Here is a 57671-nt window from a genome sequence, read left to right as displayed (position 1 = left end):
TGAAGGCGATCAACACAATGCCCTGGCCGACGCCCGCCACCAGGTCAAATACGTATCAGCTATCTGGCAGCGCCTGACAGCAATCTGATTTCAGTTTTTCAGCCAATGGCCCGTTTCTGGGCCATTATGAGGTAAAGCATATGATCCAGATGTTAACTCTCGAAGAATGGGCCGCTGAAAAATACAGAAGCAACCCTCCAAGCGTGTCGACACTTCGACGATATGCGAAGCAGAATCAGTTCTCTCCACCAGCTATGAAGCAGGGCCGCTTATGGCGTGTTCGTGAAGATGCTGAACTGGTAGGTGAATTGACCGCGCCGGTAGTTAAGAAAAACGACTCCATATTGCTGCAAAGGATTTTGAACGATGGCTGCCAGACCACGTAAAAACAATGTATCCGTTCCGAACCTTTACCCCCTCTACAGCAGGAAGGTGAATAAGGTTTACTGGCGCTATAAACATCCAGTCACTGGCAAATTCCATGCGTTAGGCACTGATGAGGCCGAAGCTGTAGCGATCGCCACGGAAGCAAACGAGCGCCTGGCAGAACAGAGGACCCGGCAAATTCTGGCGATCAGCGACAGGATCGCCACCAGCAAAGGTAAGGCGATCACGGTATCAACATGGCTCGACCGATACTGGAAAATTCAGGAAGAGCGTCTGGTGACGGGCGATATCAAGCTGAACACGTTCAAACAGAAAAGCAAGCCGGTTTCGTTGTTGCGAGAGCGTGTCGGAATGAAGTTGCTGCCATCAGTGGATGTCCGCGATATCGCGCAATTGCTCGATGAGTACGTCACAGCCGGTCAGCCGCGAATGGCCCAAGTAGTTCGGACAGTGTTGGTTGATATTTTTAAAGAAGCGCAGCATGCGGGTGAGGTTCCTCCGGGTTACGATCCTGCCTCAGCGACCAAAAAGCCCCGCCGAAAAATCACCCGCCAGCGCCTGAGTCTGGAGGAATGGCAGCGCATTTTCGATATTGCGGACAGTACCCATCAATATATGGGGAATGCAATGCTGCTGGCATTGGTGACGGGCCAGCGCCTCGGTGATATTTCCAATATGAAGTTTAGCGATGTCTGGGATGATCACCTGCACGTACTGCAGGAAAAGACAGGGAGCAAAATTGCCATCCCTCTATCGCTTCGTCTCAACGCAATAAACTGGAGTTTGCGGGATATAATTTCTCGATGCAGGGATTATGCCGTCAGCCCTTATCTGGTTCATTTTTTCAGAGCCACCTCTCAAGCGGAACGTGGCTCGCAGGTTAGATCCAATACGCTGACCACAAATTTCAGCAAGGCCCGTGACAAAGCAGAGATACCACTGGAAGAAGGCAAGACGCCGTCTACTTTTCACGAGCAGCGTTCTTTAGCGGAAAGGTTATATAAAGCGCAGGGTGTGAACACGAAAGAGCTTCTTGGGCATAGGTCCCAGCAGCAGACTGATGGCTATCATGATGACCGTGGGAAGGACTGGACGACAATCGCGATATAGGATTTTGGGGTGGGGTTTTGATAACTTGTTTTGATAAACTTTTGATAACCGTTCGAAAACTAATAATAAAAAACGGGAACCAACAGGCTCCCGTTCACATACAACCCGAAAACAGGATTACATGTTTTCGATGATTGCGTCACCAAACTCTGAACATTTCAACAGCTTAGCGCCTTCCATCAGACGTTCGAAATCGTAAGTTACGGTTTTGGCGTTAATCGCGCCTTCCATACCTTTAACGATCAGGTCTGCGGCTTCGAACCATTCCATGTGACGCAGCATCATCTCTGCGGACAGGATGATGGAGCCCGGGTTCACTTTGTCCTGACCAGCATACTTCGGTGCGGTACCGTGGGTCGCTTCGAACAGGGCGCACTCGTCGCCGATGTTCGCGCCAGGTGCGATACCGATGCCGCCAACCTGCGCCGCCAGGGCGTCGGAGATGTAGTCACCGTTCAGGTTCATACAGGCGATAACGTCGTATTCCGCCGGACGCAGCAGGATCTGCTGCAGGAACGCATCGGCGATCACATCTTTAATGATGATCTCTTTGCCGGTGTTCGGGTTCTTGATCTTCTGCCATGGGCCGCCGTCAATCAGCTCACCACCGAACTCTTCCGCCGCCAGCTGGTATCCCCAGTCTTTGAAGGAACCTTCGGTGAACTTCATGATGTTGCCTTTGTGCACGAGGGTCACAGAGTCACGGTCGTTGGTGATCGCGTACTCAATCGCTGCACGGACCAGGCGCTTGGTGCCTTCTTCGGAGCACGGTTTGATACCGATACCGCAATGTTCCGGGAAGCGAATCTTCTTCACGCCCATCTCTTCGCGCAGGAATTTGATCACTTTCTCTGCTTCGGCAGAGTCGGCTTTCCACTCGATACCCGCGTAGATATCTTCGGAGTTCTCACGGAAGATAACCATGTCGGTCAGTTCCGGGTGTTTAACCGGGCTTGGCGTGCCCTGATAGTAACGTACCGGGCGCAGGCAGACGTACAGGTCAAGTTCCTGACGCAGCGCAACGTTCAGGGAGCGAATACCGCCACCAACCGGAGTCGTCAGCGGGCCTTTGATGGCAACGCGGTAGTCACGGATCAGATCCAGCGTCTCGGCTGGCAGCCAGACGTCCTGGCCATAAACGTGGGTAGATTTTTCACCGGTGTAAATTTCCATCCAGGAAATTTTACGCTCGCCTTTATAGGCCTTCTCAACAGCGGCATCCACCACTTTCAGCATCGCTGGGGTGACGTCAACACCGATACCGTCACCTTCGATGAACGGGATAATCGGATTGTGTGGGACGTTCAGCTTACCGTCTTGCAGGGTGATCTTTTTACCTTCCGCCGGAACTACTACTTTGCTTTCCATTAACCTCTCCTTCGAGCGCTTCTGGTTGTTACTGATCTTATGTTAATAATTTGTAATGAGCCCACCGATAGTACCTGAATGTCTGGCGCCATGAAAGCCATTCGTTATTAGGCTATAATGCGGCAATTGATAACGTCTGAAAATACCATGCAAAAAACTTCTTTTAGAAATCACCGGGTTGAACGATTCAGCACACGACAAGCCACCAGACCGCGTAAGCCACGCGCGGCAACACGCGTGATCGTGTTCAATAAACCTTACGATGTCCTGCCGCAGTTTACCGACGAAGCCGGGCGCAGCACCCTGAAAGATTACATCCCCGTCCAGGGGGTTTATGCCGCAGGCCGGCTCGATCGCGACAGCGAAGGGCTGATGGTCCTCACCAACGACGGTGAACTGCAGGCCAGGCTAACCCAGCCCGGTAAACGCACCGGCAAAATCTACTATGTGCAGGTGGAAGGCGTCCCGGATGAAGAGGCGCTGGCGGCATTGCGTAACGGCGTGACGCTGAACGACGGCCCTACCCTGCCCGCGGGCATTGAGCTGGTGAATGAGCCAGAGTGGCTCTGGCCGCGCAATCCGCCGATCCGCGAGCGTAAATCCATTCCCGTATCCTGGATCAAAGTCACCCTTTATGAAGGCCGCAACCGCCAGGTGCGTCGTATGACGGCCCATGTCGGGCATCCGACCTTACGCCTGATTCGCTATGCGATGGGCAGTTACACGCTGGATTCTCTCGCCAACGGTGAATGGCGGGATGTTACCGTTCAAGGAGAGCATCATGTTTAAGCCGCACGTCACGGTGGCCACGGTTGTACACGCCCGGGGCAAATTTTTAGTGGTGGAAGAGACCATTAACGGCAAAGCGTTATGGAACCAGCCTGCGGGTCATCTTGAAGCCGATGAGACGCTGGCTCAGGCCGCGCGGCGCGAGCTGTGGGAAGAGACCGGTATTGATGCCGAGCCTCAGCATTTCATCCGTTTACATCAGTGGATCGCGCCGGACAAGACGCCGTTTCTGCGCTTTCTTTTCGCCATTGAGCTGGGCGAAACCTGCGCCACCGAGCCGCATGACAGCGACATCGATCGCTGCCTGTGGGTGGATGCCGACACCATTCTGACCGCGCCCCATCTGCGCTCGCCGCTGGTTGCCGAGAGCATTCGCAGCTACCTTTCCGGCCAGCGCTTGCCGCTGGAGACGATCGGAGAATTTAACTGGCCGTTTACAGAGGGTGTCAATGCCGGGGGCGCGTGATAGAATACGCCGCCTTGAAGTTCAATGTCGTGAGTATTCCAATGTCTGAAAGCCAAAAAAAAGTGATCGTCGGCATGTCCGGCGGCGTCGATTCTTCCGTCTCTGCCTGGCTGTTGCTGCAACAGGGCTATAAGGTTGAAGGCCTGTTCATGAAGAACTGGGAAGAGGACGATGGCGAGGAATACTGCACTGCCGCTGCGGATCTGGCTGATGCGCAGGCGGTCTGCGACAAGCTCGGCATTGAGCTGCATACCGTCAATTTTGCCGCAGAGTACTGGGATAACGTGTTCGAACATTTCCTGGCTGAATATAAAGCCGGCCGCACGCCGAACCCGGATATTCTCTGCAACAAAGAGATCAAATTTAAAGCCTTCCTCGAATTTGCCGCAGAAGATCTGGGTGCTGACTACATCGCCACCGGCCACTACGTGCGCCGCGCGGATGTCGACGGCAAAAGCCAGCTGCTGCGCGGGCTCGACGGTAACAAAGATCAGAGCTACTTCCTCTATACCCTCGGCCACGAACAGATTGCCCAGAGCCTGTTCCCGGTGGGTGAGCTGGAAAAACCAGAAGTGCGTAAAATCGCCGAAGAGCTGGATCTGATTACCGCGAAGAAAAAAGACTCAACCGGTATCTGCTTTATTGGCGAGCGCAAATTCCGTGAGTTCCTGGGCCGCTATCTCCCTGCCCAGCCGGGTAAGATCGTGAGCGTAGATGGCGATACCATCGGCGAGCATCAGGGGTTGATGTATCACACCCTGGGCCAGCGTAAGGGCCTCGGTATCGGCGGTATCAAAGAGGGTAGCGAAGATCCGTGGTACGTTGTCGATAAAGATGTCGAAAACAATATTCTGATTGTGGCCCAGGGTCATGACCATCCGCGTCTGATGTCCGTCGGGCTGATTGCCCAACAGCTGCACTGGGTCGACCGCGAGCCGCTGAAAGGCACGCTGCGCTGCACGGTGAAAACCCGCTACCGTCAGACCGATATCCCCTGCACCGTGACTGCGCTTGATGACGAACGCATTGAAGTGCGTTTCGACGAGCCGGTCGCCGCCGTGACCCCGGGTCAGTCTGCTGTCTTCTACAGCGGTGAAATCTGCCTTGGCGGCGGTATCATCGAACAACGCCTGCCGCTGACCGCGGTTTAATGCGATAACACACAGAAAGGAGCAAGTGTGGCGAAGAACTATTATGACATCACCCTGGCGCTGGCGGGAATTTGCCAGTCTGCCCGTCTGGTGCAACAGCTGGCGCATCAGGGTCACTGCGATGCTGACGCGCTGCACGTTTCGCTCAACAGCGTCGTGGATCTGAACCCCAGTTCAACCCTCGGCGTGTTTGGTGGTAGCGAAGCGAATCTTCGTCTCGGTCTGGAAACCTTGCTCGGCGTGTTAAATGCCAGCAACCGTCAGGGGCTTAACGCCGAACTGACGCGTTATACCCTCAGCATGATGGTGCTGGAGCGTAAGCTGAATGCCGCCAAAGGGGCGATGGATACCCTCGGTGAGCGCATTACCGGCCTGCAGCGCCAGCTGGAACATTTCGAGCTGCAGTCCGACACCTTACTCAGCGCCATGGCGGGCATCTATGTGGATGTTATCAGCCCACTGGGGCCGCGTATCCAGGTGACCGGCTCCCCTGCCGTATTGCAAAGCCCACAGGTGCAGGCCAAAGTACGCGCCTCCCTGCTCGCCGGTATTCGTGCCGCGGTACTGTGGCAACAGGTCGGCGGTGGCCGCCTGCAGCTAATGTTTTCTCGTAATCGCCTGACTACTCAGGCAAAACAAATTCTTGCTCATTGTTAACCTCCCGGAGTTGCGAACTATGGAATTATCCTCACTGACCGCCGTTTCCCCTGTCGATGGACGCTACGGCGATAAAGTCAGCGCGCTGCGCGGGATCTTCAGCGAATATGGTCTGCTGAAATTCCGCGTACAGGTTGAAGTACGCTGGCTGCAAAAGCTGGCCGCGCAGGCAGCAATCAAGGAAGTTCCTGCTTTTGACAGCCAGGCAAACGATTACCTCGATAAAATCGTCGCAGAGTTTAATGAAGAAGATGCCGCGCGCATTAAGACTATTGAGCGCACCACCAACCACGACGTGAAGGCGGTTGAATATTTCCTGAAAGAGAAAGTGGCAAGCGTCCCGGCCCTGCACGCGGTATCAGAATTTATTCACTTCGCCTGTACCTCAGAAGATATCAACAACCTCTCCCACGCGCTGATGCTCTCTACCGCGCGTGAAGAAGTGGTGCTGCCATACTGGCGCAAAATCATCGATGCGGTGAAAGCCCTGGCAGTAGAGTATCGCGATATCCCCCTGCTCTCCCGTACCCACGGCCAGCCTGCAACCCCTTCCACCATCGGCAAAGAGATGGCGAACGCCGCCTACCGTATGGAGCGTCAGTACCGCCAGCTTGAGCAGGTGGAGATCCTCGGTAAAATCAACGGCGCCGTGGGTAACTATAACGCTCACATCGCAGCCTACCCGGAAGTGGACTGGCACCAGTTCAGCGAAGAGTTTGTCACCTCTCTGGGGATCCAGTGGAACCCGTACACCACCCAGATTGAGCCGCACGATTACATTGCCGAGCTGTTTGACTGCATCGCGCGCTTCAACACCATTCTGATCGACTTCGACCGCGACATCTGGGGTTACATCGCCCTGAACCACTTCAAGCAGAAGACCATCGCCGGTGAAATCGGTTCATCCACCATGCCGCACAAGGTCAACCCAATCGACTTCGAAAACTCCGAAGGCAACCTGGGTCTGGCAAACGCGCTGCTACAGCACATGGCCAGCAAACTGCCGGTTTCCCGCTGGCAGCGCGACCTGACCGACTCCACCGTGCTGCGTAACCTGGGCGTGGGCATCGGCTACGCGCTGATTGCGTATCAGTCTACCCTGAAGGGTGTGAGCAAGCTGGAAGTGAACCGCGAGCGTCTGCTCGACGAACTGGATCACAACTGGGAAGTGCTGGCGGAGCCAATCCAGACCGTAATGCGTCGCTATGGTATTGAGAAGCCGTACGAAAAACTGAAAGAGCTGACCCGCGGCAAGCGCGTCGATGCCGAAGGCATGAAGCAGTTTATCGACGGTCTGGCCCTGCCAGAAGAGGAGAAAACCCGTCTGAAAGCGATGACTCCGGCAAACTACATCGGTCGCGCCATTGCTATGGTTGATGAGCTGAAATAACGCTTTTTACCCTCTTTCCGCCCGGAAAGAGGGTTCCTTTCCCCCGGTTTACGAAATGTTTATCCCCGCCGCAACATAATCAGCGTTAAACTACTCTGACCATTCATATTAGGGAGAAGCGATGATGCGCGTACTGGTTGTTGAGGATAATGCGTTGCTACGTCATCACCTGAAAGTTCAGCTTCAGGAGATGGGGCATCAGGTGGATGATGCTGAAGATGCCAAAGAAGCCGATTACTATCTCAATGAACATCTGCCCGATATCGCCATCGTTGACCTGGGTCTGCCTGATGAAGATGGTCTGTCGCTGATCCGCCGCTGGCGCAGCCACGATGTCTCTTTGCCGGTGCTGGTTTTAACCGCCCGCGAAGGCTGGCAGGATAAGGTTGAAGTGCTCAGCGCCGGTGCCGATGACTACGTCACTAAACCTTTCCATATTGAAGAGGTTGCCGCCCGCATGCAGGCGTTGATGCGCCGCAACAGCGGTCTGGCCTCGCAGGTGATCTCCATTCCGCCGTTTCAGGTCGATCTCTCCCGTCGCGAACTGGCGATAAATGACGAGGTGATTAAGCTGACGGCTTTTGAGTACACCATTATGGAGACGCTGATCCGTAACAGCGGCAAGGTGGTGAGTAAAGATTCCCTGATGCTCCAGCTCTACCCTGACGCGGAGCTGCGCGAAAGCCACACCATCGATGTTCTGATGGGTCGTCTGCGTAAAAAAATTCAGGCGCAGTACCCGGAGGATGTCATCACCACCGTGCGCGGGCAGGGCTATCTTTTCGAATTACGCTAAATGAAAAATCTCCTGCGTCACTTTCTGCCGCTGTCGCTGCGGTTTCGATTCCTGCTGGCGACAGCAGTAGTGGTGCTGGTGCTCTCCCTGGCCTACGGCATGGTCGCGCTGGTGGGCTACAGCGTCAGTTTCGACAAAACCACCTTCCGCCTGCTGCGTGGCGAAAGCAATCTCTTCTATACTCTCGCCAGATGGGAAGACAATAAAATTAGCATCGATATGCCGGAGCATCTGGATCGCCAGAGCCCGACCATGTCGCTGATTTATGATGAAAAAGGCAAGCTGCTTTGGGCCCAGCGCGACGTGCCGTGGCTGATTAAAAGCATCCGCCCGGAGTGGTTAAGAGCCAACGGCTTTCATGAGCTGGAAGCCAATGTTGATGCCACCAGCGTGCTGGTCGGTAACGACCGGAACATGCAGCGGGAGCTGGCCGAGATCCGCGAAGATGACGACGACAGCGAGCTGACCCACTCGGTGGCGGTAAATATCTACCCCGCAACCCTCCAGATGCCCCAGCTGACGATTGTGGTCATCGACACCATTCCGGTTGAGCTTAAACGTTCCTATATGGTGTGGAACTGGTTCGTCTACGTGCTCGCCGCCAACCTGCTGCTGGTGATCCCCCTGCTCTGGCTGGCCGCCTGGTGGAGCCTGCGCCCTATCGAGTCGCTGGCGAAAGAGGTGCGCGAGCTGGAAGAACATCACCGTGAAAAACTCGACCCGAACACTACCCGGGAACTCACCAGCCTGGTGCGCAATCTTAACCGGCTGCTGAAAAGCGAGCGCGAACGTTACGATAAGTACCGCACCACCCTCACCGATCTGACCCACAGCCTGAAAACCCCGCTGGCGGTCATGCAGAGCACGATGCGATCCCTGCGCAGCGCCAAGCTGAGCGCCGAAGAAGCAGAACCCGTGATGCTGGAGCAGATCAGCCGTATCTCCCAGCAGATTGGTTACTACCTGCACCGGGCCAGCATGCGCACCGGCAGCACCCTGCTGAGCCGGGAGCTGCACCCCGTCGCCCCGCTGCTCGACAGTCTGACTTCGGCGTTGAACAAAGTTTACCAGCGCAAGGGGGTGAACATCACCCTCGATATCTCCCCGGAAATCAGCTTCGTCGGCGAAAAAAATGACTTTATGGAAGTGATGGGCAACCTGCTGGATAACGCCTGTAAATATTGCCTGGAGTTTGTTGAAGTCTCCGCCCGTCAGGGAGAGGACCAGCTGCATATTATCGTTGAGGATGATGGCCCCGGGATCCCTCAGGGCAAACGTGACCAGGTCTTCGATCGCGGCCAGCGCGCCGACACCTTGCGCCCCGGTCAGGGGGTCGGCCTTTCGGTCGCCCGGGACATTGTGGAGCAGTATGGCGGCAGAATCGAAACCAGCGACAGCCTGCTGGGCGGTGCCCGAATGGAGGCAATTTTTGGTCGTCAGCATCTGACAAGCGACGATAGTTAAACCCCAGGGTGAAAAAAGCGTGATTCTCACACGCAGGCTGCCGAGCTTCCGTTATAATCCGAGTCATTAAAAGCCTGCGGAATATAAATATGGATTATCAATTAGCTCTTAACTGGCCCGACTTTATCGAACGTTACTGGCAAAAACGTCCGGTTGTCCTGAAACGCGGCATCGCCAACTTCGTCGATCCGATCTCTCCCGATGAGCTGGCTGGCCTGGCCATGGAGAGCGAGGTCGACAGTCGTCTCGTCAGCCATCAGGACGGTAAATGGCAGGTGAGCCACGGCCCGTTTGAAAGCTACGACCACCTTGGCGAGAGCAACTGGTCGTTACTGGTGCAGGCAGTTAACCACTGGCACCAGCCCGCCGCAGCCCTGATGCTGCCATTCCGCGCCCTGCCCGACTGGCGGATGGACGATCTGATGATCTCCTTCTCTGTGCCCGGGGGCGGCGTTGGCCCGCATCTGGACCAGTACGATGTGTTTATCATCCAGGGTACCGGCCGCCGCCGCTGGCGCGTGGGTGAAAAGGTGCCGATGAAACAGCACTGTCCGCACCCCGACCTGCTGCAGGTCGATCCGTTTGTCGGCATCATCGACGAAGAGCTGGAGCCGGGCGATATTCTCTATATTCCACCGGGCTTCCCGCACGAGGGCTACTCCCTTGAGAACTCGATGAACTATTCAGTCGGTTTCCGTGCCCCAAGCGGTCGCGAGATGATCAGCGGGTTTGCCGACTATGTTCTGCAGCGTGAACTGGGCAGCCACCGCTTCAGCGATCCGGCGGTCCCTTCCCGCGAACATCCGGCCGATATTCTGCCGCAGGAGCTGGATCAGCTGCGCGGAATGATGCTGGAGATGATCAATCAGCCGGAACATTTCAATCAGTGGTTCGGGGAGTTTATCAGCCAGTCCCGTCACGAGCTGGACGTCTCCCTGCCAGAGCCGCCGTATCAGCCGGATGAAATCTATGATGCGCTTCAGCAGGGCGACAAGCTGGCACGTCTGGGTGGATTGCGGGTGTTACGCATTGGCGAAGCGGTGTATGTCAATGGCGAGCAGCTGGATTCCCCGCACCGTCCAGCGCTGGAGGCCCTTGCCAGCCATATGGTGCTGACTGCCGATCATTTCGGCGATGCGCTGGACGATCCGTCGTTCCTCGCGATGATGGCCGCGCTGGTGAACAGCGGGTACTGGTTCTTCGAGGACTGAGTCGTTTGTGGGTTGCCGGGCGGCACTGCGTTTGCCCGGCCTACAACGTCGTCTGTGACAACGCCCGGTGGCGCTTCGCTTACCGGGCCTACAAAATCGCACCCGTAGGCCGGGTAAGGCGTAGCCGCCACCCGGCGTCAAACGGCGACTATTGTTTTGCGGTGAGCTCCGCAATCCGCACAATCACCTGCACCGCTTTTTCCATCCCCTCGAGGGTCACGAACTCATGCTTGCCGTGATAGTTATAGCCTCCGGTGAACAGATTGGGGCACGGCAGCCCCATAAAGGAGAGCTGCGCGCCATCTGTGCCGCCGCGGATCGGCTTGAGCTGCGGCTCGACGTCGCAGTCGCGCATCGCCTGCTGTGCCACCTCAAGGATGTAGGGATGCTCGATCACCTTTTCATGCATATTGTAATAGCTGTCTTCGATGACCAGCTCAATGTAGCAGTCCGGGTGGAGTCCTTTGCCCACCTTTTTCGCGATATCCATCATCTTGCGTTTGCGCGCTTCAAACCCTTCGCGGTTGAAATCACGGATGATGTAGTGCATATCCGCGCGGTCCACCGTCCCTTTGATGCTGGTGAGGTGGTAGAAGCCCTCATAGCCTTCGGTTTTTTCCGGGCTTTCATCTTCCGGGACTTCGGCATGAATGCGCGCCGCCAGCGACAGCGCGTTCACCATCACCCCTTTCGCGGTGCCCGGGTGGACGTTGTTGCCGACGATACGGATATTCACCGATGCCGCATTGAAGTTCTCGAACTCCAGCTCACCCACGCCACCGCCATCGACGGTGTAGGCCCAGCGGGCATCGAACGCCTCAACGTCAAAATGCTTCGCCCCTTTGCCCACCTCTTCATCGGGGGTAAAGGCCACGCGGATATCGCCGTGCGGCACGTTGTTGTTCTTCAGCACCGCCAGCGCGGTCATGATCTCGGCAACGCCCGCTTTGTCATCAGCCCCCAGCAGCGTTTTGCCGTCGGTGGTGATCAGGGTCTGGCCGAGCAACTGGTGTAATACCGGGAACATCACCGGCGACAGCACTTCGTCACCGACGCCAAGGGCGATATCACCGCCCCGATAATTCTCAACAATCTGCGGATTGACGTTTTTACCGCTAAAATCCGGTGAGGTATCGACATGGGAAATAAAGCCAATGGCAGGAATATCACCGCTCACATTCGCAGGTAGCGTGCCCATTACCGTCCCTTTTTCACTTAAGGTCACGTTAACGAGCCCCAACTCCTCCAGCTGGTTTTTTAACAGCTGCAACAGCTTCCACTGCCCTTCGGTGCTTGGCACCTGGCGGACACCCGGCTTAGATTGGGTATCCAGCGATACGTACTGTAAAAAACGCTCAAGTAATTTATCCATGCAGTCACCCTCACTTTTCGTGACAACATTATCAGTAAGCAGCAAAACCCAAATATTGCGTCAGGTCACTTTTATCCCGTAAACGAGAATATTTCCGTTTCTCTCGTCGTTTGCTAATAAATGTAGCTTATCAATGGGTAACAAGGATTGGCGATTGCAGCGCTTTTCCGTAGAATGTCCGCCCTCATTACGTTTCACCAAGGTGGTTAACCACAAACCCCGCTGCGATAAGCATTTGCAGCGTCGATATGGGACTGAATCAAAAATTGAATACACAACCAGCTTCACTGTCACCGTTGGTGCAACTGGCCGGAATTCGTAAAAGCTTTGACGGAAAAACCGTCATTTCCGACCTGGATTTAACGATCAACAACGGCGAATTTCTTACACTACTTGGCCCTTCAGGCTGTGGTAAAACGACAGTGCTTCGCCTTATCGCCGGGCTGGAAAACGTCGATCGCGGTCACATCCATCTGGACAGTCAGGACATTACCCAGGTGCCTGCTGAACACCGCCACGTCAATACCGTCTTTCAAAGTTACGCGCTTTTCCCGCACATGACGGTTTTTGAAAACGTCGCCTTTGGCCTGCGGATGCAAAAAACGCCCGCCAGCGAAATCACCCCGCGCGTCACCGAGGCTCTGCGTATGGTCCAGCTTGAAGCCTTCGCTCAGCGTAAACCGCACCAGCTTTCAGGTGGACAGCAACAGCGTGTCGCCATCGCCCGCGCTGTGGTTAATAAACCGCGCCTGCTGCTGCTGGATGAGTCCCTTTCCGCGCTGGACTACAAGCTGCGCAAGCAGATGCAGAACGAATTAAAGGCGTTGCAGCGTAAGCTCGGGATCACCTTTGTCTTTGTCACCCACGATCAGGAAGAGGCTTTGACCATGTCCGATCGCATCGTGGTGATGCGCGACGGCAAAATCGAGCAGGACGGCACGCCGCGCGAGATCTACGAAGAGCCGAAAAACCTGTTTGTCGCCAGCTTTATTGGCGAAATCAATATCTTCAGTGCTACCGTTATTGAACGACTCGACGAGCAGCGGGTGCTGGCTAACGTCGAGGGCCGCGCCTGCAATATCTTCGTCAATTTTGCCGTTGAGCCGGGACAGCAGCTGAACGTTCTGCTGCGTCCGGAAGATCTACGCGTTGATGAGATCCACGACGAAACCGAGGTCGAAGGGCTAATCGGCTATATCCGCGAGCGCAACTACAAAGGCATGACGCTTGAGTCAGTCGTTGAGCTGGAAAACGGCAAGATGGTGATGGTCAGCGAATTCTTTAACGAAGACGATCCTGATTTCGACCACTCGCTCAATCAAAAAATGGTCATTAACTGGGTAGAAAGCTGGGAGGTTGTGCTGGCTGATGAAGAACACAAGTAAATTCCAGAATGTGGTGATCGCCACTATCGTCGGTTGGCTTGTGTTATTTGTCTTTTTACCCAACCTGATGATCATCGCGACCAGCTTCCTGACCCGTGACGACGCCCATTTTGTCTCGCTGGTCTTTACGCTGGAAAATTACGCGCGCCTGCTGGACCCGCTCTATTTCCAGGTCCTGCTCCATTCGCTCAATATGGCGCTGATAGCCACCGTAGCCTGCCTGGTGCTGGGGTATCCCTTTGCCTGGTTCCTGGCGAAGCTGCCGACGAAAGTGCGACCGCTGCTGCTGTTCCTGCTGATTGTGCCCTTCTGGACCAACTCGCTGATCCGCATCTACGGCCTGAAGATCTTTCTCAGCACCAAAGGCTACCTGAACGAGTTTCTGCTGTGGCTGGGCATTATTGATACCCCGATCCGCATCATGTTCACTCCCGGCGCGGTGATTGTGGGGCTGGTCTACATCCTGCTGCCGTTTATGGTGATGCCGCTTTACTCCAGCATTGAGAAGCTGGATAAACCCCTGCTGGAGGCGGCAAGGGATCTGGGCGCCAGCAAAATCCAGACCTTTATCCGCATTATCATCCCCCTGACCATGCCGGGGATCATTGCCGGCTGCCTGCTGGTGATGCTGCCGGCGATGGGGCTGTTCTACGTGTCCGACCTGATGGGCGGAGCTAAAAACCTGCTGATCGGTAATGTCATCAAGAGCCAGTTCCTCAATATTCGCGACTGGCCGTTCGGTTCGGCCACCAGTATCACCCTGACCCTGGTGATGGGCCTGATGCTGCTGGTCTACTGGCGCGCGTCGCGGCTGCTTAACAGTAAAGGGGAACTTGAATGATCGGTCGACTGCTCCGCGGCGGTTTTATGACCGCGATTTATGCGTACCTCTACATTCCGATCATTATCCTGATCGTGAACTCCTTTAACAGCTCGCGCTTTGGCATTAACTGGCAGGGTTTTACCACCCAGTGGTACAGCCTGCTGGTGAATAACGACAGCCTGCTGCAGGCGGCGCAGCACTCCCTGACGATGGCGATCTTCTCGGCCACCCTCGCCACCCTGATTGGCTCCCTGACGGCGGTGGCGCTCTATCGCTACCGTTTTCGCGGTAAACCCTTCGTCAGCGGCATGCTGTTTGTGGTGATGATGTCACCGGACATCGTGATGGCCATCTCGCTGCTGGTGCTCTTTATGCTGCTGGGGGTGCAACTGGGCTTCTGGTCCCTGCTCTTCTCGCACATCACCTTCTGCCTGCCGTTTGTGGTGGTGACGGTTTACTCCCGTCTGAAAGGCTTTGACGTGCGGATGCTGGAGGCGGCGAAAGATCTGGGTGCCAGCGAGATGACCATCCTGCGCAAAATTATCCTGCCGCTGGCGATGCCTGCCGTGGCCGCGGGATGGCTGCTCAGCTTTACCCTGTCGATGGATGACGTGGTGGTTTCGTCATTCGTCACCGGGCCGAGCTATGAAATTCTGCCGTTGAAGATCTATTCGATGGTGAAAGTTGGCGTCTCACCGGAGGTGAACGCGCTGGCGACCATACTGTTGATGTTATCGCTGGTTCTGGTGATTGCCAGCCAGCTTATTGCTCGTGATAAAACAAAATCTCAGGGGACGTATTAATGAAAAAATGGTCACGCCACCTGCTCGCGGCAGGCGCTCTCGCAATGGGTATTAGCGCTGCACACGCGGACGACAGTAAAACGCTCTATTTCTATAACTGGACCGAGTATGTGCCGCCAGGCCTGCTGGAGCAGTTCACTAAAGAGACCGGCATCAAGGTTATCTACTCGACCTACGAGTCGAATGAAACCATGTATGCCAAGCTCAAAACTTATAAAGATGGCGCCTACGACCTGGTGGTCCCGTCGACCTATTTCGTCGACAAGATGCGCAAAGAGGGCATGATCCAGAAGATCGACAAATCGAAGCTGAGCAATTTTTCAAACCTCGATCCGGAGATGCTCAACAAGCCGTTTGACCCGAATAACGATTACTCCATTCCGTACATCTGGGGCGCAACGGCAATTGGGATCAACAGCGAAGCGATGGATCCTAAATCGGTGACGAGCTGGGCCGACCTGTGGAAACCGGACTATAAAGGCGAATTGCTGCTGACCGACGACGCCCGCGAAGTGTTCCAGATTGCGCTGCGTAAGCTGGGCTACTCTGGCAACACCACCGATCCGAAAGAGATTGAAGCGGCTTACCACGAGCTGCAAAAACTGATGCCTAACGTGGCCGCCTTCAACTCCGACAACCCGGCGAACCCGTATATGGAAGGGGAAGTCAACGTGGGGATGGTGTGGAATGGGTCGGCCTACGTCGCGCGTCAGGCCGGTACGCCGCTGGAAGTGGTGTGGCCTGCAGAGGGCGGGATCTTCTGGATGGACAGCCTGGCTATTCCGGCCAATGCTAAAAACGTGGACGGTGCCCTGAAGCTGATTAACTTCCTGCTGCGCCCGGATGTGGCAAAACAGGTGGCAGAAACCATCGGCTATCCGACACCAAACCTGGCCGCCCGCAAGCTGCTGAGCCCGGAAGTGGCGAATGACAAGTCGCTCTACCCGGATGCACAAACCGTCAGCAAAGGCGAATGGCAGAACGATGTGGGCGATGCCAGCCGCCTGTATGAAGAGTATTACCAGAAGTTGAAGGCTGGTCGTTAATGCAATACTATGCCGGGTTTCGACCCGGCATAACTGAATGGTACAAGGATAAGTACATATGAAGCTGAACGATAACGTTCTTTATTCTCTTTTTTCTGCATCGACATTATTTTTACTACCGTTAACAAGACATGAGCATTGAGTTTCCTGATTTAAAGGATTACAGGCAACATCATAAAAGGACTTATTATGTCAAAAAAAACGCAGAGAAAAGCGCCACCGCTATTCGGTGTAGTCGCCGTCAATGATATTTATTGCGATATCATAAGAAACGTCCCAAGAAGCGAATGGCTTGGCGTAACGATGCCGCTTCTGACATTAATCCCATTTCTGTTATCTATTTTATTTATTGGCCCAATTATTGGGTATTCTCCCGTATTTATTCTGGTTGAGATTATACTCATCCTGATGTTCTATAGCAGCATCCACGCATTGCGTGTCGTCATGACCCACCCTAAAACGTTACTTGTCAGGCTGAATCGCAAACGCCAACGCGTGTATGTTCAAACGTATCGCCCCACGCGTAATATCTTTGCGAAATGGCCTGTCGAAACGCTGATTTATGACTGGAAGGACATTGAAGCCCATTTTAGTAACGGTTCCGGAACTGCGGGTTCCCGGACATGGTATAAGTGGCAAGCCCCCTCGACCGACGGAAGAAAAAACTGGGTGATCATCAGCGATGATAACGCGCCTTTATTTTATCAAGTCTCTCGCTTCTCTACCGATATTGCAGATACTCTTTTGAGTTATGCGGAATCCTGGGCGTGGTGCAGAAACTATATGAATGGCCTGACGACACCTGTTAATTTAATATCGATAGAAAATAACTACTCCTTTAAATATTGCGTGACGAGATTGAGTAGCCGGACGTTGTCGCGTGTCAATGAACAGGATAAATGGACAACCATTTTCCCCGTCAGGAATCCTTTTTTCTGGCTCATCTCTTTTATTATGGTGCCAACCATTTTACTGGACGCTCTGGCAATGAGGCGAATTATGCGCAGGCTGCCGGAGACGCCGTGGTCTGATGAGGCGCTGGTCGAATCAACAACAGATTAATTATTTATTTTAACTGCGTAAGGTCCTGCGTTGTTGTCAGGGCTTTGCGGATAATCTGGCGTTGATTAGTGCCGCGCAACTATTTACTCCGATATTTTTTGCAACGCGTCATCAATTTTGCCAATCACATACATCAGCGGCTTCCACAGCACCACCAGCGTAATAATCGTGCCAAACAGTTGCACATCGCCATGCGCACGTTGCCCGGTAAACAGCAGGTATACCAGGTTAAATATACACGAGCCGGCGGAGACAATGCCGAGGAACAAAAAGAGAATGAACAGAATATTTCTGCTGTCAGAAAGGCGAGGCAGGCAATACTGGCTCCACAGCCCAATCCCTACCGCCACAATAAAAATAATGGCCGATATAATTAGCGGGTTATCCATAACCTGTTCCCGTCGTTCCTTGAAAATTTGCGCGAAAAGCGTCTGCTCTTCGCGCATTGAAGCGCTTACAATCCCTTAAGAAGCTTATCTACAAACTGCGGCACCACTTCGCTGGCAAGCCCGTAGGTTTTCTCTTCAAACTCGCTGCCCACCTGGCTCGGCTCAAGGTTCAGCTCCACCGTGTGCGCGCCGTGCAGCTTCGCTTCGTGAACAAATCCCGCCGCCGGATAGACATGCCCGGAAGTGCCAATGGCGATAAACAGATCCGCCATCGCCAGGGCGCTGTAGATCTCGTCCATTCCCAGCGGCATTTCGCCGAACCACACCACGTGCGGGCGCAGCGGCGAAGGAAACTGACAGCAGTGGCATTTGTCATCGGAGGTCACATCGCCGGTCCAGCTAAAGACCTGGCCGCTGCTGGAACAACGCACCTTCAGCAATTCACCGTGCATATGAAGCACGTTGCGGTTGCCCGCGCGCTCATGCAGGTTATCGATGTTCTGCGTTACCAGCAGGAAGCGATCCCCCAAAGCCTCTTCCAGCCTCGCCAGCGCCAGATGCGCCGCGTTAGGGGCGATCTCCGGCGACTGCAGCTGACGGCGGCGGGCATTGTAGAATTCCTGCACCAGCTGCGGATTACGGGCAAAACCTTCCGGCGTCGCCACATCTTCAACCCGATGCTCTTCCCACAGCCCGTCGGTCGCGCGAAACGTTCGAATGCCCGACTCTGCGGAGATCCCCGCCCCGGTCAGGACCAGTACTCTTGGTTTTTCCATCAATTCCGGCATTGCCACATCCTGGAAGAAAATTCGCTGGCGTAAGCGCTCACGCAAGCGGCGTTTGTTTTTGCGAAAACGGCTGAGTCGAAGTGACCGTCGCGACAGCATAAAAACCTCGTATGGCTAACGGGTGAGATGGAGGAATGCGGCGCCGCGCATTCCTCCGGCATCGCCATGTCGCGCGCGCTCAATGCGCGGGACGCGGGCAACCGGCAACAAATGACGCGGCAAGCGACCGGACAACCGTTCGGCGATGGCCGTAAAGTTCGATAATCCTCCACCGATCACCAGCAGGTCAGGATCGACAATGGTCAGGATATTCCCCAGACAGACCGCCAGCAGATCGAGATAGCGCTCAACGTGCTCTACAGCCTGTTCATCCCCCTGCTCCCAGAGGGCAATGATTTCCGGAGCCTGACGTTTTTGATGATAGAAGTGTTCATAAAGCCATGCAAATCCACGGCCGGAGAGGTAGTTCTCAATGCAGCCGTGCTGGCCGCAACCGCAGCGGATGAGCGGGAAATCACGCCCCACGACTTCCAGCGCATCCACCGGCAGGCGAATATGACCAAACTCGCCGGTGATATAGCTGCGTCCGGTCACCGGTTTGCCGTTCACCACAATCCCGCCGCCGACGCCGGTGCCGAGGATCAGCCCCATCACCAGTGGGTATTGCTGGAACTCATCATCCCAGGCTTCGGAGAGGGCAAAGCAGTTGGCGTCGTTGTCGAGGCGCACGTCGCGCTCAAGGAGGCGGGTCAGATCGGCGCGCAGCGGCTTACCGCTGGCAGCGGGGACGTTGGCGGCGTACAGCGTACCGTCGTCGGTTTCCGGCATCCCCGGAATGCCAATGCCCACCGTGCCCTTCACGCCGAAGCGTTCATCGGCCTGGGCCACCAGCGCGGCAATGGCGGTTAAAAATTCATCATAGCTTTCGTGGGGAGTGGGAACGCGGGTTTCCCACTGCAATTTCAGGTTGGTATCAAATACGCCCAGCGCAATTTTGGTGCCGCCAATATCAAATCCATAATACATAGTGCATTCCTCTTTTGACCCGGCGGCAACGCTCACCGGATCATGACGTAATTACTGGCCACTTAATACCCTCGCCGGATCAATTCGGCTTGCGCGACGCGCCGGATACCAGCTTGCCAGCAGACTCAGTAAAAGTGCTGTAACCAGCACATAAAAAACGTCCAGCCAGTGCAATTCAGACGGCAGGAAGTCAATAAAATAGATATCGCCCGACAGGAACTGATGCCCAATCAGGGCCTCAAGACCGTTGATGATCGGCGTCAGCTGCAATGAAACCACCACGCCGATGACCACACCGCACAGGCTGCCCAGCAGCCCCGCCAGCAAACCATACCAGACGAAGATGGCACGAATAAGACCATCTTTTGCCCCGAGGGTACGCAGCACCGCGATGTCGCCGCTCTTGTCTTTTACCGCCATCACCAGGGTAGAGACGATGTTAAAGCAGGCCACGCCGATCACCAGCACCATCGCCAGATACATGATGGCGCGGATCATCTGGATATCACGATACATATACCCGTAAGTACCGATCCAGCTCTTGATGTAAACATAGCTGTCGGTCACTTCCCCGGCGTCGCGCACCAGTTTGTTGGCGTTGAAGACGTCGTTAACCTTGATGGCGATCCCGGTGACGCTGCTGCCCATATCGAGATACTGGCGCGCATCTTCCAGCGGGACCATGGCAAAGCTGTGATCGAGCTGGCCGCTTAGCTGCAAAATACCGATAACGTGCAGACGTACACGCTTTGGCTGCTGTAGCTTGTGATCGGCGCTGGCGTTCGGGATCATGATCGAGACCCAGTCGCCCTGCTTCACTTTCAGCGCGTCGGCCACCCCCTTACCGAGGATGATCTGCTGTTCGCCAGCCTTAAAGTTGGCCCAGGCCTCTTTCTGGATAAACTGCGGCAGCGCGCTGAGCTTCTCTTCCTGGCGCGGGTTCACCCCTTTCACCTGGATAGCGCGCAGGTTTGCGCCGCTCTCCACCAGCCCGGTGAAATTAATATACGGCGCAGCGGCAGCAATGCCCGGCACCTTTTCCACTTTATTCAGAGCGTCGTTCCAGTTATTCCACGGCTGGTTAACCGGCTCAATTTCGCCGTGCGGCACCACCGCCAGAATGCGGTTGTTTAGCTCGCGCTCGAAGCCGTTCATGGCGCTGAGGCCAACGATCAGTACCGCCACACCCAGCGCGATACCGACGGTGGAGATGACCGAGATGAGCGACACCATGCCGCTGCGGCGGCGTCCCCGACTAAAACGCAGGCCGATGAGTAACGATAACGGTGAAGCCATCAATCTGCCCCCATCAGGGTCAGTTCGGTATTCAGGCGACCGTCACGCATCTCCAGCTGGCGGGACATGCGTTTTGCCAGCTGCAGATCGTGGGTCACCACCAGGAAGGCGGTGCCTTGGGAGGCATTCAGTTCGCCGAGAAGCTGGAAGATGCTGTCGGCGTTGCGGGCATCCAGGTTACCGGTCGGTTCATCCGCCAGCACCAGGCGCGGATTATTTACCAGCGCACGGGCAATCGCCACACGCTGGCGCTCGCCGCCCGAGAGCTCGGAAGGCCGATGATTGCCGCGGTGGCCCAGCCCGACCGCTTTCAGCATATCGCTGGCGCGGGCGTTGATTTCAGCCGGTTTCTTTTTGCCGATCAGCAGCGGCATCGCCACGTTTTCCAGCGCCGTAAAGTCCGGCAGCAGGTGGTGGAACTGGTAGATAAAGCCCAGCTCGCGGTTGCGCAGATCGGCCTTCGCGCCAGATGACATGGTACTCAGCGGCGTGCCGGAAAAGACCACATCGCCGGAGGTCGGCGTATCCAGCCCGCCGAGCAGGTGAAGTAAGGTACTTTTTCCGGAGCCGGAGGTGCCGACAATCGCCATCATCTCCCCTTCCCCAACGCTGAAACTGACATTGTGCAGGACATCCGTCTGCACCGTGCCTTCCTGATAGCGTTTGCACAGGTTGTCGCATTGCAACAGGATCTTATTCATAACGTAAAGCCTCAGCGGGTTGGGTGGCGGCAGCGCGCCATGAAGGATAAAGCGTAGAGAGTAAGGCAACGGCCATCGCAGCCAGCGCAATGCCCACTACCTGCAGCGGCTCAATGGCCACCGGCAGTGCCGCGCCGTCAAGCAGCGCGCCGATAATCGGCATTAAATTATTGAGCTGGCTGGCCAGCAGCGTACCGAGCAGCGCGCCGAGCAGCGCGCCGACAATCCCGGCGCTGGCGCCCTGCACCATAAAGACCGCCATGATCTGCCGCGGCGTCAGCCCCTGGGTTTGCAGGATCGCTACTTCGCCCTGCTTCTCCATCACCATCAGGCCCAGCGAGGTAATGATGTTAAAGGCGGCAACCGCCACAATCAGGCTCAGGAGCAGGCCCATCATGTTTTTTTCCATCCGCACGGCCTGAAACAGCTCGCCCTTACGTTCGCGCCAGTCCTGCCATTTGGTGCCTTCCGGCAGGGTTTGCTGGCTTAACACATCGACCTTCAGCGGCTCGTTGAGCCACAGACGCCAGCCGGTGATGTTGCCGAGCGGGTAACGCATCAGGCGCGACGCGTCCTGGATATTGACCAGCATCTGATAGCCGTCCACTTCGCTGTTAGCGGCGAAGGTGCCGATCACATTAAACAGGCGCTGGCTCGGCAGACGCCCCATCGGGGTAAACTGGCTGGCAGACGGAACCATCACCCGCAGCTGATCGCCGCGATTAACGCCCAGCTGGCCAGCAAGCTGTTCGCCGAGAATGACGTTGTACTGGCCGGGAGCCAGATCGCTCTGTTTGACGTTGACCAGATATGGCGTCAGGGGATCCTTTTGCGCCGGATCGATGCCGAGCATCACCCCGACCGCCACGCTGCGCGCGCTCTGGAGCACCACGTCACCGGAGGTGATCGGCGCCACGCGGCTTACGCCCTGCAGCTTGACGGCGCTTTGTGGCAGCTGCTGCGGATTCACCGACCCGCTGCTGGATGAGAGGATCGCCTGCGGCATCAGCCCCAGAATGTTATTTTGCAGCTCGCGCTCAAAGCCGTTCATGACGGACAACACCGTCACCAGCGCCATCACGCCAAGCGTAATGCCAATGGTGGAAAGCCAGGAGACAAAGCGACCGAATCGGTCCGCGGCGCGCCCACGCATATAACGTAAGCCTATGAAAAGTGCGACAGGTTGATACATGAAATCCGTCTGTTTGCTGGTAGCAGACCCACGAGTATATAAGCGAATCCGCTAAGGGTAAATGACTGAAACCGTAAGCTTTGCTTATCATTTGTCTGAAAAAGTACGTTAAATCAGCGCAATATCCCCCTTTCGTAAGACGCCCTATCCCGCGCAGGTGTTTGCAGCTTTTCTGAAAAGCATCCGGATACAGACTCTTACCCATTACATCCCGCCCGCCGCGTAACACACTTACCCGCTCGATTAAGGTAATAACAGGACCCGGAACGCGATGAAACAAAAAGCTCTATGGATTAACCAGATAAAAGGACTCTGCATCTGCCTGGTGGTGATTTACCACTCGGTGATCACCTTTTATCCCCATCTTGAGGCGCTGGATGCTCCCCTTTCGGTGCTGCTCGCCAAATGTTGGGTAACGTTCAATCTCTATCTCGCCCCCTTCCGCATGCCGGTGTTCTTCTTTATTTCGGGGTATCTGGTCCGGCGCTACATTGACGAGGTCGACTGGAAAACCTGCCTGGACAAACGGCTCTGGAGCATTATCTGGGTGCTGGCGCTGTGGGGAGTATTACAGTGGCAGGCGTTGACCCATCTTAATGCGTGGCTGGCGCCGGAGCGGGATCTCAATACCGCGTCGAACGCCGCCTATGCCGACTCGCTGACCGGCTTTATCACCGGCATGCTCACTGCCAGCACCAGCCTGTGGTATCTCTACGCCCTGGTGGTCTATTTTACGCTCTGCAAGCTGCTGAGCCGCTGGAAGCTGCCGCTTATCGGGCTGCTGGCGCTCGCCAGCATCGCCATCAACTTTGTGCCGCTGCCGTGGTGGGGGATGAACAGCGTGGTGCGCAATATGATCTATTACAGCCTCGGGGCCTGGTACGGCGTGCAGTTGATGGCGTGGATGCAGAGCCGGGTGTGGCGCCGTGACGCCCTGGCGGTTGCGGCGTTCGGGGTGGTCTCCGTCGTGCTGTGGTTTGTCGGGGTTCCCCTGCCGCTGTCGCTGCTGTCGATCCTGCTGATTATGGCCCTGTTCTACCGCCTGGAGCAGCGTTTCGCCGTGGGCCCTGACAATGTGCTGAACGTGGTTGGCTCCAACACCATTGCGATTTACACCACCCACCGCATTCTTATTGAAGGGGTCAGCCTGTTGATGATTCACCAGCTGAATGGCGGCACCTGGACGGTATGGGCGGAGCTGACGCTGGTTCTGATCTACCCGTTTGCCAGCCTGCTGATCTGCACCCTGGTGGGGCTGGGGGCGCGTAACCTCTCCCGCGCGCTGGCCGGAGATATTTTCTTTACCCCACCCGCCCGGCTGACGCTGGTTCAGGCGACACGCTAGCGCCCCTGTGAGAGGCAGCTTTGCGCTGTGTGCGGTTACGGTTTGCTAATGTAAAACGATCAAGGATAATAAAGACATTGTGTATCAGTGATATGCCCATACGAGATCCTGACAAAGCCATGCCTGAACAAAATCGTTTTTCCCTGCCCGTCAAAGCGGGCGACCAACGCCAGTTAGGTGAACTGACCGGGGCAGCCTGCGCCACGCTGGTGGCGGAAATTGCAGAGCGTCATCAGGGCCCGGTGGTACTGGTCGCGCCGGACATGCAAAACGCCCTGCGTCTGCATGATGAGATCCGCCAGTTCACCGATCAGCTGGTCACCAGCCTCGCCGACTGGGAGACGCTGCCTTACGACAGCTTCTCGCCACACCAGGAGATCATCTCCTCGCGCCTCTCCACGCTGTATCAGCTGCCCTCCATGCAGCGCGGCGTGCTGATTGTGCCGGTCAATACCCTGATGCAGCGCGTCTGCCCGCACAGCTATCTGCACGGCCACGCGCTGGTGATGAAAAAAGGCCAGCGCCTCTCAAGGGATGGCCTGCGCGTGCAGCTCGACAGCGCGGGCTATCGCCATGTCGATCAGGTCATGGAGCACGGGGAGTACGCCACCCGTGGCGCGCTGCTCGACCTCTACCCTATGGGCAGTGAACAACCTTATCGTCTGGACTTTTTCGACGATGAAATCGACAGCCTGCGCCTGTTTGATGCCGATACCCAGCGCACGCTGGAGGAAGTGGAGGCTATCAACCTGCTGCCGGCCCACGAATTCCCGACCGACAAAACCGCTATTGAGCTCTTCCGCAGCCAGTGGCGCGATAAGTTTGACGTCAAGCGCGACGCCGAGCATATCTACCAGCAGGTGAGCAAAGGCACCCTGCCGTCAGGGATCGAATACTGGCAGCCGCTGTTCTTCAGCGAGCCGCTGCCTGCCCTGTTCAGCTATTTCCCGGCCAATACGCTGGTGCTCAACACCGGCGATCTGGAGACCAGCGCCAGCCGTTTCGAGAGTGAAACCCGCGCTCGCTTTGAAAATCGGGGAGTTGATCCGATGCGCCCGCTGCTGCAGCCCGAGCTGCTCTGGCTGCGCACCGATGAGCTGTTCAGCGAGCTGAAACGCTGGCCGCGCATGCAGCTCAAAACCGACAGCCTGCCGGAGAAAGCTGCCAATACCAACCTGGCCTATCAGCCGCTGCCAGACCTCGCGGTGCAGGCGCAGAACAAATCGCCGCTGGATAACCTGCGTAAGTTCCTCGAATCCTTTACCGGCCCGGTGATCTTCTCTGTGGAAAGCGAAGGGCGCCGTGAGGCGCTGGGCGAGCTGCTTGGCCGCATTAAGGTCGCACCGAAGCGGATCCTGCGCCTGGACGACGCCAGCGGCAACGGACGCTACCTGATGATCGGCGCCGCCGAACATGGGTTTATTGATACGCTCAATAATCTGGCGCTGATCTGCGAAAGCGATCTGCTGGGTGAGCGCGTGGCGCGCCGCCGTCAGGACAACCGTCGCACCATCAATCCGGACACGCTGATCCGCAACCTGGCGGAGCTGCATCCCGGCCAGCCGATTGTCCATCTTGAGCATGGCGTAGGCCGTTACGCCGGGATGACCACCCTGGAAGCGGGCGGCATCAAGGGTGAATACCTGATGCTCCTGTACGCCAACGACGCCAAACTCTATGTGCCGGTGTCGTCCCTGCACCTGATCAGTCGCTACGCGGGCGGTGCGGAAGAGAATGCCCCGCTGCACAAGCTCGGCGGCGATGCCTGGGCGCGGGCGCGGCAGAAAGCGGCGGAAAAAGTGCGCGATGTGGCGGCGGAGCTGCTGGATATCTACGCCCAGCGCGCGGCGAAGGCGGGCTACGCCTTCAAGCATGATAAAGAGCAGTATCAGCTCTTCTGCGACAGCTTCCCGTTTGAAACCACCCCGGATCAGGCCCAGGCGATTAACGCCGTGCTGAGCGACATGTGTCAGCCGCTGGCGATGGATCGTCTGGTCTGCGGCGATGTGGGCTTCGGTAAAACCGAAGTGGCGATGCGCGCCACCTTCCTGGCGGTGGAGAACAACAAGCAGGTGGCGGTGCTGGTGCCGACTACCCTGCTGGCACAGCAGCACTACGATAACTTCCGTGACCGCTTTGCCAACTGGCCGGTGCGCATTGAGATGATGTCGCGTTTTCGCAGCGCCAAAGAGCAGGCGCAGATCCTGGAGCAGGCAAGCGAAGGCAAGATCGACATTCTAATCGGCACCCATAAACTGCTGCAGAGCGACGTGAAGTGGAAAGATCTGGGACTGCTGATTGTCGATGAGGAGCACCGCTTCGGCGTGCGCCACAAGGAGCGCATCAAAGCGATGCGCGCCGATGTCGATATTCTGACCCTCACCGCCACGCCGATCCCGCGCACGTTAAATATGGCGATGAGCGGCATGCGCGATCTGTCGATTATCGCCACGCCGCCTGCCCGCCGTCTGGCGGTGAAAACCTTTGTGCGCGAGTACGATAACCTGGTGGTGCGCGAGGCGATCCTGCGTGAAGTGCTGCGCGGCGGCCAGGTTTATTATCTCTATAACGATGTCGAGAATATCCAGAAAGCGGCCGACCGGCTGGCGGAGCTGGTGCCGGAAGCGCGGATCGCCATCGGCCACGGCCAGATGCGCGAGCGCGAGCTGGAACGGGTGATGAACGATTTCCATCACCAGCGCTTTAACGTGCTGGTCTGCACCACGATCATCGAAACCGGTATCGATATTCCTACCGCCAATACCATCATTATTGAGCGAGCGGATCACTTTGGCCTGGCCCAGCTCCACCAGCTGCGTGGCCGTGTCGGACGTTCGCACCATCAGGCCTATGCCTGGCTGATGACCCCACACCCGAAAGCGATGACCCCCGATGCGCAAAAGCGTCTCGAAGCCATCGCCTCGCTGGAAGATCTGGGCGCCGGTTTTGCGCTGGCCACCCACGACCTGGAGATCCGCGGCGCGGGCGAACTGCTTGGGGAAGATCAGAGCGGCTCGATGGAAACCATCGGTTTCTCGCTCTACATGGAGCTGCTGGAAAACGCCGTCGATGCCCTGAAGGCGGGGCGCGAGCCATCGCTGGAAGATCTCACCAGCCAGCAAACGGAAGTGGAACTGCGGATGCCGTCCCTGCTGCCGGATGATTTTATCCCGGACGTTAACACCCGCCTGTCGTTCTACAAACGCATTGCCAGCGCCAAAGACGAAGCGAGTCTGGAAGAGATAAAAGTGGAGCTGATCGACCGCTTTGGCCTGCTGCCGGATGCAGCGCGTAACCTGCTGGATATTGCCCGTTTACGCCAGCAGGCGCAGAAGCTGGGGATCCGCAAGCTGGAGGGGAATGATAAAGGCGGCATGATTGAGTTTGCCGAGAAGAACCATGTCGATCCGATGTGGCTGATCGGCCTGCTGCAAAAACAGCCCCAGCACTTCCGGCTCGATGGGCCGACGCGCCTGAAATTCACCCAGGATCTGGCGGAGCGCAAAACTCGTATGGACTGGGTACGTAACTTTATGCGTCAGCTTGAAGAGAATGCCGTAGCCTGACCCTGTGCCGGGCTGCCATCGGGTCGCCCGGCATGATTTTCCCACGCAATTTACAACTCTTTGCAATCCCCCTGGACTTCCCGACACACTCATTCGCCATAATTATTAATTAACGTTCAGATAATAATAATCTTTATTGCTATGGATTCTGGTGATGATAAAAACGTCGCGTTTTACCCGTTGGATATCGGTGGTTGCGCTCCTCGCGACCGTAGCGCTTGCCCTGCCCGCTCGGGCGAATACCTGGCCCCTACCCCCGGCGGGAAGTCGGCTGGTGGGCGAAAATCGTTTTCATGTGGTGGAAAACGATGGTGGTTCGCTGGAGGCCATTGCCAAAAAATATAACGTCGGTTTCCTGGCGCTGCTGCAGGCTAACCCGGGCGTCGATCCCTATGTCCCCCGCGCAGGCAGTGTCCTGACCATTCCGCTTCAGACCCTCCTCCCCGATGCCCCGCGGGAAGGGATTGTGATCAACCTGGCTGAACTGCGGCTCTACTATTATCCGCCGGGTAAAAACGAGGTCACGGTTTACCCCATCGGTATTGGCCAACTGGGGGGCGATACCCTGACGCCAACTATGGTCACCACGGTGTCGGACAAACGCGCCAATCCGACCTGGACCCCAACCGCCAACATCCGCGCCCGCTATAAAGCCCAGGGTATCGATCTGCCAGCGGTGGTCCCCGCCGGACCGGATAACCCGATGGGTCAACACGCCATTCGCCTGGCGGCCTACGGTGGGGTCTATCTGCTGCACGGTACCAATGCCGATTTTGGCATCGGCATGCGCGTCAGCTCCGGCTGTATTCGCCTGCGGGATAATGACATCGAGACGTTGTTCCGCGTGGTCCAGCCCGGTACCAAAGTGAATATCATGAACACGCCGATTAAGGTCTCGGAAGAGCCTGGCGGCGTGCGCCTGGTGGAGGTTCATCAGCCGCTGTCAAAAGCGCTGAATGACGATCCCCAGACCCTACCGATTGTCCTGAATGCTGCACAGCAGGGCTTTAAAGCCAGCGCTGACGAGGTTGTTATGGAGCGCGCCATGGAAGCGCGTTCGGGTATGCCGGTAGATGTGACTCCTCACTCCGTAACCCAGGCGCTGTAGCCTTAACAGATAAAAAAACGCTCTGCACAAGCAGAGCGTTTTTTTTCGCAGTGGCATTAATGAGGGTTAAGCCATGCTTATTTGTAGATCACTGCGGTACCGTGCAGGGTGTTCGGGCCGGTTACGGAAGTGATACGGAAAGATTTCGCCCCCATTTCATCCGCTTTTTGCGCTAACTGGCTTTCAAGAGAGCTCAGGTTAGTCCCGGCGTTCGCAGAGATGGTGCCCACCTTTTGTTGATCGACAGGGGTAGACTGAACTTCAACCGCAGCGAAGCTGGCAAATGAGAGTGAGCTGAGTACTGCAGCGGCGATGATTGTTTTTACGTTTTTCATGATAAGGACCTTTTGCAAGTGAACGGGATGTCGTAAGCATTAACTTAACGATCGATAACAAAATGATAGATGTGATCTACATCACACGTCAATTTATTTTTATAACGATCATTAAAATAATTTTAAAAGCGTTTAAATTCATATTGATATGATGAATAAATTTTTATTCATGCGGCGCTGGCTGCGGAAAGGGATTATTTTTATAATGGTCGTTCAACAATCCAACAGAGGTACAACGGCTCATGACAACCGATGACACGCGTTGCGAAAAGAAAAGCCGTGGCCGACCAAAAGTGTTCGACAGGGAAGCGGCGCTGGACAAGGCCATGACGCTGTTCTGGCAGCATGGGTATGAAGCCACATCACTGGCTGACCTGGTTGCCGCGACGGGGGCGAAAGCGCCTACGCTGTATGCAGAATTTACCAATAAAGAGGGGCTGTTCCGGGCGGTGCTGGATCGCTATATCAGCCGTTTCGCCGCCCGCCATGAAGCGCAGCTGTTCTGTGAGGAGAAACCCGTTGAACGGGCGCTGGAAGACTATTTCACCGCGGTGGCGACCTGCTTTACCAGCAAAGATACCCCTGCGGGCTGTTTTATGATTAACACGTCGGCCACGCTTGCAGCCTCTTCTGAAGAGATTGCCCATACGGTTAAATCTCGCCATGCCATGCAGGAAGAGACGCTGTGCCAGTTTTTACAGCAGCGTCAGCAGCGCGGTGAGATCCCGGCGCAGTGCGATCCGAAGAAACTTGCCCAATATCTGAGCTGCATTTTGCAGGGTATGTCCATCAGTGCCCGGGAAGGGGCCAGCCTGGAAAAACTGCTGACTGTCACCCAGATAACCCTGCGGTTATGGCCTGAACTGCTGAAAGCCTGATTTTCAGGGCGGTCTGCCGCCCTGCTCCCCCTTTTCTCACCGCAGCTTCCGCTATACTTCATAGAAAGATAGTTAAAAGCTATCACCACGGCTTCACCGCTTGCTATGCTTAACCTGTGATTATTGATGTGCTAATGATTAGGTGCATTAGTTATGACGAAGGCGTTCTGGCTATTCACATTCAGAAGGAGAATATAATGATTTTGCTATTACCTTTTTTTAAGGTGCTTATAGTCATTACATTGTTATTCGGTCTCTGGGTTTTATGTGGTGGGTCAGTTTTATTTGCTTTTCTTTCCGTACTGATAACGGGATTTATGTTACTGCGCCAGTATAATGAATTCGACCTTTAACCCCTGTCACCCAGCAGCCTCTCCATGAAAGACCTTACTCCTGGCGCACATCGCGCCGCTGTTAAGGTCTTTTTTTTGCGCAAAAAAAGCTCCCCAGCCTGAGCGAATGGGGAGCTAAATGCAGAGAACAGATTTTTTTATGCTTTGTTATTCAGTATCAGCTGGCCGTCGCCATTAAGGGGGATCTGCGTGCCGGGATCTTTATCCATACGGATCTTGCCCTGCTGATCGCCAATTTTGTAGGTCACATCGTAACCGAGCATTTTTTCTGACTTGTCGTAGACCGTCTTACAGCGCTGCTCGGTGGTGGTGTAAGTATCACGCGCCTGCAGGGCACCCTGCGCCTGATTCCCCGCGTAACCGCCACCCAGTGCGCCCACGACCGTCGCGACATCTTTACCGCGTCCGCCGCCAAACTGATGACCAATCACCCCACCGGCCACCGCACCCAGTACAGAACCGGCAATACGGTTTTCATCCTGTACAGGACGGCGATGCGTTACGGTCACATTCCGGCACTCCTGACGCGGTGTTTTCACCGTCTCTTTAATAGGCGTAGCCGAAACCACCTGCGCATACTGCGGGCCACGATCAAAAACATTAAGACTGGCAACTGCCGCCACACCTAATGCGGCGACCACGCCAATCCCTATACCTGCCACCATGGATTTATTCATGTGACGTTCTCCTTTGTATTGCTATTAGTAACAATTCTGCAACTAAAGGTGTGTGCAGGCAAATCAGAGAAAGGATTAAAAATGTGGGAACAAGCGCAAAATGAGCCGGTTTAGGAGGACTCTTAGACTTTGTGAGGGCGATTTGCAGAATGATATGCTGAAAAAGCCCCTTCGCGGGAGCGAAGGGGCAAAGGCGTTAGTGCAGCTTGAGTCGTGGACGGATGACGCGGTTGATGCTGCCTACCAGCATCATCAGCCCGGTTTTGAAATAGCCGTGCAGCGCAATCTGGTGCATACGGTACAGCGAGATGTAGACGAAGCGGGCAATACGTCCTTCTACCATCATCGAACCGCGCATCAGGTTACCCATCAGACTACCGACGGTGGAGAAGTTCGAGAGCGACACCAGAGAACCGTGATCTTTATAGACATAGTTCTTCAGCGGCTTGCCCTTCGCCTGCGCCAGGATATTGTGCAGTGCCAGGCTGGCCATCTGGTGTGCGGCCTGGGCGCGCGGTGGCACGAACCCACCTTCCGGACGGGCGCAGGAGGCGCAGTCGCCAATGGCAAAGATATCCGGGTCGCGGGTGGTTTGCAGCGTCGGCTCAACCACCAGCTGGTTAATGCGGTTGGTCTCCAGCCCGCCGATCTCTTTCATGAAATCAGGCGCCTTGATGCCTGCTGCCCAGACCATCAGATCGGCTTTAATGTGTTCGCCATCTTTGGTGTTCAGACCCTGTTCATCGGCACTGGTGACCATCGTCTGGGTCAGAACACGCACGCCCAGTTTGGTCAGCTCGTTGTGCGCCGCACCGGAGATACGCGGCGGCAGCGCAGGCAGAATACGTTCGCCCGCTTCCACCAGCGTCACGTTCAGCGCGTCGTTGGTTAAGCCTTTGTAGCCATAGCTATGCAGCTGTTTCACCGCGTTGTGCAGCTCCGCAGAGAGCTCAACGCCCGTCGCGCCACCGCCGACGATAGCGATATTCACCTTGCCGCTTGCGCCGAGGTTATTGGAATACTTCAGGAACAGGTTCAGCATCTCCTGATGGAAACGACGCGCCTGATGCGGGTTATCCAGGAAGATGCAGTGCTCTTTCACGCCCGGCGTGTTGAAGTCGTTTGAGGTACTGCCCAGCGCCATCACCAGGGTGTCGTATGCCAGCTTACGCTCCGGTACCAGCAGTTCGCCTTTCTCGTCACGCAGCTCCGCCAGGGTAATGGTTTTGCTTTCACGGTTGATATCGACCACTGAACCCAGCTGGAACTGGAACCCATGGTTGCGCGCATGCGCCAGATAGCTCAGCGCGTCAACGCCCTCATCCAGAGAACCGGTGGCAACTTCGTGCAGCAGCGGTTTCCACAGGTGGCTGTGGTTGCGATCGACCAGCGTCACTTTGGCTTTTTTGCCGCGTCCGAGCTTCTTGCCCAGCTGCGTAGCCAGCTCCAGCCCGCCTGCGCCGCCGCCCACAATCACTATCTTTTTCAATGGTGTAGTCAACGTGACCCCCTAAATTATTAACCAATTGTTAACTAAAGGTTATGAAAATAACCTTTAGTTAACAACAGGTTACAGCACTGAAACCATCCCACGACCATGAGAATAACATGTTCGGTGCATTGGTCATACCAAAATTGATGTGCATCAAGTTTTGCCGCTTAAAATTCACCCAAGCTTAGCAAAAAGAAAGCCCGGCTCACGTAGGTGGCCGGGCCTGGTTGAAAAAATGAGCCTTATCCTAAGGTCTTGAACGCTTTGATCCGCTGCAGATGAGGGGCAATGTTTTTGAACTTGTGGGTCTGCTCTTCATCCCAGACAATTTCGTAGTAGTGATGCAGCAGCTCCGCTGCCCGTGGGCTGTTGAGCGCCTCATCGTTGCGGGAGAGGATCACCAGGCAGCGATCGCGATTTTTCTCGCGGAAATTGCTCACGCACTTGGTGGCGATATCAACATACTCTTCCGGCCTGTCGATTTTGCCTTCCATGTTCTCGTTCGGGAACAGGTTAGGATTGAACACCACCTGGCGAATATCACATAAGAACCCAATGCGCTCCGCCCAGTAACCCCCAAGGCCAACGCCACAAATCAACGGACGGTCATCAACGTTCAGTTGCAGCATTTTGTCCACTTCTTTCAGCAGATGCTGCATATCATGTTTCGGATGGCGCGTACTGTAGCTAATCAGCCGCACATCCGGATCGATAAACTGCAGTTGCAGGACCTTCTCGTGATTCCCGGGACTGTTCGAATCAAAACCGTGCAAATAGATGATCATCGTATCCTCGTCACACTACGCTTGTCAGGAGGGATCATTGCCCCGCTTTATGCGCCTCCCAGCGCTCATGAAGCGCTTCAAGTTGCGCATTGACGGTTTTCCAGCGTGCTGAATCCCGCAGTTCCTGACGGCTAAAAGAACCTTTATGATACAATTGTGTAACACGTTCAGCCTTGATCGGCGACAGGTTATCTAACACGCTCACTGCGCCTTTACGATTATTGCAGACCAGGATCATATCGCAACCTGCATCCAACGATGCCTGACCGCGTTCAGCGTAGCTGCCCATGATCGCTGCCCCTTCCATCGACAGGTCGTCAGAGAAAATCACACCGTTGAAGCCCAGCTCCTGACGGAGGACGGTTTTTAGCCAGTGCGGCGAGCCGCTGGCCGGACGCGGATCGACGTCGGCATAGATCACGTGCGCGGGCATAATTGCATCAAGCTTGTTGTCGCTGATAAGCGATTTGAAAATCGACATATCTCTGGCGCGGATCTCCGCCTGTGGCCGTGGGTCACGCGGGGTCTCTTTGTGGGAATCCGCCGTCACGGCGCCATGACCCGGGAAGTGTTTCCCCGTGGTTTTCATCCCGGCCTCGTGCATGCCGTCGATAAAGCGTGTCGCCATCTGTAGCGCCTTCTGCGGTTCGTCATGGTATGCACGCTCACCGATGGCGGCGCTGATATGGCCGACATCCAGCACCGGGGCAAAGCTGATATCAATATCCATGGCGATCATCTCGCTTGCCATCAGCCAGCCCGCCTCCTGCGCCAGCTTGCCGCCCTCTTCCAGCCCGAGCAGCGCGGCAAACGACTGGGCAGCGGGCAGACGGGTAAAGCCGTCGCGGAATCGCTGCACGCGGCCCCCCTCCTGATCCACCGCCACCACCAGCCGGTGATGGGAGGCCTCCCGGATCTGGCGAACCAGCTCCCGCAGCTGCGCCGGATCGTGATAATTACGCGTAAACAGGATCAAGCCACCTACCAGCGGGTGCGCCAGAATTTCGCGCTCCTCCGCATCCAGCTCATAACCTTCCACATCCAACATGACCGGACCCACACGAACCTCTCTTATTCTGTTGTTTCTAACTGGCGCCAGATCTCATCGGCCAGCGTCATAAATTGTTTATCTTGTGATTGCTGCCAGCGTAGCTCAAACCAGCCTGCCATCAGCATCAGTACCCAGGGGCGCCAGCGCTTCACCTGACGTTGCAAGGCCGTCAGGTCAAGCTGAGCAGCTTGGGCGTAGGCAGCGAGCAGCTGCTGACGCTCTGCGTCACTGTCCATCCAGACGCTCGCCAGCTCCAGCGCCACATCTCCGTCACCCGCGTACTCCCAGTCCAGCAGCCGGATGCCGGCGTTCGTATGCACGATATTACCGGCATGAACATCCATGTGTAGCGGCGCCAGTCGCAGCGGGCGCGGCTCCCCCCGTTTTTGCAGGCGTTTGTGCCATCTCAGCCATAACGGCGTGCGCCGGGAGGGCGAGGCCTGGAGCCAGTACTGTTCCAGCAGCGGCATCAGGATAATACGCCAGCCAAACACGGGCTGTTGATGAAGATGATACAGCATCCCGGCCAGCGCGGGTGCGGCGGGCAACATGGTTTTGACCTCCCCCGCCAGATAGTCCACCGCTATCCAGCCCGGACTGTAAAAGTGCGGCTGAGGAGCAATGTCGGCGGGAAGATGGCGCAGGGCGTGGTACTGACGGCGAAAATGAGCAGGCGTTGCCAGGGCGTCATGACGCTGACGTAGCACCAGACGACGCGCAGCATGCTCAATAATGCAGCTCGCGCCGCTCAACCCGGCATGGGATGGCGGCGCGACGATGCGAAACTGCGGAAAATAGCGCGACAGCAGCGTGTCGCGCGGCAGGTTACTGTTGCTGAACTGCACCTTTACCCGACCAGATAATCTCACCTGTCTGAACCAGCATCAGCTGCATTTGCAGCGCCGGGGAATTGACGTTGCCGGTTGCGCTGGAGTAAAGCACATACTGCGCGCCCACGTTACGGGCAATGCCGATGGCTTTACTGCGTGAGCCCAGGCTATCCTGCGGGGAAAGGCCCAACTGCTGCTTGGCGACAGCGAGCTGCTGCGCGGACACCAGCGTAAATTTGCCGTTATTGGCCAGCGCATTACGCAGCGTTTCGGTCGCCTCACCAGCATTCAGGCTGCCGTTAGTGCGGTTGTTGACGCTGTCCACCAGCAGCACGCTGCCTGCGTTAACGCCCTGCGCCTGCAGCATCTTACCGACCATAGGCTGCATTGCGCCGTTCCAGTCGTAGTGACGTTCACGCGGTGCAGGCTGGGCGGGCTCTTCCTGATGCTCTATCGGACCAGGCTGCGCAGGAACGCTCGGCACGGTAGGAACAACAGGAACCGGCTGGGTTGGCTGAACCGGCTGCTCGACGCCCGGTTTGACCTCTTCCACCGGTGCAGGTGGTTGCTCAGTGCGGCTAATACAGCCCGACAGGAACAGTGCAAAAGCCGTGACAAGCGCGTAACGACCGATCTGTTTAATCAAAATTCACCCCTCAGAGATATAAATAAAGTCTGACCTTATGCGCACCCAGATAATTTGCGCTGCCATATAGCTTAACCGACGATTTTGCCGGAATGGTTACGCTGCGCGGCGCCTCAAGTGGATGCATTTCCAGGCCGCGGGCGTCATACCAGAAAAAACGGTAGTGCACGGTAACTGGCGCATCTCTTTCATTGAACAGCACAGAGGAGGCGGACGGTTGAATTTCGCTGACCGAAAGCGAAGGCTGATCGGCGGTAATCCCTGCCGCCAGCACCGATGACTCCATAACCAGCGTTTGATCGTCATTGACGGGTATCGACGGTTGCGAACTGCATCCTGCCAACGCTATCACCAGCGCCGCCATCCATCCTCTTTGCATCTTAAAGACCTTTATGCGCCAGCATCGGGCCCAGCGGACGACCGCCCAGCAGATGCATATGAATGTGATAAACTTCCTGACCACCGTGGCGGTTGCAGTTCATGATCAAACGGTAACCGTCCTCGGCAATGCCTTCCTGCTCAGCGATTTTCGCTGCTACTGTCAGCATACGGCCTAATGCCAGTTCATGCTCAGTTTTCACGTCATTTACCGTCGGAATCAGAATATTGGGAATAATGAGGATGTGCGTAGGCGCCTGGGGGGAGATGTCGCGAAAAGCGGTAACCAGTTCATCCTGATAGATGATATCTGCCGGGATCTCGCGGCGGACAATTTTACTGAAAATGGTTTCTTCAGCCATGAGGTTTTCCTTATTCATTAATCTGGCGACGAGCCCGGAAACAACCCGCCCGGTGCATGCGCAATATTTTGTGGCAAGACTAAAGAGTATGAGCGACTTTCTCCTGTCCTTTCAACCTTATCCCACGAATTCTTTGCGTATGTGGCCCGATCTGCTCGCGGAGTAACCACCTCCCCTCCACCCGCTCTGAAACATTATTTCACTTACCGTCGCAACATCTGTTTACAGTGATAAATCGAATGCGTATATTTCGCATTTGCATTTTCATGCGCAATTTATACCTAGAAAAATGATTTCAGTCCGTCGATACGGGACTGATGCACACCATTCACCGTACATAAGGGTTTAATGATGTCTTTCACCATTCAATCCAGGGAAGGGCAATCCCGGTCTGTCGCAACACCTTCGTTGCTGGCAGCCTGCATTGCTATGGCATTGATGCCAGCCACCGCTTTCGCCGCCCCCACCGAAGATACCGTCATTGTTGATGGTTCTTTTCAGTCGGACGCCTCCGCCGATGACAGCCAGGACTACAGCGTAAAAAGCACGTCCGTGGGCACCAAAATGCAGATGATCCAACGTGACATCCCGCAGTCGGTCACCATCGTCAGCGAACAACGTATGGAAGACCAGCAGCTTCAGACCCTGGGCGAAGTGATGGACAGCACGATGGGGATCAGCAAAAGCACGACTGACTCCGATCGCAGCAACTATTACTCCCGTGGTTTCGAAATCGACAACTACATGGTCGATGGCATCCCAACCTATTTTGAGTCGCGCTGGAATCTGGGTGATTCCCAGTCAGATATGGCGCTGTTTGAACGCGTCGAGGTCGTGCGCGGTGCCACCGGCCTGATGACCGGAACGGGTAACCCGTCGGCGGCCATCAATATGGTGCGCAAGCATGCCACCAGCCGTGAATTTAAAGGCAACCTGTCTGCAGAGTACGGTAGCTGGAACAAGCAACGTTACGTGATGGACATGCAAAGTCCACTGACGGAAGATGGCAACCTACGGGCGCGCATTGTGGCGGGTTATCAGGACAGCGACTCCTGGCTCGACAACTACAATCAGAAACGCACCTTCTTCTCCGGTATTCTGGACGCTGACCTGGGCACCAGCACTTCACTGTCGGCAGGCTACGAATACCAGCGTATCGACATCAACAACCAGACGTGGGGAGGCTTACCGCGCTGGAACACCGATGGCAGCGTCAGGCATTACGATCGCGCGCACAGCACCTCCCCTGACTGGGCTTACAACGACAAAGAGTTCAATAAGGTCTTCTTCACACTGAAGCAGCGCTTTGCCGACAACTGGCAGGCCACGTTGAATGGGACTCATACCGAAGCGAAATTCGACAGTAAAGCGATGTATCTGGATGCTTACGTCAATAAAAGCACCGGTATGCTGGAAGGCCCTTATGCGAACTATGGTCCGGGCTATGATTATATTGGTGGCACCGGCTGGAACAGCGGCAAGCGTAAAGTAGATGCAGTGGATCTCTTCGCTGACGGCGGCTACGAGCTGTTGGGCCGTCAGCACACCATGATGATTGGCGGCAGCTTCAGCCGTCAGACGAACCGCTACACCAACTCGTGGGCCAACGTCTATCCGGATGAGTTCGGCAGTTTCTACGACTACAACGGTTACTTCCCGGAAACCAACTGGGGATCCCAGTCGCTGGCCCAGGATGACACCACGAATATGAAATCGCTCTACGCCGCGACGCGCATTTCCCTGGCCGATCCTCTGCATTTAATTCTTGGCGCCCGTTATACCAACTGGAGCATTGAAACCCTGACCTATGGCATGGAGAAGAACCACACCACCCCTTATGCCGGTCTGGTCTACGACATCAATGACAACTGGTCAGCCTACGCCAGCTATACCTCTATCTTCCAGCCGCAGAACTACCGTGACAGCTCGGGCAGGTATCTTGATCCGATCACCGGGAATAACTACGAAGCGGGCCTGAAATCTGACTGGATGAACAGCCGTCTGACCACCACGCTCTCTGTCTTCCGCATTGAGCAGGACAATCTGGGCCAAAGCACCGGCCGGACGATTCAGGGCTCTACGGATACGGCCTACGAGAGCGTAGACGGTACCGTGAGTAAAGGCGTGGAGTTTGAAATCAACGGCGCGCTGACGGATAACTGGCAGATGACCTTTGGCGCAACGCGTTACGTGGCGGAAGATAATGATGGCAAGGCGGTGAACCCGCAGCTGCCGCGGACCACGGTGAAACTCTTTACCAGCTACCGCCTGCCGGCAATGCCTGAGCTGACCGTTGGTGGCGGCGTTAACTGGCAAAACAGCGTTTACACCTATCAGGACACCCCTTACGGCACCTGGCGTGCCTCGCAGGGCAGCTACGCGCTGGTGGATCTCTTCACGCGTTATCAGGTGACGAAGAACTTCTCCCTGCAGGGTAATGTGAATAACCTCTTCGATAAGACTTACGACACTAACATTGAGGGCGAAATTGTCTATGGCGAACCGCGTAACGTGAGCCTGACCGCAAGCTATCAGTTCTGATAAAGCATGCAGCGTCTAAGGGAGCCAAATGGCTCCCTTTTTTGTGCGTGCTGTTTGCCGGGTGGCGGCTGCGCCTTACCCGGCCTACGATTGGTGCGGTTGTTGCCTTTGTTTGCCGGGTGGCGGCTACGCCTTACCCGGCCTACGGTTCGTGCGGTTGTTGCCTTTGTAGGCCGGGTAAGCGTAGCGCCACCCGGCATGCCACAAACTATAGATATAAAAAAGGCAGCCATTCGGCTGCCTTAGTCTCCCCAGGTCACAACTTAGTTGCTGCGGATGTACTCATCCATTTCGGTTTTCAGGTTATCGGATTTAGTACCGAAGATAGCCTGTACACCGGAACCTGCAACAACTACACCAGCTGCGCCCAGTTTTTTCAGACCCGGCTGGTCAACTTTCGCAACATCAGCAACGCTTACACGCAGACGAGTGATACATGCGTCCAGGTTGGTGATGTTCTCTTTACCGCCGAAGGCTGCAACCAGTGCCGGAGCCATTTCGCTGGTCGCACCCGCTTTGCTGTCTTCTGTTGCATCTTCACGACCTGGCGTTTTCAGGTCCAGTGCTTTGATCAGCACACGGAAGATGGTGTAGTACACAACCGCGTAGCATGCACCAACGATTGGGAACAGCCACAGTTTGCTGCTGTTACCGGACAGGACGATAAAGTCGATCAGACCGTGCGAGAAGGAAGTCCCGTCACGCATACCCAGCAGGATACAGATTGGGAATGCCAGACCAGCCAGAATCGCGTGGATGATGTACAGGATCGGCGCAACGAACATGAAGGAGAACTCGATCGGCTCGGTGATACCGGTCAGGAACGAGGTCAGCGCCGCGGAGATCATGATACCGCCCACTTTTGCACGGTTCTCTGGTTTAGCAGAGTGCCAGATTGCAATCGCAGCAGCCGGCAGGCCGTACATTTTGAACAGGAAGCCGCCAGACAGTTTGCCTGCAGTTGGGTCGCCTGCCATGTAACGTGGGATATCGCCGTGGAAGACCTGGCCCGCAGCGTTGGTGTATTCGCCGATCTGCATCTGGAAAGGAACGTTCCAGATGTGGTGCAGACCGAACGGCACCAGGCAACGCTCGATGAAGCCGTAGATACCGAACGCCACAACCGGGTTCTGGTAAGCCGCCCACTGAGAGAAGGTCTGGATAGCGGAACCAATCGGTGGCCAGATGAAGGAGAGGATCACACCCGTGAAGATCGCCGCCAGACCAGAGATGATTGGAACAAAACGCTTACCTGCAAAGAAGCCCAGGTACTCAGGGAGCTTGATGCGATAGAAGCGGTTAAACATATACGCCGCAATTGCACCCGAGATGATACCGCCCAGAACCCCGGTGTCAGCCAGGTGTTTAGCAGCGATCTCTTCCGGTGGCAGGTGCAGCACCAGAGGTGCAACCACAGCCATGGTTTTAACCATGATGCCGTAGGCAACTACAGCGGCCAGCGCAGATACGCCGTCGTTATTGGTGAAGCCAAGCGCAACGCCGATAGCGAAGATCAGTGGCATATTGGCAAAAACAGAACCGCCTGCTTCCGCCATCACATGAGAAACTACGGCTGGCAGCCAGCTGAAGTTTGCAGAACCGACGCCCAGCAGGATACCTGCGATAGGCAGTACGGATACCGGCAGCATCAGCGATTTACCGACCTTCTGCAGGTTAGCAAATGCATTCTTAAACATAATTGAGAGTGCTCCTGAGTATTTGTGCTTTTTTTACGTTTTCACGCATTGGCCCGGGGGGAGAACCGTGCCGTGGACAGGACATCTAAGCGCCCTTTATTTATTACGCAGAGTAAAATAAATCTGCGGATCTTTGTTTGACGGCTATCACGTTTCAGCGTTCGTTACCTGAAAAACTTTCAGTTTTTTACAAAATAGGTGTCTAAATGTTACCAGAAACGCATTCACCGCCCCTGTTCGGGCGGTGAACTTTACTCGCTTTAGCTATTAATTACGAGCCCAAAAAAAACTGACGATTCATGCTGATTGCAGGCGGGAGGGATCGATGTGAAACAGACTGGCGAAGTTATCAGTGGTAATGCGTGCCAGTTCTTCAACATCGACGCCTTTCAAAACGGCCATATACTCGGCCACATCCCGTACCATCGCGGGTTGGTTCTCTTTACCGCGGTGCGGTACCGGTGCCAGATAAGGGGAATCTGTCTCCACCAGCAGGCGATCGAGCGGGACGTATCGCGCAGCGTCGCGAAGCTGCTCTGCGTTACGGAACGTCACGATCCCGGAAAACGAGATATAAAAACCCAAATCCAGCAGTTTGCCCGCTGTTTCTCTGTCTTCAGTGAAACAGTGTAGTACGCCACCACAATCCGTCACCTTTTCTTCTGAGAGGATCGCCAGCGTATCGGCACGGGCATCGCGGGTGTGGACAATCACTGGCTTGTTCAGCTCCCGGCCAATACGGATATGATCGCGGAATGATTCCTGCTGACGGGCTTTCGTTTCTGGGGTGTAAAAATAGTCCAGCCCGGTTTCGCCCATCGCGACGACGTCCTCTTCCGCCGCCAGACGGCGTAAATCCTCGACGTCATAGGCCTCATCCTGATTCAGCGGATGCACGCCGCAGGAGAAAACGACGTTGTCGCGCACGCCCACCAGCTCACGCATGGTGCGGTAGCCTGGTAACGTTGTGGCGACCGCCAGACAAAATTTCACATCGCGGGCTGCGGCTTTTTCCAGCACGTCATCGACGTTTTTATGCAGGGATTGATAATCCAGGCCATCAAGATGGCAGTGTGAGTCGACTAAAAACATAATGTCTCTCTCAGAGATGGGATACAGGCAGCGTTGTGCCCGGTTGCAGGTAATGCTCGATAGTGAGTAACAGGTCGGTCAGCACAAGCTCCCGATTCAGCCCCGTTACACTGAGTAATTGTTCGCGACACTGACATACGTCATGAAGGATAGCCCGTAATGCCACTCCTGGCAGGCGCCGGGCGAGGCTGTTAACCCCTTGCCATGCATCGGCATTGCTGATCAAGGTCGCCCCTTGCTGAATTTTGAGGGCATCCAGCAACAATGCCGCCAGCCAGTGCAGACGATCGGGCGCCTGTTCATGATTGAGTACCGGCAGCAGGCTCATCCAGTCACCACTGTCAGGTACAGCCCCAAGCGCCTGGCAAAGCTGTTCGCGTTGCCCCCAGACGTTGGGCTGCAACAGCGCCAGCGCGGCTGCAGGCGCGCCGCCGCACAGACGTAGCGCGCTGAGCGCCGCTTCTTGTGACGTTGTCACTTCCCGCGCAAGCCAGCTGATAGCCCACGCCTCCTGCGGCACGTTGAGATGATGCAAGCGACAGCGGCTTCGGAGAGTCGCCAGCAACCGTCCGGGCTCACGGCAGGCCATCAGGAACCAGGTATTTTCCGGCGGCTCTTCCAGGGTTTTTAACAGCGCGTTGGCCGCCGCTTCGGTCAGCTGGGCGGCATCCTTGACCCAGACCACTTTCGCCCCACCAAGCCGCGCGCGCTCGTAGAGCTTCTCGCTGACCGCGCGAACCGCATCAATACCCAGCGTCGTTTTGCCCTTCTCTGGCTCAAGCGCGTAATAATCCGGGTGCGTCTGCGCCTGCATCAGCTGGCAGCCGCGGCACTGGCCACAGCTCTTATGCCCCTGGGGCTGCTGGCACATCAGAAAACGGCTGATGGCGTAGATCAGCGCATCATCGCCCATTCCCGGCAGCGACTGGATCAGTAACGCATGATGCCCCCGACCGGACTGGTAGCTGTTCACCAGCTTTTCTAAGTGCGGGCGCAACCATGGATACCATTTCATGCCTGTTGTTCCTTCAGCCAGTCGGTGACCGTTTTACGAATGGCGTCCATCACCGCTTCCAGTGGTTGGGTGGCGTCGATGGTGCGAATGGTGCTGTCCTGTGCGGCCAGCTCAAGATAGCGGGCGCGGGTACGGTTGAAGAAGTCCAGCGACTCCTGCTCAATACGATCCAGTTCGCCACGGGCGCGGGCGCGCTTCAGGCCCACTTCTGGCGTCACGTCAAGATAGAGCGTCAGGTTCGGGCGGAAATCCCCCAGCACCGCATCGCGCAGCGTGGCGAGCATCGTCTGGTCAATGCCGCGGCCACCGCCCTGGTAAGCCTGGGTGGAGAGATCGTGGCGATCGCCAATGACCCAGCACCCACGTGCCAGCGCAGGTTTGATGACGGTTTCCACCAGCTGGACACGCGCGGCGTAGAACATCATGACTTCGGCTTTATCCGTAATCACTTCATCGCCGACCGATTTAATGTCCAGCACCAGACTACGCAGTTTTTCCGCCAGCTGTGTGCCGCCCGGTTCGCGGGTAAAGATCATCTCTTCGATGCCATACTGTTTCAGCGTCTCGACTACCGTATCGCGTGCGGTGGTTTTCCCGGCGCCTTCCAGCCCCTCAATGACGATGTAATTACTGCGCATTTTTTTCCTTAAGTGCCTTCAGATAGTCCTGGACCGAACGATTATGACTGGCAAGATTGGTGTTAAAAGTATGTCCACCCTTTCCGTCCGCGACGAAATAGAGATACGGCGTTTTGGCCGGATGCGCGGCGGCATTCAGCGATGCCTGACCCGGCGTGGCAATCGGCCCCGGGGGTAATCCGCTAATGACATAGGTATTATAATCCGTTGGGGTTTCGAGATCTTTACGCGAAATGTTGCCCTTGTAGTTCTCACCCATCCCGTAAATCACCGTAGGGTCAGTCTGCAGACGCATACCGATACGCAGACGATTGATAAACACGGAGGCCACCTGATCGCGTTCGCTGGCGACTGCCGTCTCTTTCTCGACGATAGAAGCCATGGTCACAAACTGGTTCTGATCTTTATACGGCAGGTTTTCCATCCGCCCTTCCCAGGCTTTATCCACTGCTGCAACCATCTTTTTATGCGCACGCTGCAACAGTGCCACATCGGTGGTGCCCGCGGTATACATCCAGGTATCGGGCCAGAACCAGCCTTCTATCCTGTCGGGGTGCTCAAATTTCAGGGCCTCGGCGACGGCAGCATAGCTGTCGTCCGGCAACGTGTGCTTGATGTAGGGCGCATCGCGCAGCTGCTTCAGGTAGTCGCTCAGACGCATCCCTTCGACAAAACGCAGCGGGAACTGCGCCTCTTTACCGCTTTCAAGCAGCTCCAGCATCTCCTTCACGGTCATTCCTGGGGTAAAGCGGTAGGTACCGGCTTTAAAATGCGACAGCTCCGGCTGCACGCGTAATAGCCACTGGAATACCCGCGGGCGGTTAATGATCTTGTCGCCGTACAGCTGTTCACCCAGCGCCAGCCGTCCGGTTCCGGGTTTCAGGGTAAATACTGTCTCGTCGGCGATCAGGATTTTGCTCTCCGCCAGCTGGCGAACTTTCCACATCCCCACGCCAGCGGCAATGCCCAGCACGACAACGACGAGGAGAATAAAGCGCAACATTTTCTTCATGACTATCTGGTTTGCTCACACAGAGGGGCTAAAAACGAGTACAACTCACGCGATGTAAAATGGTGAGAACCATACTGGCGCACCGGCACAACTGGCATCAGCGCATTGCATACGACGATCTCGTCAGCATCGGTCAGCGCAGCCGCGCGCGCCTGCACTTCGACCACGCGAAATCCGGAATGCGCCAGTTGCCGCAGACAAAACTGCCGCATCAGGCCGTTAACGCCAGCCTGCTCCAGACGGGGGGTAAACACATTCTTACCCTGCCGCCAGAATAAATTCGCCGCACAGCATTCCGTAATGAACCCTTCGCTGTCAAGAACCAGCGCTTCATCGGCGTCGGTCTGTTCAAGATGGGAGCGAATCAGCACTTGCTCAAGCCGATTGAGGTGTTTTATCCCCGCAAGCTGCGGATTACGTCCCAGCCTCACCGGACTTAATGCCAGGGTAATGCCTTCCTTGCGCCAGCGATCATAATGGGCAGGCCAGGCAGATACCGACAGAATGCGAACCGGATCCTGACAGCCAGCCGCGCTGTATCCTCTTCCGCCGCTTCCCCGGGTAATAATCACTTTTAATACGCCCCGTTCGACGCCGTGCGCCTGGTCTGTCATTTCATTTTCTAACGCCGTCCACTGGGCAAAGGGAATGAACAGTTTTTCACAGGCCGTCCGCAATCGTTGCAGATGCGCCTCAAGCAAACAGACCTTGCCTTCGACAATGCGGGCCGTTGTGAAGCAGCCGTCACCAAACTGAATCGCCCGGTCACTCGCCGGAAGCTGTACCTGCTTTATACCATTTATCAAGAACATGGTGGCTCCTTTAAGATGGTCGAATAGTCTGGCAGGAAGGATGGCTCTGGACAAGGGAAGAAGACCGAATAAAAAAGGCCCGACAAGCGGACCTTTTTTTACTGCACTAACGACAGGTTAGCATCAGACCTTTTTAAAGATCAGAGAGCCGTTGGTGCCGCCAAAGCCGAAGGAGTTACACAGGGTGTACTCCATACCGCTGACCTGGCGCGCTTCGTGCGGAACGAAGTCCAGATCGCAACCTTCATCCGGATTATCCAGGTTGATGGTTGGCGGAACAGCCTGATCGCGCAGCGCAAGGATGGAGTAGATAGACTCTACTGCACCCGCCGCACCCAGCAGGTGACCGGTCATGGATTTGGTGGAGCTGACCATGACGCGGCGGGCTGCATCGCCAAACACAGACTTAACGGCCTGCGCTTCAGCGATATCGCCCGCAGGCGTAGAAGTACCGTGCGCATTCACATAGCCAATCTGACCCGGCTCGATACCCGCATCACGGATAGCGTTAACCATGGCCAGCGCAGCACCTGCGCCATTCTCTGGCGGAGAGGTCATGTGATAGGCATCGCTGCTCATGCCGAAGCCGACGACTTCTGCATAAATTTTCGCGCCGCGTTTCTTCGCATGCTCGTACTCTTCCAGCACGACCATACCGGCACCGTCACCCAGCACAAAACCATCACGGTCTTTATCCCACGGACGGCTCGCCGCCTGAGGATTATCGTTGCGGGTAGACAGCGCGCGGGCTGCACCGAAACCGCCTACACCCAATGGGGTGCTGGCTTTTTCTGCCCCACCAGCGACCATCGCGTCAGCATCGCCATAAGCAATCATACGCGCCGCCTGGCCGATGTTGTGCACACCAGATGTACAGGCAGTAGCAATCGAAATGCTTGGACCGCGCAGGCCATACATGATGGTCAGGTGACCTGCCACCATGTTAACAATCGTTGACGGAACGAAGAACGGGCTAATCTTACGTGGGCCACCATTAACTAAAGAGCTATGGTTTTCCTCGATTAAGCCAAGGCCGCCAATCCCGGAGCCAATAGCGGCGCCAATACGGGTTGCGTTCTCTTCCGTAATTTCAAGGCCAGAATCCTGCATGGCCTGAACGCCAGCGACAATTCCATATTGAATGAAGGCATCCATCTTGCGCTGTTCTTTGCGCGAGATGATCTCTTCACAGTTAAAATCCTTTACTAAGCCAGCAAATTTCGTTGCATAGGCGCTAGTATCGAAATGGTCGATTAGGCTAATGCCACTCTGACCGGCAAGGAGAGCTTTCCAGGTGGACTCTACGGTATTGCCGACAGGAGATAACATGCCAAGTCCGGTCACAACTACACGACGCTTAGACACGCTTGTCCTCCAGGGAGGGATAAAAAAGAAAAACGAGGGACTACAAAAGAAAAAACTCAGGCGGTCGAATGACCGCCTGGAGATGTTCACTTACGCCTGGTGACCGTTGATGTAATCAATGGCAGCCTGAACGGTGGTGATTTTCTCAGCTTCTTCGTCCGGAATCTCAGTATCAAACTCTTCTTCCAGAGCCATTACCAGCTCAACGGTGTCAAGAGAATCTGCGCCCAGGTCTTCAACGAAAGAAGCATTGTTGGTCACTTCTTCCTGCTTAACGCCCAGCTGTTCGCCGATAATTTTCTTAACGCGTTCTTCGATAGTGCTCATACTCTTAAATTTCCTATCAAAACTCGCTTTCGCGATGGTTTTCGTAGTGTATAAAATGTTGAAAAATTTGCAACTAAATCCCGGCAGGTCTTACCACGATTTTACGTTATTTTGAGGCCATTCCCCCTCATAACGCAAATATTTTCTATCGTGGTTAAACCATGTACATTCCGCCGTTGACGTGGAGAGTCTCACCAGTGATGTAACTCGCTTCGTCAGAAGCTAAAAATGCAACCGCGCTGGCGATTTCTTTAGGGTCGCCTAAACGACCCGCTGGAACTGCCGCCAGCGTACCCGCACGCTGCTCATCGGTCAGCGCACGCGTCATGTCCGTTTCAATAAAGCCCGGAGCAACAACGTTTACAGTAATTCCGCGGGACGCAACTTCGCGCGCCAGCGACTTACTGAAACCGATCAGGCCTGCTTTCGCCGCAGCGTAGTTTGCCTGACCAGCATTTCCCATGGTACCAACCACAGAACCGACAGTGATAACACGCCCATGACGCTTCTTCATCATAGCTCGCATTACCGCTTTTGACAGACGGAACACAGATGACAGGTTGGTTTCGATAATATCGTTCCACTCATCATCTTTCATTCGCATCAGTAAGTTGTCGCGAGTGATTCCGGCATTATTGACCAGAATATCCACTTCGCCAAATTCTGCGCGAATATTTCCCAGAACAGATTCGATAGATGCCGGATCGGTCACATTCAACATCAGACCTTTACCGTTCGCACCCAGATAGTCACTAATAGCCTGCGCGCCATTTTCGCTGGTAGCGGTGCCGATCACTGTCGCGCCACGCGCGACGAGAGTTTCAGCGATAGCACGACCAATACCACGGCTTGCGCCGGTGACCAGTGCGATTTTTCCTTCAAAACTCATGGTATTCCTCTTCTTACTGCGCAAGTGCCGCTGACAGTGCTTCAGGCTCGTTAATCGCCGATGCAGTCAGGGTATCAACAATACGTTTAGTCAGACCGGTGAGGACCTTACCCGGGCCCACTTCATACAGATGCTCTACGCCCTGCGCTGCCATAAATTCAACGGTTTTTGTCCACTGAACCGGGCTATAGAGCTGGCGAACCAGCGCGTGGCGGATGGCCTCTGGCGCGGTTTCACATTGCACATCAACGTTGTTGACCACCGGAATGGTCGGTGCGCTGAAGGTGATTTTTTCCAGCTCAACGGCCAGCTTGTCTGCAGCAGGCTTCATCAGCGCGCAGTGGGACGGTACGCTCACTGGCAGCGGCAGCGCACGTTTGGCGCCCGCGGCTTTACAGGCTGCGCCTGCACGCTCAACTGCCTCTTTATGGCCGGCGATAACCACCTGGCCCGGGGAGTTGAAGTTCACCGGTGAAACGACCTGGCCTTCTGCAGATTCTTCACACGCTTTCGCGATAGAAGCATCATCCAGACCAATAATGGCTGACATGCCGCCCGTGCCTTCCGGCACCGCTTCCTGCATGAATTTGCCGCGCATCTCAACCAGACGCACAGCATCCGCAAACGCAATCACACCCGCACAAACCAGCGCAGAATACTCACCCAGGCTGTGACCGGCCAACAGCGCTGGCGTTTTGCCGCCCTGCTGCTGCCATACGCGCCACAGTGCGACCGATGCGGTCAGCAACGCAGGCTGCGTCTGCCAGGTTTTATTCAGCTCTTCGGCTGGCCCTTGCTGGGTCAGCGCCCAAAGATCGTAGCCCAGCGCATCAGAAGCCTCACGAAAAGTCTCTTCGATTACCGGAAACTGCTCCGCCAATCCAGATAACATTCCAACAGCCTGAGAACCCTGGCCGGGGAATACAAAAGCAAATTGCGTCATTTTTTTTATCCTTTCTAGAAACGAACCAGCGCAGAACCCCAGGTGAAACCGCCACCGAAGGCCTCGAGCAAGACCAGTTGGCCCCGTTGAATTCGTCCATCGCGCACCGCTTCGTCAAACGCGCACGGTACTGATGCTGCAGACGTATTGCCATGACGATCCAGCGTCACTACAACGTTATCCATAGACATGCCGAGTTTCTTCGCTGTGGCGCTAATAATGCGCAGGTTAGCCTGATGCGGCACCAGCCAGTCAAGAGCGGAACGCTCCAGATTATTGGCTTCCAGCGTCTCGTCAACGATGTGTGCCAGTTCGGTCACTGCCACTTTGAAGACTTCGTTACCCGCCATAGTCAGGTAGATGGCGCTGTCCGGGTTGACACGATCCGCATTTGGCAGCGTTAACAGCTCGCCGTAGCGACCGTCAGCATGCAGATGCGTTGAGATGATGCCCGGCTCTTCAGATTGTCCTAACAGGACAGCACCCGCGCCATCACCAAAAATAATGATCGTCCCGCGATCGTTTGGATCGCAGGTGCGAGCCAGAACGTCCGCGCCTATGACCAGCGCATATTTCACTGCGCCGGATTTCACATATTGATCGGCAATGCTCAGCGCATAGGTAAAGCCTGCGCAGGCAGCGGCAACGTCAAACGCCGGGCAGCCTTTGATGCCCAGCATGTTCTGCACCTGGCACGCAGCGCTTGGGAAGGCATGCGTGGCGGAAGTGGTCGCAACAATAATCAGACCGATGTCATCTTTATCGACACCCGCCATTTCCAGCGCGCGCTGGGCGGCTTCATAGCCCATGGTGGAAACTGTTTCATCTGGCGCGGCAATACGACGTTCGCGGATACCTGTACGTGTGACGATCCACTCGTCAGACGTGTCTACCATTTTTTCCAGATCGGCATTGGTTCGCACTTGCTTTGGCAGATAGCTGCCGGTACCTAAAATCTTCGTATACATGTACGCTCAGTCACTTTTTGCTAATACAGATCCCAGGCGAGCGGCAATCCGCTGTGGGACTTGTCGCTGCACCGCCTGCACTGCCTGTTCAATCGCGACGGCAAACGCTCGCTGATTGGCCGCACCGTGACTCTTGATCACAATGCCGCGCAATCCTAACAGACAGGCGCCATTATACTGGTCGGGGTTGAGGTGACTGAATCGCCGCGCCAGGCTCTTTTGTAACCAACGCTTTAATAAAATCAGCCACCATGACCGTTTTTTCCCCTCTCCCTGCGATTTAAGCAGAGAAAGAAACATTCTCACCACCCCTTCCATGGTTTTTAATGTAACGTTTCCTGTAAACCCGTCACACACCAGTACATCCGTTTTTCCGGTCAATAGTTCGTTGGCTTCAAGATATCCAATATAGTTGATGGATGGCTCATTTTTTAGCCGCTCGGACGCTTCACGGATGCTGTCGAGGCCTTTGGTCTCTTCCTCACCAATATTCAGCAAAGCAACGCGGGGATGAGAAATCCCTACCACTTCCTCTGCCAGCACCGAGCCCATAACGGCAAACTGCGCCAACATCACACTGTCGCAATCGACGTTGGCGCCTAAATCCAGCACCACCGTTTTGCCCTTTTGCTGGTGCGGCAGTACCGTTACCAGCGCCGGGCGCTCAATACCTTCAAGCGGTTTGAGCAGTAATTTTGCCAGCCCCATCAGCGCGCCGGTATTTCCGGCGCTGACACAGGCTTGTGCGCGGCCCTCTTTAACCAGCTCAAGCGCGATGCGCATTGAACTTCCGCGGCTGCTGCGGATCGCCTGTGAGGCCCGGACATCACTGGCAATAACTGACTGGGCAGGAATAATCTGCAGACGTGAACGTTGTTCGAAGTCAGCTTTTGCGAGTAATGGCGTGATAGCGTCGGGATTACCGACTAAAAGGAGAGCGAGTTGCGAATTAGAGTTCAGTGCCTGCAATGCTGCAGGCACTGTCACGGAAGGGCCAAAATCGCCCCCCATGACATCTAACGCCAGGGTTAGACGTGTCAAGGTATCGTCGCAGCCTGGTTCGGTATATCCCCGTTTGCACGGGGAAACCCTCACTAAGCCTAATCACGCAAACGCGTGATTACTTAGTGATAACCTTGCGGCCGCGGTAGAAACCGTCAGCAGTGATGTGGTGACGCAGGTGTTTTTCACCAGAAGTCTTGTCTACAGACAGGCTGGTGACTGCAGTCAGTGCGTCATGGGAACGACGCATGCCACGTTTGGAACGGGTTGGTTTATTCTGTTGTACGGCCATGGACCTTACTCCTTAATTACTTACGCTTTAAGCTGGCTAATACGGCAAATGGGTTTGGTTTTTGCGCTTCATCAGGCAGTTCCCCAAAGACCATGTCCGCCTCGGACACTTCACAGTGTTCAGAATCATGCACCGGAACCACTGGCAGAGCGAGGATGATTTCATCTTCAACTAACGCCAGCAGATCGATTTCACCGAATTCGTTAACCTCAATCGGCTCATACGCTTCCGGGAGTGCTTCAGCCTGTTCGTCTGAACGAACCGGACTGAAACAATATGTTGTGTGAACATGAAGTGGGAACGGTTTCCCGCAACGCTGACACTCGAGCGTAACCGAAACCTTTGCATCACCGGTTAATACGGCGAGGCGCTGGTTATCGATAGCGAACGACATGGAGCATTCCACATCACTGTCCACACTGACTACGGATTCGGCAATACGTTCAGCCTGGTCACGGGTATAAATACCTTCGTAATCGAGGCGTTTTTGAGCCGTACGAACCGGATCAAGAGTCAGGGGTAATTTTACCTTTTGCATAGGGCGCGCATATTAACTTTGTAACGTCATAGAGTCAAAGAAAAAGGCAACCTCGGGCTGCCTTTTGCCAATTATTCGCACACATTGCGGCCTGTAGTTTAAAATGGCTGGCATCGATACGCTATATCTGGTGAAAAAAATATGCCAAATCTTATTCTCGCCTCGACTTCACCCTACCGCCGCGTGTTGCTGGAAAAGCTTGGCGTACCCTTTGAATGCGCCGCGCCGAACGTGGATGAAAGTCCACAACCCGGTGAATCGCCACGGCATCTGGTGGTACGTCTGGCGCAGGAAAAAGCAAAAAGCCTGGCAGCGCAATTTCCTGACCATCTTATTATAGGTTCCGATCAGGTTTGCGTCCTGGATGGTGCTATCACGGGTAAACCGCATACCGAAGAGAACGCGCGTCAGCAGCTGTTAAAAGCCCGCGGCAATATCGTCACGTTCTATACCGGCCTGGCTCTCTATAACAGCTCAACAGGCCATTTGCAGACGGAATGCGAGCCCTTTGACGTTCACTTCCGCCATCTCAGCGAACAAGAGATTGATGACTACGTCCGTAAAGAGCGTCCGTTAAACTGCGCGGGCAGCTTTAAGAGCGAAGGGCTGGGGATTGCGTTGTTTGACAGGCTGGACGGGCGCGACCCGAACACCCTGGTGGGATTACCGCTGATTGCGCTGTGCCAGATGCTGCGCCGGGAACATTACAACCCGTTAATGGCGTAGCCCTCTGCTTCGCCCGGCGGCGCTACGCTTGCACGGGCCTACGGTTTTGTAAGCCGGGTAAGCGCAGCGCCACCCGGCAATTAACCGCGCAGAACTTTAAGACAGCGTTTCAGCTGCTCATCCATAGGCGCTTCGATACGCATCACCTCGCCAGTACCCGGATGGGTAAACTTCAGCGCGGCGGCATGCAGGAACAGACGAGACAAGCCCGTACCCGCCAGCTGCTTATCAAACTCACGGTCGCCATAGCGATCGTCGAAGGCGATGGGATGACCTGCATGCAGGGTGTGAACACGGATCTGGTGAGTACGACCGGTCACTGGGCTGCAGCGCACTAGGGTAGCGAATTCATAACGCTCTTCTACTTTGAAGCGCGTTTCAGACGGTTTGCCTTCCTGACTCACGCGAACGATACGCTCACCGCTTTGCAGAATATTTTTCAGCAGCGGAGCCTGGACCACTTTGACATGGGACTGCCACTGGCCACGCACCAGCGCGAGGTAATCCTTCTGCATCCCCTTCTCACGCAGCTGTTCATGCAGCGAACGCAGCGCCGAACGCTTTTTCGCCACCAGCAGTACGCCAGAGGTGTCGCGGTCAAGACGATGAACCAGCTCCAGGAAGCGTGCTTCCGGGCGCAGCGCGCGCAGACCTTCGATCACGCCGAAGCTCAACCCGCTACCGCCGTGTACGGCTGTACCTGAGGGTTTGTTGAGTACCAGGATATGATCGTCTTCATATAAGATCACATCCGTCAGCGCGGCGACTTTATTCAGATGCGGCGATACCGCCTCCTCTTCCCGCTCGGCGACACGTACGGGCGGGATGCGCACTTCATCACCCGCTTCCAGTTTGTACTCGGGTTTAATACGCTTCTTATTCACACGCACCTCACCCTTACGCAAGATGCGATAAATCATGCTCTTTGGCACACCCTTCAGTTGGGTGCGCAAAAAGTTGTCGATGCGTTGCCCCGCTTCATCATCGGTAATGGCAACCATTTTTACGGCTGGAGTCTCTGTTTTCATGGGGGGCGATTCTAATTATCGGCAGCCATTAGCGCCACTCATTTTTCTATGCTTATATTTAGTTTTACCCGGTTACTGTTTCGTTCACGCAATCGATTTGGTGGTTATTAAACCAATCCTATGAGAGAAGTGAAAAAACTGTGAGTAACCGGGTGATAATTGGCAAAAGTCATCTTGCTATAACCCGGTTAGCAATGGAATAATGCTGCAGTTTTCCGTGTTAAATCCTGGTTAAGCAAGGATATCGACGGAATGACCAATTTTGTCTGACCGATCATCCACGCAGCAATGGCGTAAGACGTATTGATCTTTCAGACAGTTAGCGGGCTGCGGGTTGCAGTACTTACCGGTAAATGGAATCTTCTCTGGAGAGTTTTACCCAGGCTATTCCCCTGATAATCGCGCTGTATTTCCGTATGAAATACAGGCAACCGACACTTTGCGCCTCTTAAGCGAGCGACAACCGTGAGGTTGGCGACGTGAATAGACACGAGGCCATCGGTTCATACCCCGGAAAGCGTCACCTTGCCCGCAGCTTAGTCGTCAATGTAAGAATAATGAGTAAGTTACGATGAAAAGAATGTTAATCAACGCAACTCAGCAAGAAGAGTTGCGTGTCGCCCTTGTGGATGGGCAGCGTCTGTACGATCTGGATATCGAAAGTCCTGGACACGAACAGAAAAAAGCGAACATTTACAAAGGCAAAATCACCCGCATTGAACCCAGCCTTGAGGCCGCATTTGTCGATTACGGTGCCGAGCGTCATGGTTTCCTCCCGCTGAAAGAGATCGCTCGCGAGTACTTCCCTTCCAACTATAATGCCCATGGCCGTCCTAACATCAAAGATGTTCTGCGTGAAGGTCAGGAAGTTATTGTCCAGATTGATAAAGAAGAGCGTGGCAACAAAGGCGCTGCACTGACTACCTTTATCAGCCTGGCAGGCAGCTACCTCGTACTGATGCCAAACAACCCGCGCGCGGGGGGTATCTCTCGCCGTATCGAAGGGGATGACCGTACCGAGCTGAAAGAAGCGCTGGCAAGCCTGGAGCTGCCAGACGGCATGGGTCTGATTGTTCGTACCGCAGGCGTGGGCAAATCTGCCGAAGCGCTGCAGTGGGACCTGGGCTTCCGTCTGAAGCACTGGGAAGCGATTCAGAAAGCCGCTGAAAGCCGCCCTGCTCCGTTCCTGATCCACCAGGAAAGCAACGTTATCGTGCGTGCCTTCCGCGACTATCTGCGTCAGGACATTGGCGAAATTCTGATTGATAACCCGAAAGTGCTTGAGCTGGCTCGCCAGCACATTGCCGCGCTGGGTCGTCCCGATTTCACCAGCAAAATCAAACTGTACACCGGTGAGATCCCGCTGTTCAGCCACTACCAGATTGAATCGCAGATTGAATCCGCCTTCCAGCGTGAAGTCCGTCTGCCATCCGGTGGTTCTATCGTTATCGACAGCACCGAGGCGCTGACCGCCATCGACATCAACTCCGCCCGTGCAACCCGCGGTGGCGATATCGAAGAGACGGCATTCAACACCAACCTGGAAGCGGCCGATGAGATTGCCCGCCAGCTGCGTCTGCGTGACCTGGGCGGCCTGATCGTTATCGACTTCATCGACATGACGCCGGTACGTCACCAGCGTGCGGTGGAAAACCGTCTGCGTGAAGCGGTGCGTCAGGATCGTGCGCGTATCCAGATCAGCCATATCTCCCGCTTTGGCCTGCTAGAGATGTCCCGCCAGCGTCTGAGCCCGTCACTGGGTGAATCCAGCCACCACGTCTGCCCACGCTGTAGCGGTACCGGCACCGTGCGTGACAACGAATCGCTGTCCCTCTCTATCCTGCGTCTTATCGAAGAAGAAGCGCTAAAAGAGAACACCAAAGAAGTTCACGCCATTGTGCCTGTACCGATTGCCTCCTACCTGCTGAACGAAAAACGTGCCGCGGTAAGTGCGATCGAAGCCCGTCTGGGTGGCGTACGCTGCGTGATCGTGCCTAACGATCAGATGCAGACCCCGCACTACTCCGTGCTGCGCGTGCGCAAAGGCGAAGAGACCTCTACCCTGAGCTACATGCTGCCTAAGCTGCATGAAGAGGCGATGGCGCTGCCGTCCGAGGAAGAGTACTCGGAGCGTAAACTGCCTGAACAGCCTGCACTGGCAGCGTTTGTGATGCCTGAAGCACCGCCTGCCCCAGCGCAGGAGACCGTGGCGGCTAAACCTGCAACCAAACCGGCGGCAGAAGTGAGCCAACCGGCTGCACAGCCTGGTCTGCTGAGCCGCTTCCTCAATGCGCTGAAGAAGATGTTTGCGGGTGAAGAGCCGCAGCCTGCCCCGGCACCGGTTGAGAAGAAAGAAGAGAAACAGGAGCGTTCACCGGATCGTCGTAAACGCCAGAACAACCGTCGTGACCGCAATGAGCGCCGCGATAACCGTTCAGAGAGCAACGAAGGCCGTGAAGGCAGCGAAAGCCGTGACAATCGTGATAACCGCGAAGGTCGCGAGCGCCGTGAAGGACGTGACGAAAACCGTCGCAACCGCCGCGAGAAGCCGCAGCAGAACGCGGAAGAGCGTGAAATTCGCCAGCCGGTCAGCGAAGAGTCTGACAAAGGCAGACAGCGCGATGAGCAGCAGCCGCGCCGCGAACGTAACCGTCGTCGTAACGATGACAAGCGTCAGGCTCAGCAGGAAGTTAAAGCCCTGAATCGCGACGAAGAGATCGCTCAGGATACTGAACAGGAAGAACGCGTTCAGGTGATGCCGCGCCGTAAGCAGCGTCAAATGAGCCAGAAAGTGCGTTTCCAGTCTCAGGCTGAAGAAGCTGCGGTTGAAGCGATCGCGCCACAGGCCGAGCCGGCACAGCGCACCGAGCTGGCTAAAGTTGATCTGCCTGCGGTGATTGAAAACGCACCTGAGCAGGAAGAAAACGCTGAAGGCCGTGAAAACGCCGGCATGCCGCGCCGTTCACGTCGCTCTCCGCGTCACCTGCGCGTGAGTGGTCAGCGTCGCCGTCGTTATCGTGACGAGCGTTATCCGCTGCAGTCGCCAATGCCGCTGGCTATTGCCTGTGCCTCACCAGAAATGGCATCCGGTAAAGCCTGGATCCGTTATCCGGTAGCTCGCCCTCAGGAGCCACAGTTTGAAGAGCAGAACGTCGCTCAGGAAACTGCAACCCCTGTTACGCCAGTCGCGGTTGAAGCGATCGCTGACGCTGCTGCCGTTGTGATCCCAGAGCCGCAGGTGGTTGAAATCGCAACTTCACATCCGGAAGTGATTGCTGCGCCTGTGACAGAACAGCCGCAGATCGTCACTCCTGACGATGCGGTCGTCGCGAAGCAGATTGCAGAAGATGCTGCCGTAGCTGAACCTGCTGTCGAAGAAGCCGCTGCCGTTGAATCGGCTGAAACCACCGAAGCAGCCGTCGAGCCGCAGCCGGTTGTGGAAGTTGAAGTAGAAACGGAAGTTCAACCTGAGATTGAAATCGATGTTGAACCGGTTGAGGCCGCTGAAGTGGAACCTGAAGTCACTGACGTCGCTCACGTCGACGAGCCAGAAGTGAAGCCGGTTCCTGCAGTGAAGCCAGCGCCAGCCACTCAGGTTCATGCTGAAGCCCATCACGCGACAGCCCCAATGACCCGTGCGCCGGCACCGGAATATGTTCCGGAAGCGCCGCGCCAGAGTGACTGGGTACGTCCGGCATTTGAATTTGACGGTAAAGGCTCTGCAGGTGGTCACAGTGCCACCCATCACGCCACGGCGCCAGCCACGCGTCCACAGCCGGCTGAATAAGCCTGCTTAAGCGCAAAAGCCGACCTTCGGGTCGGCTTTTTTATTGCTTCTGCTCTGGCCTGCGCATCCCTGCGATTTCAGGCATCACCTCTCTCATCATCTCCAGAAAACGGCGCAATCGCGCCGGATAGTAGCGAGACCACGGATAGACAAGATGAACCGGCAACGCGGCGGGCTGCCAGTCAGGCACCAGATGGATCAGCCTGCCTTCGCGGATATCCGCTTCGACAGTCCAGCTTGAGACCACGGCAACGCCCAGCCCGGTGAGCGCGCTTTTACGCGCCACGTAGAGGCTGTCGGTACTTAAGCGCGGGGAGATAGCCACCCGCAGCGGTTGTGCGGCTTCCGCGCTGAAAAGTTCAACATGCTGACGATAAAAAGTATTGAGCGCCACCCAGGGCAGCGCGGAGAGATCTTCCGGTTTTTCTACTGGCGCAAACCGTGCCAGCAGCTCGGGTGACGCCACAATGCTGCGTGGTACCTCGGCCAGCAATACCGACACCGTGGCCGGGTCGATCTCC

General features: G+C 55.6%; 56 protein-coding genes (2 of these 56 cut by a window edge). 23 read left to right on the top strand and 33 right to left on the bottom strand.

Going from position 1 to position 57671, the window contains the following annotated elements:
• The 3 genes in view from C3406_RS26420 to C3406_RS04540 are tightly spaced (at most 52 nt apart) and all read left to right on the top strand, a layout consistent with a single transcriptional unit that may run on beyond the window.
• Nucleotides 1-88: the end of a 3'-5' exonuclease gene (locus C3406_RS26420; protein WP_233210532.1), read on the top strand. It extends 2885 nt beyond the left edge of the window; 88 of the gene's 2973 nt are visible here — the last part of the coding sequence; the start codon falls outside the window, past its left edge; its stop codon occupies nucleotides 86-88.
• Nucleotides 89-140: 52 nt separating this feature from the next.
• The gene (locus C3406_RS04545; RefSeq protein ID WP_059359847.1) at nucleotides 141-386 is read left to right on the top strand and encodes an excisionase; all 246 of its coding nucleotides are present in this window, start codon (nucleotides 141-143) and stop codon (nucleotides 384-386) included.
• Nucleotides 367-1497, top strand: coding sequence for a phage integrase Arm DNA-binding domain-containing protein (locus C3406_RS04540; protein ID WP_103823751.1), 1131 nt, complete (start codon nucleotides 367-369; stop codon nucleotides 1495-1497). The genes C3406_RS04545 and C3406_RS04540 overlap by 20 nt, the downstream gene beginning before the upstream one ends.
• 117 nt (nucleotides 1498-1614) lie before the next feature.
• Here the strand turns inward: C3406_RS04540 and icd are convergent, their stop codons facing one another.
• Nucleotides 1615-2865: an NADP-dependent isocitrate dehydrogenase gene (gene icd, locus C3406_RS04535; protein WP_103823750.1), complete on the bottom strand. Its 1251-nt coding sequence runs from the start codon at nucleotides 2863-2865 to the stop codon at nucleotides 1615-1617.
• 117 nt (nucleotides 2866-2982) lie between these two features.
• On the opposite strand from icd, the gene rluE reads away from it, so the two are divergent.
• The 8 genes from rluE (at nucleotide 2983) to C3406_RS04495 (ending at nucleotide 10789) form a co-directional block, all read left to right on the top strand.
• Nucleotides 2983-3654 (top strand): 23S rRNA pseudouridine(2457) synthase RluE, encoded by a 672-nt coding sequence (gene rluE / locus C3406_RS04530; RefSeq protein ID WP_103823749.1) that lies wholly within the window; start codon nucleotides 2983-2985, stop codon nucleotides 3652-3654.
• Nucleotides 3647-4120: an NUDIX domain-containing protein gene (locus C3406_RS04525; protein WP_103823748.1), complete on the top strand. Its 474-nt coding sequence runs from the start codon at nucleotides 3647-3649 to the stop codon at nucleotides 4118-4120. The genes rluE and C3406_RS04525 overlap by 8 nt, the downstream gene beginning before the upstream one ends.
• A gap of 41 nt (nucleotides 4121-4161) precedes the next feature.
• Nucleotides 4162-5271 carry a tRNA 2-thiouridine(34) synthase MnmA gene (gene mnmA, locus C3406_RS04520; RefSeq protein WP_139157103.1) on the top strand — a complete coding sequence of 370 codons (1110 nt, stop codon included), beginning with the start codon at nucleotides 4162-4164 and terminating at the stop codon, nucleotides 5269-5271.
• A gap of 27 nt (nucleotides 5272-5298) precedes the next feature.
• Nucleotides 5299-5928 carry a high frequency lysogenization protein HflD gene (hflD, locus tag C3406_RS04515; protein ID WP_103823746.1) on the top strand — a complete coding sequence of 210 codons (630 nt, stop codon included), beginning with the start codon at nucleotides 5299-5301 and terminating at the stop codon, nucleotides 5926-5928.
• Nucleotides 5929-5947: 19 nt separating this feature from the next.
• Complete coding sequence (gene purB, locus C3406_RS04510; RefSeq protein ID WP_103823745.1) at nucleotides 5948-7318, top strand: adenylosuccinate lyase; 1371 nt, start codon at nucleotides 5948-5950, stop codon at nucleotides 7316-7318.
• 124 nt (nucleotides 7319-7442) lie between these two features.
• Nucleotides 7443-8114, top strand: coding sequence for a two-component system response regulator PhoP (gene phoP / locus C3406_RS04505; RefSeq protein ID WP_039028964.1), 672 nt, complete (start codon nucleotides 7443-7445; stop codon nucleotides 8112-8114).
• The gene (gene phoQ, locus C3406_RS04500) at nucleotides 8115-9578 is read left to right on the top strand and encodes a two-component system sensor histidine kinase PhoQ (protein ID WP_103823744.1); all 1464 of its coding nucleotides are present in this window, start codon (nucleotides 8115-8117) and stop codon (nucleotides 9576-9578) included.
• An 89-nt stretch (nucleotides 9579-9667) separates the two neighbouring features.
• The gene (locus C3406_RS04495; RefSeq protein WP_103823743.1) at nucleotides 9668-10789 is read left to right on the top strand and encodes a ribosomal protein uL16 3-hydroxylase; all 1122 of its coding nucleotides are present in this window, start codon (nucleotides 9668-9670) and stop codon (nucleotides 10787-10789) included.
• 148 nt (nucleotides 10790-10937) lie between these two features.
• Here the strand turns inward: C3406_RS04495 and pepT are convergent, their stop codons facing one another.
• Nucleotides 10938-12161 carry a peptidase T gene (gene pepT / locus C3406_RS04490; RefSeq protein ID WP_103823742.1) on the bottom strand — a complete coding sequence of 408 codons (1224 nt, stop codon included), beginning with the start codon at nucleotides 12159-12161 and terminating at the stop codon, nucleotides 10938-10940.
• Between the two features lie 248 nt (nucleotides 12162-12409).
• Between pepT and potA the strand changes: the two genes are divergently transcribed.
• The 5 genes from potA to C3406_RS04465 all read left to right on the top strand — a co-directional run bounded on the left by potA (nucleotide 12410) and on the right by C3406_RS04465 (nucleotide 17280).
• Nucleotides 12410-13546: a spermidine/putrescine ABC transporter ATP-binding protein PotA gene (gene potA / locus C3406_RS04485; protein ID WP_103823741.1), complete on the top strand. Its 1137-nt coding sequence runs from the start codon at nucleotides 12410-12412 to the stop codon at nucleotides 13544-13546.
• Entirely contained in the window at nucleotides 13530-14387 is an 858-nt protein-coding gene (gene potB, locus C3406_RS04480) for a spermidine/putrescine ABC transporter permease PotB (RefSeq protein WP_103823740.1), read from the top strand. Before potA ends, potB begins: the two co-directional genes overlap by 17 nt.
• Nucleotides 14384-15172 carry a spermidine/putrescine ABC transporter permease PotC gene (potC, locus tag C3406_RS04475; protein WP_103179124.1) on the top strand — a complete coding sequence of 263 codons (789 nt, stop codon included), beginning with the start codon at nucleotides 14384-14386 and terminating at the stop codon, nucleotides 15170-15172. Before potB ends, potC begins: the two co-directional genes overlap by 4 nt.
• Complete coding sequence (gene potD, locus C3406_RS04470; RefSeq protein ID WP_103823739.1) at nucleotides 15172-16218, top strand: spermidine/putrescine ABC transporter substrate-binding protein PotD; 1047 nt, start codon at nucleotides 15172-15174, stop codon at nucleotides 16216-16218. The genes potC and potD overlap by 1 nt, the downstream gene beginning before the upstream one ends.
• A gap of 189 nt (nucleotides 16219-16407) precedes the next feature.
• The gene (locus tag C3406_RS04465; protein WP_103823738.1) at nucleotides 16408-17280 is read left to right on the top strand and encodes a DUF6708 domain-containing protein; all 873 of its coding nucleotides are present in this window, start codon (nucleotides 16408-16410) and stop codon (nucleotides 17278-17280) included.
• An 83-nt stretch (nucleotides 17281-17363) separates the two neighbouring features.
• Here C3406_RS04465 and C3406_RS04460 read toward each other — a convergent pair whose 3' ends face one another.
• From C3406_RS04460 to lolC, 6 genes are all read right to left on the bottom strand, one after another.
• On the bottom strand, nucleotides 17364-17669 hold the full coding sequence (locus tag C3406_RS04460) for a hypothetical protein (protein WP_103823920.1): 306 nt from the start codon (nucleotides 17667-17669) through the stop codon (nucleotides 17364-17366).
• Nucleotides 17670-17734: 65 nt separating this feature from the next.
• On the bottom strand, nucleotides 17735-18556 hold the full coding sequence (gene cobB, locus C3406_RS04455) for a Sir2 family NAD+-dependent deacetylase (protein ID WP_103823737.1): 822 nt from the start codon (nucleotides 18554-18556) through the stop codon (nucleotides 17735-17737).
• Nucleotides 18557-18571: 15 nt separating this feature from the next.
• Nucleotides 18572-19483 carry an N-acetylglucosamine kinase gene (nagK, locus tag C3406_RS04450; RefSeq protein WP_103823736.1) on the bottom strand — a complete coding sequence of 304 codons (912 nt, stop codon included), beginning with the start codon at nucleotides 19481-19483 and terminating at the stop codon, nucleotides 18572-18574.
• Nucleotides 19484-19534: 51 nt separating this feature from the next.
• A complete protein-coding gene (lolE, locus tag C3406_RS04445) occupies nucleotides 19535-20779 on the bottom strand; it encodes a lipoprotein-releasing ABC transporter permease subunit LolE (protein ID WP_103823735.1) in 1245 nt (414 codons plus the stop codon).
• Nucleotides 20779-21480 carry a lipoprotein-releasing ABC transporter ATP-binding protein LolD gene (gene lolD, locus C3406_RS04440; protein WP_103823734.1) on the bottom strand — a complete coding sequence of 234 codons (702 nt, stop codon included), beginning with the start codon at nucleotides 21478-21480 and terminating at the stop codon, nucleotides 20779-20781. The genes lolE and lolD overlap by 1 nt, the downstream gene beginning before the upstream one ends.
• Nucleotides 21473-22672 (bottom strand): lipoprotein-releasing ABC transporter permease subunit LolC, encoded by a 1200-nt coding sequence (gene lolC / locus C3406_RS04435; RefSeq protein ID WP_103823733.1) that lies wholly within the window; start codon nucleotides 22670-22672, stop codon nucleotides 21473-21475. The genes lolD and lolC overlap by 8 nt, the downstream gene beginning before the upstream one ends.
• A 271-nt stretch (nucleotides 22673-22943) precedes the next feature.
• On the opposite strand from lolC, the gene C3406_RS04430 reads away from it, so the two are divergent.
• The 3 genes from C3406_RS04430 (at nucleotide 22944) to ldtC (ending at nucleotide 28691) form a co-directional block, all read left to right on the top strand.
• Nucleotides 22944-24017, top strand: a complete 1074-nt coding sequence (locus C3406_RS04430) for an acyltransferase family protein (protein ID WP_103823732.1) — start codon at nucleotides 22944-22946, stop codon at nucleotides 24015-24017.
• A 119-nt stretch (nucleotides 24018-24136) separates the two neighbouring features.
• Nucleotides 24137-27583, top strand: a complete 3447-nt coding sequence (gene mfd, locus C3406_RS04425; protein ID WP_103823731.1) for a transcription-repair coupling factor — start codon at nucleotides 24137-24139, stop codon at nucleotides 27581-27583.
• A 151-nt stretch (nucleotides 27584-27734) separates the two neighbouring features.
• Nucleotides 27735-28691, top strand: coding sequence for a L,D-transpeptidase LdtC (gene ldtC, locus C3406_RS04420; RefSeq protein WP_146052354.1), 957 nt, complete (start codon nucleotides 27735-27737; stop codon nucleotides 28689-28691).
• A gap of 77 nt (nucleotides 28692-28768) precedes the next feature.
• On the opposite strand, the gene bhsA is transcribed toward ldtC, so the two are convergent.
• Nucleotides 28769-29026: a multiple stress resistance protein BhsA gene (gene bhsA, locus C3406_RS04415; RefSeq protein WP_103823729.1), complete on the bottom strand. Its 258-nt coding sequence runs from the start codon at nucleotides 29024-29026 to the stop codon at nucleotides 28769-28771.
• A 242-nt stretch (nucleotides 29027-29268) separates the two neighbouring features.
• Between bhsA and C3406_RS04410 the strand changes: the two genes are divergently transcribed.
• On the top strand, nucleotides 29269-29904 hold the full coding sequence (locus tag C3406_RS04410) for a TetR/AcrR family transcriptional regulator (protein ID WP_103823728.1): 636 nt from the start codon (nucleotides 29269-29271) through the stop codon (nucleotides 29902-29904).
• Between the two features lie 490 nt (nucleotides 29905-30394).
• Here the strand turns inward: C3406_RS04410 and C3406_RS04400 are convergent, their stop codons facing one another.
• From C3406_RS04400 to hinT, 8 genes are all read right to left on the bottom strand, one after another.
• A complete protein-coding gene (locus C3406_RS04400; protein WP_103823727.1) occupies nucleotides 30395-30934 on the bottom strand; it encodes a glycine zipper 2TM domain-containing protein in 540 nt (179 codons plus the stop codon).
• A gap of 196 nt (nucleotides 30935-31130) precedes the next feature.
• Nucleotides 31131-32435, bottom strand: a complete 1305-nt coding sequence (locus C3406_RS04395; RefSeq protein ID WP_103823726.1) for an NAD(P)/FAD-dependent oxidoreductase — start codon at nucleotides 32433-32435, stop codon at nucleotides 31131-31133.
• 233 nt (nucleotides 32436-32668) lie between these two features.
• Nucleotides 32669-33211, bottom strand: coding sequence for an alpha/beta hydrolase YcfP (ycfP, locus tag C3406_RS04390; RefSeq protein WP_032617568.1), 543 nt, complete (start codon nucleotides 33209-33211; stop codon nucleotides 32669-32671).
• Nucleotides 33212-33245: 34 nt separating this feature from the next.
• Entirely contained in the window at nucleotides 33246-34271 is a 1026-nt protein-coding gene (gene nagZ, locus C3406_RS04385) for a beta-N-acetylhexosaminidase (protein WP_103823725.1), read from the bottom strand.
• 11 nt (nucleotides 34272-34282) lie between these two features.
• The gene (gene thiK, locus C3406_RS04380) at nucleotides 34283-35107 is read right to left on the bottom strand and encodes a thiamine kinase (RefSeq protein ID WP_103823724.1); all 825 of its coding nucleotides are present in this window, start codon (nucleotides 35105-35107) and stop codon (nucleotides 34283-34285) included.
• Complete coding sequence (gene lpoB / locus C3406_RS04375; RefSeq protein ID WP_103179105.1) at nucleotides 35088-35738, bottom strand: penicillin-binding protein activator LpoB; 651 nt, start codon at nucleotides 35736-35738, stop codon at nucleotides 35088-35090. The genes thiK and lpoB overlap by 20 nt, the downstream gene beginning before the upstream one ends.
• 10 nt (nucleotides 35739-35748) lie before the next feature.
• Entirely contained in the window at nucleotides 35749-36117 is a 369-nt protein-coding gene (locus C3406_RS04370; protein ID WP_103179104.1) for a YcfL family putative periplasmic lipoprotein, read from the bottom strand.
• A 1-nt stretch (nucleotide 36118) separates the two neighbouring features.
• Nucleotides 36119-36478, bottom strand: a complete 360-nt coding sequence (gene hinT, locus C3406_RS04365) for a purine nucleoside phosphoramidase (RefSeq protein WP_139156331.1) — start codon at nucleotides 36476-36478, stop codon at nucleotides 36119-36121.
• A 351-nt stretch (nucleotides 36479-36829) separates the two neighbouring features.
• Between hinT and fhuE the strand changes: the two genes are divergently transcribed.
• A complete protein-coding gene (fhuE, locus tag C3406_RS04360; RefSeq protein ID WP_103823723.1) occupies nucleotides 36830-39019 on the top strand; it encodes a ferric-rhodotorulic acid/ferric-coprogen receptor FhuE in 2190 nt (729 codons plus the stop codon).
• Nucleotides 39020-39282: 263 nt separating this feature from the next.
• On the opposite strand, the gene ptsG is transcribed toward fhuE, so the two are convergent.
• The 14 genes from ptsG to yceD all read right to left on the bottom strand — a co-directional run bounded on the left by ptsG (nucleotide 39283) and on the right by yceD (nucleotide 51609).
• The gene (ptsG, locus tag C3406_RS04350; protein WP_103823721.1) at nucleotides 39283-40716 is read right to left on the bottom strand and encodes a PTS glucose transporter subunit IIBC; all 1434 of its coding nucleotides are present in this window, start codon (nucleotides 40714-40716) and stop codon (nucleotides 39283-39285) included.
• Between the two features lie 297 nt (nucleotides 40717-41013).
• A complete protein-coding gene (locus tag C3406_RS04345; protein WP_103823720.1) occupies nucleotides 41014-41808 on the bottom strand; it encodes a metal-dependent hydrolase in 795 nt (264 codons plus the stop codon).
• 10 nt (nucleotides 41809-41818) lie between these two features.
• Nucleotides 41819-42823, bottom strand: a complete 1005-nt coding sequence (gene holB, locus C3406_RS04340; protein ID WP_103823719.1) for a DNA polymerase III subunit delta' — start codon at nucleotides 42821-42823, stop codon at nucleotides 41819-41821.
• Entirely contained in the window at nucleotides 42820-43461 is a 642-nt protein-coding gene (gene tmk / locus C3406_RS04335) for a dTMP kinase (protein WP_103823718.1), read from the bottom strand. The genes holB and tmk overlap by 4 nt, the downstream gene beginning before the upstream one ends.
• On the bottom strand, nucleotides 43451-44473 hold the full coding sequence (gene yceG, locus C3406_RS04330) for a cell division protein YceG (RefSeq protein ID WP_103823717.1): 1023 nt from the start codon (nucleotides 44471-44473) through the stop codon (nucleotides 43451-43453). The genes tmk and yceG overlap by 11 nt, the downstream gene beginning before the upstream one ends.
• A gap of 2 nt (nucleotides 44474-44475) precedes the next feature.
• The gene (gene pabC / locus C3406_RS04325) at nucleotides 44476-45285 is read right to left on the bottom strand and encodes an aminodeoxychorismate lyase (RefSeq protein ID WP_103823716.1); all 810 of its coding nucleotides are present in this window, start codon (nucleotides 45283-45285) and stop codon (nucleotides 44476-44478) included.
• 123 nt (nucleotides 45286-45408) lie between these two features.
• Nucleotides 45409-46650: a beta-ketoacyl-ACP synthase II gene (fabF, locus tag C3406_RS04320; protein ID WP_103179094.1), complete on the bottom strand. Its 1242-nt coding sequence runs from the start codon at nucleotides 46648-46650 to the stop codon at nucleotides 45409-45411.
• Nucleotides 46651-46740: 90 nt separating this feature from the next.
• Nucleotides 46741-46977: an acyl carrier protein gene (gene acpP / locus C3406_RS04315; RefSeq protein ID WP_000103754.1), complete on the bottom strand. Its 237-nt coding sequence runs from the start codon at nucleotides 46975-46977 to the stop codon at nucleotides 46741-46743.
• Nucleotides 46978-47131: 154 nt separating this feature from the next.
• Nucleotides 47132-47866: a 3-oxoacyl-ACP reductase FabG gene (gene fabG, locus C3406_RS04310; RefSeq protein WP_103823715.1), complete on the bottom strand. Its 735-nt coding sequence runs from the start codon at nucleotides 47864-47866 to the stop codon at nucleotides 47132-47134.
• Between the two features lie 13 nt (nucleotides 47867-47879).
• Nucleotides 47880-48809, bottom strand: coding sequence for an ACP S-malonyltransferase (gene fabD / locus C3406_RS04305; protein WP_103823714.1), 930 nt, complete (start codon nucleotides 48807-48809; stop codon nucleotides 47880-47882).
• A 14-nt stretch (nucleotides 48810-48823) separates the two neighbouring features.
• A complete protein-coding gene (locus C3406_RS04300) occupies nucleotides 48824-49777 on the bottom strand; it encodes a beta-ketoacyl-ACP synthase III (protein ID WP_103179091.1) in 954 nt (317 codons plus the stop codon).
• Nucleotides 49778-49783: 6 nt separating this feature from the next.
• Nucleotides 49784-50818 (bottom strand): phosphate acyltransferase PlsX, encoded by a 1035-nt coding sequence (gene plsX, locus C3406_RS04295; RefSeq protein WP_210405543.1) that lies wholly within the window; start codon nucleotides 50816-50818, stop codon nucleotides 49784-49786.
• Nucleotides 50819-50897: 79 nt separating this feature from the next.
• On the bottom strand, nucleotides 50898-51071 hold the full coding sequence (gene rpmF, locus C3406_RS04290; RefSeq protein WP_003857964.1) for a 50S ribosomal protein L32: 174 nt from the start codon (nucleotides 51069-51071) through the stop codon (nucleotides 50898-50900).
• A gap of 16 nt (nucleotides 51072-51087) precedes the next feature.
• A complete protein-coding gene (gene yceD, locus C3406_RS04285; protein ID WP_103179089.1) occupies nucleotides 51088-51609 on the bottom strand; it encodes a 23S rRNA accumulation protein YceD in 522 nt (173 codons plus the stop codon).
• A 141-nt stretch (nucleotides 51610-51750) separates the two neighbouring features.
• Here yceD and C3406_RS04280 point away from each other — a divergent pair, with 141 nt between their 5' ends.
• Nucleotides 51751-52335, top strand: coding sequence for a Maf family protein (locus tag C3406_RS04280; RefSeq protein ID WP_103823712.1), 585 nt, complete (start codon nucleotides 51751-51753; stop codon nucleotides 52333-52335).
• An 80-nt stretch (nucleotides 52336-52415) separates the two neighbouring features.
• On the opposite strand, the gene rluC is transcribed toward C3406_RS04280, so the two are convergent.
• On the bottom strand, nucleotides 52416-53363 hold the full coding sequence (gene rluC, locus C3406_RS04275) for a 23S rRNA pseudouridine(955/2504/2580) synthase RluC (RefSeq protein ID WP_103823711.1): 948 nt from the start codon (nucleotides 53361-53363) through the stop codon (nucleotides 52416-52418).
• Nucleotides 53364-53934: 571 nt separating this feature from the next.
• Here rluC and rne point away from each other — a divergent pair.
• Nucleotides 53935-57150, top strand: a complete 3216-nt coding sequence (gene rne / locus C3406_RS04265; protein ID WP_103823710.1) for a ribonuclease E — start codon at nucleotides 53935-53937, stop codon at nucleotides 57148-57150.
• Between the two features lie 40 nt (nucleotides 57151-57190).
• Here rne and C3406_RS04260 read toward each other — a convergent pair whose 3' ends face one another.
• Nucleotides 57191-57671, bottom strand: partial view of a LysR family transcriptional regulator gene (locus tag C3406_RS04260; RefSeq protein ID WP_103823709.1) — the 3' portion only. Its footprint extends 458 nt past the window's final position; the window shows 481 of its 939 coding nt (coding positions 459-939); its start codon lies beyond the right edge, outside the window; the stop codon is at nucleotides 57191-57193.

This window comes from Leclercia sp. LSNIH8, assembly GCF_002920195.1.
Taxonomy (GTDB): Bacteria; Pseudomonadota; Gammaproteobacteria; order Enterobacterales; family Enterobacteriaceae; genus Enterobacter.
This window is presented reverse-complemented; position numbering and strand designations above follow the sequence as displayed.

Coding starts and splice junctions, on each gene's coding strand:
- C3406_RS04545 (WP_059359847.1), top strand. CDS start 141: ATGATCCAGATGTTAACTCTCGAAGAATGGGCCGCTGAAAAATACAGA.
- C3406_RS04540 (WP_103823751.1), top strand. CDS start 367: ATGGCTGCCAGACCACGTAAAAACAATGTATCCGTTCCGAACCTTTAC.
- icd (WP_103823750.1), bottom strand. CDS start 2,865: ATGGAAAGCAAAGTAGTAGTTCCGGCGGAAGGTAAAAAGATCACCCTG.
- rluE (WP_103823749.1), top strand. CDS start 2,983: ATGCGGCAATTGATAACGTCTGAAAATACCATGCAAAAAACTTCTTTT.
- C3406_RS04525 (WP_103823748.1), top strand. CDS start 3,647: ATGTTTAAGCCGCACGTCACGGTGGCCACGGTTGTACACGCCCGGGGC.
- mnmA (WP_139157103.1), top strand. CDS start 4,162: ATGTCTGAAAGCCAAAAAAAAGTGATCGTCGGCATGTCCGGCGGCGTC.
- purB (WP_103823745.1), top strand. CDS start 5,948: ATGGAATTATCCTCACTGACCGCCGTTTCCCCTGTCGATGGACGCTAC.
- phoP (WP_039028964.1), top strand. CDS start 7,443: ATGCGCGTACTGGTTGTTGAGGATAATGCGTTGCTACGTCATCACCTG.
- phoQ (WP_103823744.1), top strand. CDS start 8,115: ATGAAAAATCTCCTGCGTCACTTTCTGCCGCTGTCGCTGCGGTTTCGA.
- C3406_RS04495 (WP_103823743.1), top strand. CDS start 9,668: ATGGATTATCAATTAGCTCTTAACTGGCCCGACTTTATCGAACGTTAC.
- pepT (WP_103823742.1), bottom strand. CDS start 12,161: ATGGATAAATTACTTGAGCGTTTTTTACAGTACGTATCGCTGGATACC.
- potA (WP_103823741.1), top strand. CDS start 12,410: ATGGGACTGAATCAAAAATTGAATACACAACCAGCTTCACTGTCACCG.
- potB (WP_103823740.1), top strand. CDS start 13,530: ATGAAGAACACAAGTAAATTCCAGAATGTGGTGATCGCCACTATCGTC.
- potC (WP_103179124.1), top strand. CDS start 14,384: ATGATCGGTCGACTGCTCCGCGGCGGTTTTATGACCGCGATTTATGCG.
- potD (WP_103823739.1), top strand. CDS start 15,172: ATGAAAAAATGGTCACGCCACCTGCTCGCGGCAGGCGCTCTCGCAATG.
- C3406_RS04465 (WP_103823738.1), top strand. CDS start 16,408: ATGTCAAAAAAAACGCAGAGAAAAGCGCCACCGCTATTCGGTGTAGTC.
- C3406_RS04460 (WP_103823920.1), bottom strand. CDS start 17,669: ATGGATAACCCGCTAATTATATCGGCCATTATTTTTATTGTGGCGGTA.
- cobB (WP_103823737.1), bottom strand. CDS start 18,556: ATGCTGTCGCGACGGTCACTTCGACTCAGCCGTTTTCGCAAAAACAAA.
- nagK (WP_103823736.1), bottom strand. CDS start 19,483: ATGTATTATGGATTTGATATTGGCGGCACCAAAATTGCGCTGGGCGTA.
- lolE (WP_103823735.1), bottom strand. CDS start 20,779: ATGGCTTCACCGTTATCGTTACTCATCGGCCTGCGTTTTAGTCGGGGA.
- lolD (WP_103823734.1), bottom strand. CDS start 21,480: ATGAATAAGATCCTGTTGCAATGCGACAACCTGTGCAAACGCTATCAG.
- lolC (WP_103823733.1), bottom strand. CDS start 22,672: ATGTATCAACCTGTCGCACTTTTCATAGGCTTACGTTATATGCGTGGG.
- C3406_RS04430 (WP_103823732.1), top strand. CDS start 22,944: ATGAAACAAAAAGCTCTATGGATTAACCAGATAAAAGGACTCTGCATC.
- mfd (WP_103823731.1), top strand. CDS start 24,137: ATGCCTGAACAAAATCGTTTTTCCCTGCCCGTCAAAGCGGGCGACCAA.
- bhsA (WP_103823729.1), bottom strand. CDS start 29,026: ATGAAAAACGTAAAAACAATCATCGCCGCTGCAGTACTCAGCTCACTC.
- C3406_RS04410 (WP_103823728.1), top strand. CDS start 29,269: ATGACAACCGATGACACGCGTTGCGAAAAGAAAAGCCGTGGCCGACCA.
- C3406_RS04400 (WP_103823727.1), bottom strand. CDS start 30,934: ATGAATAAATCCATGGTGGCAGGTATAGGGATTGGCGTGGTCGCCGCA.
- ycfP (WP_032617568.1), bottom strand. CDS start 33,211: ATGATCATCTATTTGCACGGTTTTGATTCGAACAGTCCCGGGAATCAC.
- C3406_RS04370 (WP_103179104.1), bottom strand. CDS start 36,117: ATGCAAAGAGGATGGATGGCGGCGCTGGTGATAGCGTTGGCAGGATGC.
- hinT (WP_139156331.1), bottom strand. CDS start 36,478: ATGGCTGAAGAAACCATTTTCAGTAAAATTGTCCGCCGCGAGATCCCG.
- fhuE (WP_103823723.1), top strand. CDS start 36,830: ATGTCTTTCACCATTCAATCCAGGGAAGGGCAATCCCGGTCTGTCGCA.
- ptsG (WP_103823721.1), bottom strand. CDS start 40,716: ATGTTTAAGAATGCATTTGCTAACCTGCAGAAGGTCGGTAAATCGCTG.
- C3406_RS04345 (WP_103823720.1), bottom strand. CDS start 41,808: ATGTTTTTAGTCGACTCACACTGCCATCTTGATGGCCTGGATTATCAA.
- holB (WP_103823719.1), bottom strand. CDS start 42,823: ATGAAATGGTATCCATGGTTGCGCCCGCACTTAGAAAAGCTGGTGAAC.
- tmk (WP_103823718.1), bottom strand. CDS start 43,461: ATGCGCAGTAATTACATCGTCATTGAGGGGCTGGAAGGCGCCGGGAAA.
- yceG (WP_103823717.1), bottom strand. CDS start 44,473: ATGAAGAAAATGTTGCGCTTTATTCTCCTCGTCGTTGTCGTGCTGGGC.
- pabC (WP_103823716.1), bottom strand. CDS start 45,285: ATGTTCTTGATAAATGGTATAAAGCAGGTACAGCTTCCGGCGAGTGAC.
- acpP (WP_000103754.1), bottom strand. CDS start 46,977: ATGAGCACTATCGAAGAACGCGTTAAGAAAATTATCGGCGAACAGCTG.
- fabG (WP_103823715.1), bottom strand. CDS start 47,866: ATGAGTTTTGAAGGAAAAATCGCACTGGTCACCGGCGCAAGCCGTGGT.
- fabD (WP_103823714.1), bottom strand. CDS start 48,809: ATGACGCAATTTGCTTTTGTATTCCCCGGCCAGGGTTCTCAGGCTGTT.
- C3406_RS04300 (WP_103179091.1), bottom strand. CDS start 49,777: ATGTATACGAAGATTTTAGGTACCGGCAGCTATCTGCCAAAGCAAGTG.
- rpmF (WP_003857964.1), bottom strand. CDS start 51,071: ATGGCCGTACAACAGAATAAACCAACCCGTTCCAAACGTGGCATGCGT.
- yceD (WP_103179089.1), bottom strand. CDS start 51,609: ATGCAAAAGGTAAAATTACCCCTGACTCTTGATCCGGTTCGTACGGCT.
- C3406_RS04280 (WP_103823712.1), top strand. CDS start 51,751: ATGCCAAATCTTATTCTCGCCTCGACTTCACCCTACCGCCGCGTGTTG.
- rluC (WP_103823711.1), bottom strand. CDS start 53,363: ATGAAAACAGAGACTCCAGCCGTAAAAATGGTTGCCATTACCGATGAT.
- rne (WP_103823710.1), top strand. CDS start 53,935: ATGAAAAGAATGTTAATCAACGCAACTCAGCAAGAAGAGTTGCGTGTC.